Consider the following 54,997-nt stretch of genomic DNA (forward strand, 5'->3'; position numbering starts at 1 on the left):
GTTTTCACACAGCCAGGGTCAGGCTCCCTTGCCGAAGCGGCCCGGGGTGTCTACCTCTCGCGGGTGATTTCGTGAGAGGTTCCCATGTTGGATGCCGCCGTCAAGGCGCTGTCGCAAATGATATCGCCGCCGATGCGTTCGATCCTGTGGCGGTCGATCGGGCTTGCGCTGGTGCTGATCGTCGTGCTGGCGATCGGGTTGCAGCGACTGCTGAGCTGGTTCGCCACCTATGGCGAGGTCTGGCTGGAGGGCCTGCTCGGGCCGAGCTGGCACTCGTCGCTGGAGGTGCTGTCCTGGATCATCTCGATTGCGGCCGGTTTCGGCGTCGTGTTCGGCAGTGTCTTTCTGATGCCGGCGATCACCTCGCTGGTGGCGAGCTTCTTCGTCGACGATGTCGCCGATATCGTCGAACGCGAATATTATCCGGCCGAGCGACCGGGCACGGCGCTGCCGTTCAACCAGGCCATCTTCGAGGGCATCAAGACCGCGCTGCTGACGATCCTGGTCTATCTGATCGCGCTGCCGTTCGTGTTCCTGGCCGGCGCCGGTTTCCTGATCTTCTTCCTCGCCGCCGCATGGCTGTTGGGCCGCGAATATTTCGAGCTCGCCGCGATGCGCTTCCGCTCGCCCGAGGACGCCAAGGCGATGCGGCGCGACAATGCCGCGACCATCTTCACCGCGGGCCTCTTCATCGCGGCCTTCGTCTCGATTCCGATCGTCAACCTGGCGACGCCGATCTTCGGCATGGCCTTCATGGTCCACATGCACAAGCGGCTGTCCGGACCGCGGCCCGAGCTGATCGAGCCGGCGCGGCAGATGCGGTGACCTTCATCAGGTCACCGGCACTCCGCATTTGCGCAAGAGCATCTTGGCGAAGCCGAATGGCGCCGGGGTGAACGGGCCCGGCGGGGCGCGGGTGATCAGCGCGATGAAGCCGAGTGCGACCATCGCCAGCCAGAAGCACAGCCAGAAGCCATCGATATAGGCGAGCACATTGGCCTCGCGCTGGACGAAGCCCGCGAGCGTTCCGACCGCCCGCGCTTGCGCCGAGCCCGTGCCGTGGGCCGCGAAGTGATCTGCAAGCTGCTTGAGCGCGCGCACCACGTTGACGTCGCCGACCTCCAGGTTCTGGCCGAGATAGAAGGAATGGACCTGCTCGCGGACGCGCAGCCACGTCCCCATCAGCGCCACGCCGATCTCGGCGCCGCCGAGCCGCATGATCTGGATATAGGCGGCAAAGGCCGTGGCCCGGCTGGGGTCGGAGTTCGACACCGCCAGGATGATGATCGGCAACAGCGTCGTCGATTGGCCGACCGCTTGCAGCAGCACGATGCCGATAAAATCCTCGCGCGCCCAGTCATGGGTGAGCTGGGTGCCCCAGAGATTGGCGGCGGCAAAGCAGGCAAATCCCAGCACCACCACAAGGCGCGGATCGAAATGCCGGAGCAGCCAGATCGAGATCGGCACCAGCACGAACATCGGCAGCGCGCCATAGGTGAGCAGCAGCAGCCCGCTCTGCTCCGGCCTGAGCAGGATGACATTGCCGAGGAAATTCGGCACCAGCGTCGAGTTGGAGAGCGACGTCAGGGTGTAGAGTAGGATCACGACCAGCGACAGCCCGACATTGCGCGAGAACAGGACGTTCACATGCGCCCAGGGTTGGCGGGCCAGCACCTCGTTGATGACGAAGGCCACGAACAGGACACCACCGCCAACCAGCAGCGCCATCACCGTGCCGGAGCCGAGCCAGTCCAGCCGATTGCCCTGGTCGAGGCCGGCATAGATCATTGAGACTGATGCCCCGAGCAGCAGCATACCGCCCCAATCGGCCTCGCGCAGCAACGCGCGATTGACCGGGTCGTTAGGGGTACCGAGATAGACCATCAGGCCCATCAAGGGCGCTATCACGACGCTCTGCCAGTACACCCACTGCCAGTTGAGATGATCGACATAGAAGCCGACCAGCGAGCTCGATGTATCGAGCGCGAAGCCGACGCGGATCGAATAGAGCGCGATCGCCGGCAGCCACCAGCGGATCGGCAGATTGCGGAACACGATCATCAGGGTCGCCGGCACAAAGGTGCCGAGCAGCAGGCCATGCACGACGCTGAGGATCATCAGCGTCGGATAGTCGCGTACGAAGGGAATGATGAGCGAGACGGCAGCATAGACCAGGCTCGGGATGCCGAGCACACGCCGCAGGCCGAATACGGTCGCAAGCCACGCCACCGCCGGCGCGATGAAGATCTGCGAGCCGATGCCCGCGGTGGAGAGCCAGGCCCCCTCATCGAAGCTGAGCGAGAATGCGCCGCGCAGATCGGGCAGGCCGACGGTGGTCAGGCGGCTGTCGAAATTGGCGAGGAACGAGCCGAGCAGCACCGCCGCCACGGCGAACAGCGGCTGTGGCGCGACGCCGCCGCGCGAGACCGGCCCGCGGCTGGCGTCGTCATTTTCCGCCATTCGCGCCCGCGGTGTTGATGTTGGTGACGACAGACATGCCCGGCACGAGACGGTCTAACAGCGGCTGGTTGTCGTCGAACTGGATGCGCACGGGAATGCGCTGCACGACCTTGGTGAAGTTGCCGGTGGCATTGTCAGGCGGCAGCAGCGCGACCTGCGCACCGGTCGCCGGCGCGATGCGCTCGACCTTGCCGCGGAGCTTCTCGCGCGGAAAACTGTCAACGGTGATCTCGACCGGCTGCCCGGGCACGACGTGCGTGAGCTGGGTCTCCTTGTAGTTCGCGATCACATAGACCTTTGGCAGCGGCACCACGTTGATGAGGTTGGTGCCGATGTTGACGTAATCGCCGGGCTGCACCTGGCGCTCGCCGACCACTCCGTCGAACGGCGCCGTGATTTTGGTGTAGCCGAGCTTGAGCTTGACGCTCGCCAGCGTCGCCTTGGTGGCATCGAGATCGGCGGCGCGCTGCTTCTTGGTGCCTTGCAGCACCTCGAGCTGATGCTGCTGGGCCGCGATCACGGCGCGGCTGGCGCGCACGTCGGCCTGCGCCTTGGCAAGACCCGCGACCGCCTGCTCAAGCCGCTGCCGCGTGCCAGCTTCGGTCTGCGTCAGCGATTGCTGGCGCTCCTGCTCCTGCTTGGCCTCGACCTCAAGAGCTTCCGCCGATAGGCGCGCGGCCTCGGCCTGCGCGATGGTTGCATATTGCAGCTCGATCTGGTTGGCGAGATTGTCGAGCACGGCTTGCGCGGCGGCAACGGCGGCCTCGGACTGCGCGACCTGGGCCTCGTAATCGGCAGGATCGATCTGGATCAGGAGATCGCCGGCCTTGACGCGCTGGAAGTCGGTCACGGCGACGGTCAGCACTTCGCCGGAGACGCGGCTCGCCAGCCGCGTCAGCTCGGCGCGGACATAGGCATCATTGGTGGTCTGGATCACCGCGTTGCCGACCCACTCGTCGAACCGCAGCGTCGCCAGCGCGACGAAGGCGAGCGCGACGATGACGGCAAACAGCGGGATCGCGAGCCGGCTCCAAAGCGAACTCGCCGGCGGCTGCGTCGGCTTGGATTGCATCGCCGGCGCGGCCGGCTGAGGCGACGGAGCTTGTTCCTGCTGACTCACGACATGACCTCAAAACCGACTTGCTTCACATCGTTCCGGAACGACGACGAATACTGCCATCACACCGTCTTCTCCGACCACCGGCAGAGATCATTGATCAGGCAAACCTCGCAGCGCGGCTTGCGCGCGAGGCAAGTATAGCGGCCATGCAGGATCAGCCAATGATGGGCATGCAGCATGAATTCGGCCGGGATCACCTTTTCGAGACCAAGCTCGACCTCGAGCGGCGTCTTGCCGGGCGCAAGCCCGGTGCGGTTGCCGACGCGGAAAACATGCGTGTCGACCGCCATAGTGTGCTCGCCGAAGGCCATGTTGAGCACGACGTTGGCGGTCTTGCGTCCCGCGCCCGGCAGCGACTCGATCTCGGCGCGCGTGCGCGGCACCTCGCCGCCGAAATCGCTGAGCACCTTGGCCGACAGCGCGATCACGTTCTTGGCCTTGGTGCGGTAGAGGCCGATGGTCTTGATGTATTCGCGCAGGCGTTCTTCGCCGAGATCGAGCATCTTCTGCGGCGTGTCGGCGATCTCGAACAATGCGCGTGTCGCCTTGTTGACGCCGGCATCGGTCGCCTGCGCCGACAGCACCACGGCAACCAGCAGCGTGAACGGATTGACGTGCTCGAGCTCGCCTTTCGGCTCGGGATTGGCCGCGCGGAAGCGGCTGAAGACCTCGCGAACCTCCGCCGGCGTCCAGGGTTTTGGCGCTTTAAGCGATTTCTTCGCGGGCGCCGATTTCTTGGCGGAAGGCTTGGGCTTCGCGACGGCCGCCTTTGCCTTTTTCTTCGGCACAGCCGCTTTGGGCGGGGCCGGCTTGCGGGTGATTTTCGCCATGATCAGGATATACTGAGGGACGATGAGCACAGGCAACGAAATTGAGCGCCAAGATCTTGAAGGTCATGCCGAGCAGCAGATCTTCTCCGCGCTGCTGACGCCGCATCGCTCGCTGAACCGCACCGGCTTTCTCGCCGTAATGCTGTTCCTGAGCGTCGTCAGCTTCGTCACCGGCATTGTCTTCCTGATGAAGGGCGCCTGGCCGGTGTTCGGCTTTTTCGGCCTCGACGTCCTGGTGATCTGGTGGGCCTTCAAGGCCAATTTCCGCAGCGCGCGGGCGCGCGAGGAGATCACGGTCACGACGACAGAACTGCGCGTGCGGCGGATCAGCCACCGCGGCCAGGTCGCCGAATGGACCTTCAATCCACTCTGGGTCCGCCTCGACAGGGAAGTCGACGAGGATTTTGGCATCGAGCATCTCTACCTGATCTCGCGGGGCCACCAGATCCAGATCGCCCGCTTTTTGGGGCCGGATGAAAAGGCAAGCTTTTACAAAGGCTTGATTGAGGCACTCAACGCCGCCAAGCGCGGCCCGACCTACAACCCGGTGACCTGACGGGCAGTCGGGAATCGGGTGGTTTCCCACCCGTGCCGCGCCTACATTTCCGGTCATGATGACACTCGCCATACACGACCAGCGCCTGACCAAGCCAGGCCCCCAGAACGCCGCGCTGCGCGATTATGATTCCGTGCGTCGGGCGATCGCGTTCATCTCGGAGAACTGGCGCGCGCAGCCGACCATCGAGGCGATGGCGGATGCGGCCGGCGTCACGCCCGATGAGCTGCACCATCTGTTCCGCCGCTGGGCCTCGATCACGCCGAAGGCCTTTATGCAGGCGCTCACCCTCGACCACGCCAAGGGGTTGCTGCGGGACTCCGCGAGCATCCTCGACGCGGCGCTCGATTCAGGTCTCTCGGGGCCGGGGCGGCTGCACGATCTCTTCGTCACCCATGAAGCGATGTCGCCCGGCGAATGGAAGAACGGCGGCGCGGGCCTGACCTTGCGCTACGGCTTCCACCCCTCGCCATTCGGCACGGCGATCGTGATCGCGACCGATCGCGGTTTGTCGGGACTTGCCTTCGCCGATCCCGGTGAAGAGAAGGCAGCGCTTGCCGACATGACGCGGCGCTGGCGGAACGCAACTTACATCGAGGATCATGACGGCACCGCGCCGCTCGCTCAACGCATCTTCGATACAAAACTGTGGCGGCCGGATCAGCCGCTGCGCGTGGTGATGATCGGCACCGATTTCGAGGTGCGGGTGTGGGAGACGCTGTTGAAGATCCCGATGGGGCGCGCGGTGTCCTATTCCGACATCGCCTGCAACATTGACAACCCGAAGGCCTCGCGCGCCGTGGGCGCGGCGATCGGCAGGAATCCGGTCTCCTTCGTCGTGCCTTGCCACCGCGCGCTCGGCAAGAGCGGCACGCTCACCGGCTATCACTGGGGCATCACCCGCAAGCAGGCGATGCTGGGCTGGGAAGCCGGGCAAGTCGCGCAGTAATCGCCGCGCACGTCGATGCCTCCCGATTGCGGCTTCGACCGCCGGCGGATCACGATCGCTCGGGGATGACCGGCAAGACCACGTGCGACGGGCGATCGCGGTCCAGATAGATGCTGTTGCGAGCCACTCGGCGCGAGAGGCCCTTGCCCTCGGGCGCGCCGGTGTTCGGGTTGACGTCGAAGTGAGGAAAGTTGCTCGACGAGACATCGAGCCGGATGCGGTGCCCGCGCTTGAAGAGATTGGCGGTTGGGAAAGCCTCGACCGTCACTGCAACGGGTTCGCCCGGGTGAAGCAGCTCGGGCTTCTCCCAGGAATTGCGATAGCGCAGCCGCAGGATGCCGTCGGTCAGATTCATGGCGAAGCCCTGCGGATAATCGTCTGACGCCGGATAGACGTCGATCAGCTTGATGGTGATGTCGGTATCGGGCTGGTCGGACGAAACCCAGAGATGAGCCACGATCGACCCGGTGACTTCGATGTCTCGATCGAGCACCGGCGTCTCGAAGACCAGCACGTCGGGGCGTGCGGCAAGCGGAAGATAGGGCTCGTGCGAGCCGAAGAAGCGCGGCCCCTCGGTCTGGTCAAACGCCCCGCCGACCATCACGGGAGCGCCCGAAGTCACCGTGCCACCGATCGTCGGCACCGGATGCGCTGGATCGAAATCGAAGGTCAGCGGCTCGGCCGCGGCCGCAGGCGGCTCCGGCGCCAGCCGGCCGTTCTCATGCAGATGGTAGGGCGTATTGCGCGCGTCCGGGATAGGCCAGTCCTTTTCGGCGCGCCAACGCCCGCCGTGGTCGAGCCGGCCTGCAGCGTTGCGGCGGCCGGAGCCGCCTCCCATCACGAAAATCCGCACCGGCGGCTCTTCGGCCACACCGTTGGGCTCGCCTTTCAGCCAGGCGTCGAACCAGCGCAATCTCAGGCTCAGATAGTCCTGCGCCAGGTTGCGGTCGAGCGTGGCGGCGGGCCCGAAATCGACGTCGCCTGCATAGGTCAGCGAGCGGTCGCCGTGTGTCCAGGGGCCAAGGATCAACCTGACCGGGCCCTTCTTGCGGGCCTTGAGACCCACGTAATTTTCGGTCGCCGTGCGCGGATAGGGATCGTACCAGGCCGACATGTGCACCATCGGCGCGTCGCTGAACTGGTCGTAATAGCCCGCCGCGTGAATGCCGATCTGTTTCCAGTAATCGTCGAAATTGCCGTGTTCCCACTGATCGTAGACGTAGTTTTCGTATTCGGGAGCGGGCGTCAGCGGAGAATGGCCGCGCTTCCAGGGCATGCGCGCGAACCAGCCCTTCAGGTCGATCGCTTTCATTTCGGCGCGCCGGACCGGATTGTTCTGAACCGCTGGGCTGACGATTCCGTTGTTGAAGCCCCAGGTCACCTGCTTCAGCTCGAAGGCTCCGCCCTGGCGAATCCCGCCCTGGTAGGAATTGGAGAAGCCGCCGCAGTCGAGAAACATCGCAGCAATGCCTGGCGGGTTGGTGCAGCCGAGCGCGCCCTGGGTATGAGCCGCGTAGGATAGCCCCATGGTGCCAATCTTGCCGTTGCACCATTGCTGGGCCACGATCCATTTGCAGCAATCGTAGCCGTCGTTTCCATCGCTCAAATATTTGACGAACTCGCCTTCAGAATCATAGCGCCCGCGGCAGTCCTGATAGATCACGACATAGCCGGTCCTCGCAAAGAACGCCGCGACCTCGGCACGCGACTTCGGCTTCGGCTCCGCGACGGATAATTCGGATCGACTGACGATATTGCGGCCGTAGGGGGTCCGCTCGAGAATGACCGGAAACGGGCCCGGCAGCGCCTTCCCGTTCAGCGCGGGGCGGTAGACATCGGTGGCAAGCTTGATGCCGTCGCGCATCGGCACCATGATTTTGGCCTCGAGGATCACCTCGTAGGACTGGGCCGCCTTTCCGGCACCGGCGACCGACATCAAACCAAGGCCGATGCCGAGCTTGGCGGCTTCACGTCGGGAGATTCCGCTCCGTGCCGAACCGTCCATGGAAGCCCGCCCTTTCTGCGCCGCTCCGCACCAGCTCCCGAACGACTACGACGCCAGATCCAGCTTCGACGCCACCGTCGAATCCGCATTGAGGCGGTAGATGATCGGCACGCCGGTGGCGAGCTCGCGCTTCAGGATGCCTTCGGGCGACAGCTTCTCCAGCACCATGATCAGCGCGCGCAGCGAGTTGCCGTGGGCGGCAACAAGCGTGCGCTTGCCGTTGAGCACGCCGGGCAGAATCTCCTGAACGTAATACGGCAGCGCCCGGGCGAGCGTGTCCTTCAGGCTTTCGCCGCCGGGCGGCGGCACGTCATAGGAGCGTCGCCAGATCAGCACCTGGTCCTCGCCCCACTTCTTGCGCGCGTCGTCCTTGTTGAGGCCGGAGAGATCGCCGTAGTCGCGCTCGTTCAGCGCGAGGTCCTTCGAGGTCGGCAGGCCCTTCTGGCCGAGCTCGCCGAGAATGAGATCGAGCGTGTGCTGCGCGCGCGTGAGCACCGAGGTGTAGGCGACGTCGAACACCAGGCCTTGTGCCTTCAGCTTGCGGCCGGCTTCCGAAGCTTCCTTCACGCCGAGCTCGGTGAGGTCAGGATCCTTCCAGCCGGTGAACAGGTTCTTCAGATTCCATTCGCTTTGGCCGTGCCGCACCAGCACGAGAAGACGTTCGCTCATTGACTGTTTTCCGTTGCTTGCTTTGATCAGATGTCTGCGAGGCCGAGCACATCGGCCATCGAATAGTGTCCCGGCTTCTTGCCATGCGCCCACAGCGCCGCCTTCAGCGCGCCGTGCGCGAACAGCATGCGGTCCTCGGCGAGATGCGACAGCGTGAGGCGTTCGAACGGGCCGAGGAAGGTCACGCTATGCTCGCCGGCGACGGTGCCGCCGCGCAAGGAGGCAAAGCCGATCGCGCCCGGCTTGCGCGCACCTGTGATGCCGTCACGGCCGCGCTCCGCATTGTCCTCAAGCGAGATGCCGCGGCCGGCCGCGGCCGCCTGGCCCAGCATCAGCGCAGTGCCGGACGGCGCATCGATCTTCATGCGGTGATGGGCTTCGACGATCTCGATGTCAAAATTCTCGTCGAGCGCCTTGGCGACGCGCTTGACCACTGCGGCAAGCAGATTGACGCCCAGGCTCATATTGCCCGATTGCACGACGATGGCGCGATTGGTGACGCTCTTGATCACGGCGTTGTCGGAGGCCGACAGGCCAGTGGTGCCGACGACGTGCACGATGCCGCGCTCGGCCGCGATCGCGACATTGGCGATGGTCGCGGCCGGCACGGTGAAATCGAGGATGCCGTCGGCCTCTTTCGACATCGCCCAGAGGTCCGCGGACAGCTTGATGCCATTGGCCGGCAGGCCTGCGAGCACGCCGGCATCCTTGCCGAGCAGCTCCGAGCCCGGCGCCTCCAGGGCGCCAGCCAGCACCGCGCCTTTGCTGTCGGCAATCGCCCGCGTCAGGGCGCGGCCCATCCGACCGCCGGCTCCAGCAACAATCAAGCGCATGTCTGACATGGTGTGATCCTCTCAGCGCCGTTGTAGCGGCGGGATGCAGTTCCGGCAACCGAGGGGGATTTAGCCGCATGCACGCTGCCACCCTCCCCTGGAGGGCAGGGGAGGGTAAGAGAGAGATCGCGCCTCAACCGTCCGACGGCTGCGGGCCGTCATAGCCCTCGATGATGATGAGGTCGGCGATCGCGTGCGGCTGGCGCACCTTGATGTTGGCCTGGTATTCCGGCGAATTGTAGCAGGCGATCGCGGTCTCGTAGTCCGGGAATTCGATCACGACGTTGCGGGTGCGGCTGGCGCCTTCGACGGTGGCGAACTTGCCGGCGCGGACGGCGAAGCGGCCGCCCCATTTCTTGAAGATCGGACCGTTGGCGACGGCGTAGGGCTTATAGCCCTCGTCATTGCTCACATCGACGCGTCCGATCCAGTAGCCTTTTGCCATTGTTCTTCTCCCTTGTTTTTGATGGTTAGCCGAGTGCTTGTGCGATCTCGGCGTGGATGGCTTCAGCTGTTGCCCTGGGATCAGCAGCCTCGATCACAGGTCGCGCAACGACGAGGTAGTCGGCACCCGCAGCGATTGCGCGCCCAGGGGTCATGATGCGTTTCTGATCGCCAACGGCCGAGCCGGCTGGCCGGATGCCTGGGGTGACGAGGCTCGTCTGGTGGCCCACGATCTTGCGCAGATTGCCGACCTCCTCTGGCGCGCAGACGATGCCGCCGACGCCGAGCGCCTGCGCCTGCGCCGCGCGCGCTTCGACCAGTTCGGAAACATGGAGCCGATAGCCGGCTGCATGCAGATCGTCGTCGTTGTAGGAGGTCAGCACCGTGACGGCGAGAATTTTCAAGCCGGAGCCTGCGCAACCTTCGACCGCCGCCTTCATGGTCTGCGGATAGGCATGCACGGTCAGAAAGGTAGCGCCGAGCTTGTTGATACTTTGAACACCCTGCATCACGGTGTTGCCGATGTCGTGCAGTTTCAGATCGAGAAAGACTTTCTTGCCCTTGTCTGCGAGCTTGCCGACCAGCGGCAACCCGCCGGCATAGGCAAGCCGGTAGCCGATCTTGTAGAACGTAACGCTGTCGCCAAGCCGATCGACCATCGCTTCCGCTGCGTCCAGATTTGGCAGATCGAGGCCTACGATCAGGCGGTCCTTTGGGGCGATTTCGGCTTGCGTCATGTTACCTCACATCATGCGTTGGGAGATGTCGATCAACTGCCGCACCAGCTCCTTCAGCCCGTCGCTATCGGCCTGGGTCTTGAGCCTGTCCATATCGTCATAGGCCTGGTCGGCAAAGGCGAGCGTGAATTGGCTGGCGATCACATTGGCGTGGCAGGAGGTCAGGATCAGCCGCAACGCCTGCAGCGCGCGAGCGGCGCCGAGCCGGCTCTGCGAAGCGCCGGCAAGCGCGAAGGCGCGGTTGCGGAAGACGTCGCCGCGCGCCTCGTGCGGATCCTGCACGCGGCTGACCCAGTCGATCGCATTCTTCAACAGCGGTGGCACCGAGGCATTGTATTCGGGCGAGACGATCAGCACGCCATGATGCGCGCCGATCATGCGCTTGAGATTGATCGCGTGCTTGGGCACGCCGGACTTAGCCTGGAGATCGCCATCGTAGATCGGCAGCGGAAAATCGGCGAGCGAGATGCGGGTAATGTCGACGCCGGCCTGGGCGAATTCATACGCGGCGACCGCCGCCAGCTTCACGTTGTGCGAGCCGGTGCGCAGCGAGCCGGGAATGACCAGGATTTTCGGGGCTGACATCCAATCCAATACGTTCGGCGAAACGAGCCCGCCGCGCATCAGAGGAAGCCGGCGGGAATTAGTCCCTGCGATACACCCAGACGCGGGCCGGCGGAAGGTTCATCCAGATCCGTTCCGAGGCCTCTGTGGACACGCCGGGCAGCGATTTCGGGATCGGCGGCACCACCGCATAGGTGAATTGGACGAAGGGTGCGCCGGGCGCGAGCGCCGTGAAGGCGTCGCGAATAAGCCGCAGCCGCGTCAGCATCGGTTTTGTGACCAGAGGCAGGCCGGAGACGACGGCGCTAGCCGGCGCGCTCAGCACGTTCCAGAGCGTGTCGCGCAGGCGATACGCATCGCCCTGCACCACCTTGGCCTGCGGATAGCGGTCGCGCAAAAGCGCGCAGAAGCCGGGATTGTATTCGACGAGGACGAGGCGCTTCTGGTCGACGCCGCGCTCGACCAGCGCCGAGGTGATGGCGCCGGTACCGGGTCCGAGCTCGACCACCGGAGCGTCCGAATTGATGTCGACGTAATGAGCCATGGTCCGGGCCAGCAGCTTGCCCGACGGCATCACCGCGCCCATGTGGAGGGGCTTTTCGATCCACGACCTTAGAAAGCGCACCTCGTCATCAAGACGGGGCTTCTTCAACGCACGCGCGGACGACGGCAATGGCATGTCTGGACCGGACGGGACGAGACCGCGTGACCGCGGCTGTCAGAAAATGGTCATAAACAGGTATAGGCCGAAGGCGGTACGGTCAAGACGGCTCAATTCGCCCGATTACCGAAGAAATCCTTGACCTTGGTGAAGAAGCCCTCGGATTCCGGCTGGGTGTTGCCGGAGGAGAGCTTTTCGAACTCGGCCAGCAATTCCTGCTGCTTCTTGGTGAGGTTCTGCGGGGTCTCGACCACGACCTGGACGTACATGTCGCCCATCTGGCGCGAGCGCAGCACCGGCATGCCCTTTGATGCAATGCGGAAACGGCGAGCGGACTGGGTTCCGGCCGGCACTTTCACCTTGGCCTTGTTCTTGTCGATGGTCGGCACCTCGAACTCGCCGCCGAGCGCCGCGGTCACCATCGAGATCGGCACGCGACAATGCAGATCGGCGCCATCGCGCTGGAAGAACTGGTGCTGGGCCAGCGACAGGAAGATGTAGAGATCGCCGGGCGGGCCGCCGCGGACGCCAGCCTCGCCTTCGCCGGCGAGCCTGATCCGGGTGCCATCCTCGACGCCCTGGGGGATGTTGACCGACAGCGAGCGCTCGCGGGTGACGCGGCCCTGGCCCGCGCAGGACGGGCAGGCGTCCTCGATCATCTGGCCGCGGCCCTGGCAGCCGTGGCAGGTGCGCTCGAGGGTGAAGAAGCCCTGCGACTGCCGCACGCGGCCGGCGCCGCCGCAGGTCGAGCAGGTCTTGGGCTTGGTGCCGGCCTTGGCGCCGATGCCCGAGCAGGCCTCGCAGGTCACCGAGACCGGGATCTCGATCTGCGCGGTCTTGCCGCCAAAGGCTTCCTCGAGGGTGATTTCCATGTTGTAGCGCAGATCGGCGCCACGCTCGCGGCCGCCGCGGCCACGCTGTCCGGCCATGCCGAACAGGTCTTCGAATATGTCGGAGAAGGAGGAGGCGAAGCCCGCGCCGAAGCCGGCGCCGCCGCCAGGACCGCCCTGCTCGAAGGCGGCGTGACCGAAGCGGTCATAGGCCGCGCGCTTGTCCTTGTCTTTCAGGACCTCGTAGGCCTCGTTGATTTCCTTGAACTTGATCTCGCTGGTGTCATCCCCCGGATTGCGGTCGGGATGGAACTTCATCGCAAGCTTGCGGAAGGACGATTTCAGGACGGAATCGTCGGCAGAGCGTTCGACTTCGAGGGTTTCGTAGTAGCAGCGCTTGGCGGACGTGGACATGTTCAACTCGGTCTATCCAATCGCGATTCAAGTCGGAGCGAAACAACGTCGCCACGCAACGATATAGGCAGCCTTCCGCCCAGTGGCAGAGGGCTGCATGGCAACGTTGAGCATAGCGGCTGGGAATTGATCGATCGTAACGGGACCGACTTCAAAAGAGTCTTGCTCAAAGGAGTCCTGGCCCGCCGAGCCCGACACGACGGCCTTCCCCTTGAGAGGGGAGGCCAGTGCAGCGTGTGGGGTCCAAGCCGTCCGCATCATACCCTCTCGGGCTTATGCAGACTTCTTGTTGTTCTTGTCGTCGTCGACCTCGGTGAATTCCGCGTCGACGACGTCGTCCTTGGCCGCATCCCTCTTGGCGTCGGCCTCGGCCTGCTGCGTGTACATGGCCTCACCGAGCTTCATCGAAGCCTGGGCCAGCGTGTTGGTCTTGGTCTTGATCGCCTCGGCATCGTCGCCCTTCAGCGCTTCCTTGAGGTCGCTGACGGCATCCTCGATGGCGCGGCGCTCGGTCTCGCCGACCTTCGAACCGTGCTCGGCCAGTGCCTTCTCGGTGGAGTGCACCAGCGCGTCGGCGTGGTTCTTGGCGTCGACCGCCTCGCGGCGCTGCTTGTCGGCCGCGGCATTGGCCTCGGCGTCCTTGACCATCTTGTCGATGTCGGCTTCCGACAGGCCGCCGGAGGCCTGAATGCGGATCTGCTGTTCCTTCGCGGTCGCCTTGTCCTTGGCCGAGACGTTGACGATACCGTTGGCGTCGATGTCGAAGGTCACCTCGATCTGCGGCATGCCGCGCGGAGCCGGCGGAATACCCATCAGGTCGAACTGGCCGAGCATCTTGTTGTCGGCCGCCATTTCACGCTCGCCCTGGAAGACGCGGATGGTGACCGCGTTCTGGTTGTCCTCAGCGGTCGAGAACACCTGGCTCTTCTTGGTCGGGATCGTGGTGTTGCGGTCGATGATGCGGGTGAACACGCCACCCAGCGTCTCGATGCCCAGCGACAGCGGGGTCACGTCGAGCAGCAGCACGTCCTTGACGTCGCCCTGGAGCACGCCGGCCTGGATCGCGGCACCGATCGCCACGACCTCGTCCGGGTTGACGCCCTTGTGCGGCTCCTTGCCGAACAGCTGCTTCACGACTTCCTGGACCTTCGGCATGCGCGACATGCCGCCGACCAGAACGACTTCACCGATCTCACCGGCAGTGAGGCCGGCGTCCTTGATCGCCTTGCGGCAGGGCTCGACGGTCTTCTGGACGAGGTCGTCGACCAGCGCTTCGAACTTGGCGCGGGTGAGCTTCATCGTCAGATGCTTCGGGCCGGTCTGGTCCGCGGTGATGAAGGGCAGGTTGATCTCGGTCTGCGTCGTCGACGACAGCTCGATCTTTGCCTTTTCAGCGGCTTCCTTCAGGCGCTGCAACGCGAGCTTGTCGTTGCGCAGGTTGATGCCCTGCTCCTTCTGGAACTCGTCGGCGAGGTAGCCGACCAGGCGCATGTCAAAGTCTTCGCCGCCGAGGAAGGTGTCGCCGTTGGTCGACTTCACCTCGAACACGCCGTCGCCGATTTCGAGAATGGAAATATCGAACGTGCCGCCGCCGAGATCGTACACGGCGATCGTACCTGTCTTGGTCTTGTCCAGACCATAGGCCAGCGCAGCCGCGGTCGGCTCGTTGATGATGCGCAGCACTTCAAGACCCGCGATCTTGCCGGCGTCCTTGGTGGCCTGGCGCTGGGCGTCGTTGAAGTAGGCGGGAACGGTGATGACCGCCTGGTCGACCTTCTGGCCGAGATGGGCTTCCGCGGTCTCCTTCATCTTCTGCAAGATGAACGCCGAGACCTGCGAGGGCGAGTAGGTCTGGCCGTCGGCCTCGACCCAGGCGTCGCCGTTGGAAGCCTTCACGATCTTGTACGGAACGAGCTTCTTGTCCTTCTCGACCATCGGGTCGTCGTAGCGGCGGCCAATGAGGCGCTTCACTGCGAAGAACGTACGCTCTGGATTGGTCACGGCCTGGCGCTTGGCAGGCTGGCCGACGAGGCGCTCACCGTCGTCCGTCACGGCGACGATCGAAGGCGTCGTGCGCATGCCTTCGGAATTCTCGATAACTTTGGCGTTCTTGCCATCCATTACGGCGACGCACGAATTCGTGGTGCCGAGGTCGATCCCAATGACCTTTCCCATGGTCCTGATATCCTTGTTTTTGCGGCAGGTTGGCTGGGCCCAGAAGGCACCCGAACCGAAACCCCCTAAGATCAAACATTCGCGATATTGCGATGGTTGACGCTCATATAGGAGGGGGGGAGGGGCCCGCAAGGACCGAACGCAAGTTTCGGCCGTGAAAACATTGGGTTTTGGAAGATCATATCCGGGCATCACCGCCCTTGCGGGTGAGGAAATATTAACAGGTTCGGTGATCTGCCAGCCCCCGCCGCGCTGATCAGCCCGGCCCTGTTGCCGGCGGGCCAAACCCGCTAAAAGGCCGACCTGCCGGACAGCCTCGTCATGGGGCTGCTTCGCGCGACAAAGCGGCCCGGTGGCCGACCATCGAACGGCCTCAATGTGAACCAATCAGAGTGCCCATGAAGCTGACCCGCCCCCTCGCCGCGCTCGCCCTCCTCGTTGCCACGGCATTTCCGGCGCTCGCCGCCGACGCCGTCTACCCGCCCGGCTTGCGCCTCGGCATGGTGCCGCTGGTCGGGCTGAGCACGGCAAAAACCTTTCCGGGCTTCGAGAGTGAGGACGGCAGCGTCAAGGTGCTGATCACCGAGCTGCCGCCGGCAGCCTATGGCGAGGTCGTGGGCGCCTTCAACGCCAATCCGGCCGGCACCAACGGCGTCAAGCCGGACAAGATCGAAACACCAGCGGGCCTTGCCTATTTCACCACCGAGAGCGGCAAAGCCGGCACGACCCTGGTGAAGCGCTATTCGATGATCGTGCCGGGCACCGGCTTCTCCGGCTATGTCGCGGTGCAAATCCCCGAGAACGCGTCGAAGATCTATACCGACGAGGCGGTGCGGCAGATGTTTGCGACCGCCACCACCCGCAAGGAGGTGTCGGCCGACGAGCAGCTCGGGCTGATGCCGTTCAAGATCGCCGATCTCGCCGGCTTCAAGGACATCCGTACGCTGGTGCCGGGCTCGAGCCTCATCCTGGCCGACGGCAACGAGAGTTCAGGCTATGAATCGAAGCCGTTCATGATCCTCGGCCTGATCGGCTCGACCCCGCAGCAGGCCGACGACCGCGCCCGCTTCGCCCAGGAAGCCGCGCTCCAGATCCCCGGCGTGCGCGAGTCCCGCGTCACCATGTCCGAGCCGATCCGCATCAACGGCCAGCCTGGCTTTGAGACCCGGATCGACGGCGTCAGCGGCAAGGACAAGACGCCGGTGACGGTGGTCCAGTGGATCCGCTTCGGCGGCGGCACCTCGTTGCGCATCATCGCCAGCGCTCCGCGCGATCAGTGGCCGGATGCCTTCACCCGCTTCCGCGCCGTGCGCGACGGTATCCAGCCGAAGGGCTAGATTTCTGGCGCTAAAATCCTGGGGCTGACAGCCCAGGCGCTCACCAGCGCTGGCTGCATTTTCGGGCTTTTGTTCGTACACGAACGGAATTAGGCTTCCCTCCATTGGATCAACCTTTGAGGGGAGGCGGACGATGCTGGATCGACGACAAATCTTGGCGGCGCTGGGGACCACGGCGCTCGCGAGCCTTGCTCCCACCGCACTTTTCGCAGCAGCCACGATCAAGCCGGATGACACCTCCGCGCTGCTCGTGATCGACGTGCAAAACTGCTTCCTGCCGGGCGGCAGCCTCGCGGTGAAGGAAGGCGAGCAGGTCGTGCCCGTCATCAACAAGATGGCGAAAGCGTTCTCGAACGTGGTGATGACGCAGGACTGGCACACGCCCGGCCACGTCTCGTTCGCGTCAGTGCACTCCGGCAAGAAGCCGTTCGAAACCATCGACCTGCCCTACGGCAAGCAGGTGCTGTGGCCCGACCATTGCGTGCAGGGCACCGACGGCGCCTCGCTGTCGAAGGATCTTTCGATCCCGCAGGCCGAGCTCATCATCCGCAAGGGTTTTCACAAGGACGTCGACAGCTATTCGGCGTTCCTCGAAGCCGACGGCAAGACCTCGACCGGACTTGCCGGCTATCTGAAGGGCCGCAAGATCAAGCGCGTGTTCGTTGCGGGTCTCGCAACCGATTTCTGCGTCGCCTGGACCGCGCTCGATGCGCGCAAGGCGGGCTTTGAGGTCTATGTCGTGGAAGACGCCTGCCGCGGCATCGACAATCAGGGCTCGCTGGCGAAGGCCTGGGCTGACATGGCCAAGGCCGGCGTGAAGCGGATTCAGTCTGCGGATATCGCGGTCAGCGCGTAAGCGCCGCGAAAACTGCGCGCCCCTCATCCTGAGGAGCGCGCTTCTAAGCGCGCGTCTCGAAGGATGAAAGGCCCGGATGCTAGAGCCGGGCCTTCATGGTTCGAGACGGCGCTTCGCGCCTCCTCACCATGAGGGTGAGAGCTTAATTCGCTTCGTTGCTGTTCGCGGCCGGAGCGGGCTTCGCGCCACCCTTGGCGACGCCGACCAGCGCCGGGCGCAACACGCGGTCGCCGATGGTGTAGCCGGCCTGCATGACCTGCACGACGGTGCCTGCGGGCACCGACGCATCCGGAACCTCGTACATCGCCTGCTGGAAGTTCGGATCGAACTTCTGGCCCTGCGGGTCGAACTTCTTCACGCCGTGCTTTTCCAGCGCGTTGAGCAGCGAGCGCTCAGTGAGCTCGACGCCCTCGATCAAAGCGGTCATGCCGGGATCGGCCGCAGCGCGGGTCTCGGCCGGAATGGCATCGAGCGCACGCTGGAGATTGTCGGCGATGTCGAGCACGTCGCGGGCAAAGCCGGTGACGCCGTAGAGCTTGGCGTCGGCGACCTCCTTGGCGGTGCGCTTGCGCAGATTTTCCATCTCGGCCAGCGTCCGCAGCATGCGGTCACGCGCCTCGGCGACTTCCTTCTGCAGCAATTCCACCGAACCCGGCTCGGGATCGTCGGGCATGATGTAGGGTTTCGACACAACGGGCTCGCCGGTCGCAGCGGTCGTGTCTTCGGGTTGCCGGTCTCGATCGGTCATCGGCTCTCTTTTCGAACTGGCCTTACGGGATTTTGCTGGCCCGGATATCGTGCTTCGGGCGCCGAAAATCAAGCGCCCGTGATCGGCTCAAATGCCGGTCAGCCCCCCAAGAGGCGGCTGACGATGCGGGCGGCGTAGTCCACGGTCGGGATCACACGGGCATAATTCAGCCGCGTCGGCCCGATCACGCCCAAAACGCCGACGATATGGCCGGCGGCGTCCCGGTAGGGTGAGATGATGGTGGAGGAGCCGGACAGGGAAAACAGCTTGTTCTCCGAACCGATGAAGATTCTCACACCCTCGGCGGTCTCGGCGCGGCCGAGCAGATCGACCACGCCGCGCTTGGTTTCAAGGTCATCAAACAGCAGCCGGACCCGCTCGAGGTCCTCTAGCGCGTGCAAATCCTCCAGCAGATTGGCGTGGCCTCGGACGATCAGCTGACGATTTTCATTCTCGCCGCCGGACCAACTGGCGATGCCGGCTGCGATTACCTTCTGGGTGAGCTGGTCAAGCTCGGCACGGGCTTCGCCCAGTGCGGTTTCCAGCTCGAGCCGGGCCTCGGCCAGTGTCCGACCGCGAATCCGCGCATTGAGGAAATTGCCGGCCTCCGTCAGCGCCGAGGACGGAACTCCGGGCGGAAGGGTCAACACACGGTTTTCGACCTGACCGTCCTCGCCGACCAGGATCACGAGCGCCTTCTCGGGTTCCAGCCGGACGAATTCGATATGTTTCAGGCGCGAATTGGATTTTGGCGTCAGCACCACCGCGGCGGCGCGAGTGAGGCCGGACAGCCGCGTCAACGCTTCCGACAGCGCCGCCTCGACCGATTGGGCGTGGCCGACCGAAGTCAGCTGGCTTTGGATCGACTGCCGTTCAGCGTCAGTGAGGTCGCCAACCTGCATCAAGGCATCGACAAAGAAGCGCAGGCCGAGTTCCGTCGGCAGCCTTCCGGCGGAGGTGTGCGGAGCATAGATCAGGCCGAGCTGTTCCAGATCGGCCATGACGTTGCGGACCGAGGCCGGCGACAGCGGCATCGCGATCAGACGTGAGATGTTGCGCGAGCCGACCGGCTCGCCGGTCGCGAGATAGCTTTCGACAATTTGACGAAAGATGTCGCGGGAACGCTCGTTGAGCTGGGCGAGGCCTGCGCGCGGCGCGATCAGATGGATCGGATCGTGATGGGCCACAGACGGTCACTCCTCTCGGCTGCACATAACTTGTCCATCCGGACGGCCCATGACAAGCGGGGTTTTGCGGTTCTCTGGGGACTGAAAAGCCTTGCTGCTCACCCTCAGCCCCCCTACAAGCACCGCGAATAGCCCTTACCCTGCGAGTTTTGGAGGATTTCCCATGCGGCCCAGCCGCCGTGCGCCCGACGAATTGCGCCCCGTGACGCTTGAGCGTGGCGTGGTCAAATATGCGGAGGGCTCCTGCCTCGTGAAATTCGGCGACACCCATGTGCTGGTCACCGCCACGCTGGAAGACCGCCTGCCGCCGTGGCTGAAGGGCCAGGGCCGCGGCTGGGTCACCGCCGAATACGGTATGCTGCCGCGCGCGACCTCCGAACGCACCCGCCGCGAAGCTGCCGCCGGCAAGCAGAGCGGCCGCACCGTCGAGATTCAGCGCCTGATCGGGCGTTCGTTGCGCACCATCGTCGATCTCGAAGCGCTCGGTGAGCGCCAGATCACGGTCGATTGCGACGTGCTCCAGGCCGACGGCGGCACCCGCACCGCCTCGATCACCGGTGCCTGGGTCGCGCTCGCCGACTGCATCAACTGGATGAAGACGCGCAACATGATCAAGGCCAACGTGATGCGCGACAACGTCGCCGCGATCTCCTGCGGCATTTATCAGGGCAAGCCGGTGCTGGATCTCGACTATGCCGAGGATTCGGAAGCCGAGACCGACGCCAATTTCGTCATGACCGGCGATGGCCGCATCATTGAGGTGCAGGGCACCGCGGAACGCGAGCCGTTCACGCAGGACGAGTTCCTCGCGCTGATCGCCCTGGCGCAAAAAGGTATCGCGCGTCTGGTGGACTTGCAGAAACTCGCCGTCGCGTAGTCAATAGGCCCATGCACCGCCGAATCACCGGAAAGCTCGTCATCGCGACCCACAATCCCGGCAAGCTTGCCGAGATGAAGGAACTTCTCGCGCCTCACGGCATCGAGGTGGTGTCGGCCGGTGAGCTCAGCCTGCCCGAGCCCGAAGAGACCGGCAACGACTTCCGCAGCAACGCCGCGATCAAGGCGGTCGCGGCGGCGCAGGCGACCAAGCTTCCCGCTTTCGCCGATGATTCCGGCATCGTGGTCGACGCGCTCGACGGCGCGCCCGGTATTTTCTCCGCACGCTGGGCCGGACCGTCAAAAGATTTCGCCGCGGCGATGGCACAGATCGAGCGCCTGTTGCAGGAACGTGGCGCCATCACGCCCGACAAGCGCAAGGCGCACTTCGTCTCGGCGCTCTGCGTCGCCTGGCCTGACGGCCATCTCGAAGAGGTCGAGGCGCGCGTCGACGGCACGCTGGTGTGGCCGCCGCGCGGCACTGCCGGCTTCGGCTACGATCCGATGTTCCTGCCTGATGGCTACGACCGCACCTTCGGCGAGATGACCAGCATCGAGAAGCACGGCCTGCCGCCGCTCGGCCTCGGCCTGTCGCATCGTGCCCGCGCCTTCGTGAAACTGGCGGAGATCTGCCTTGAGCCGCGCTAAGGAAGCCTTTGGCGTCTACGTGCACTGGCCGTTCTGCCTGTCGAAGTGCCCCTATTGCGACTTCAACAGCCATGTCCGCCACGCCGCGATCGACGAGACGCGCTTTGCATCCGCCTTCGCCCGCGAGATCGAAACGACCGCGCAGCGCTCGCCCGGCCGCGAGGTCACCTCGATCTTCCTCGGCGGCGGCACGCCGTCACTGATGCAGCCGGCAACCGTTGGCGCCGTGCTCGACGCCATCGGCAAGCATTGGAAAGTTGTCAACGACGTCGAAGTGACGCTGGAGGCAAATCCCACCAGTGTCGAAGCCACGCGCTTCGCCGGCTATCGCGCAGCCGGCGTCAACCGCGTCTCGCTCGGCGTGCAGGCGCTCGACGACGCCTCGCTGAAGGCGCTGGGCCGCATGCACAGCGCGCGCGAAGCGCTCGATGCCGTTGCGATCGCGCGTCGCTCGTTCGACCGTTACTCGTTCGATCTGATCTACGCCCGCCCAGACCAGACGCCGGCGATGTGGGCCGATGAGCTGCGTCTCGCCATCGATGAAGCCGCCGAGCATCTGTCGCTCTATCAGCTGACGATCGAAGAAGGCACGCCATTCTTCGGCCTGCACCAGGCCGGCAAGCTGAAGACGCCGGACGAAGCGGTCGCGCGCGCGCTTTACGACGTGACGCAGGAAACCTGCGACAAGCTCGGTTTGCCCGCTTACGAGATTTCCAATCACGCGCGGCGCGGTGCCGAGTGCCGGCACAATCTCGTGTACTGGCGCGGCGAGGAATACGCGGGCATCGGTCCCGGCGCGCATGGCCGCCTCGATATCGACGGCATCCGCCATGCCACTGCCACCGAGAAGCGTCCCGAAGCCTGGCTGATGCGCGTCGAAAGCAGCGGCCACGGCGTTGTCACCGACGATCTCCTCAACAGCGAAGAACGCGCCGACGAATTTTTGCTGATGGGATTGCGCCTGGCCGAAGGTATCGACCCCGATCGCTACACCGCGCTCTCCGGCCGCCCGCTCGACCCCAAACGCATCGCGCTCTTGCGTGAGGAAGGCGCGATCACAGTGGATGCAACGGGCCGTTTGCGCGTCACGAGCAGCGGATTCCCGGTGCTGGATGCGGTGGTCGCGGATTTGGCGGCGTAACGAGATCTCGTAGGATGGGCAAAGGCGCACTTGCGCCGTGCCCACGATCTCTCAACAAGATGGCGTGGAATTGGTGGGCACGCTTCGCTTTGCCCACCCTACCGCACCGTCGTTCCGAACTACGCCCCAAAACTCTTCGGCGAGCCCGCCACTGCGACACCGCCGCCCGTCGTCACCTTCATCACCGCGAGCCCACGTTCATTGGTTCCATCAGCGCGGAAGCGGAACAAGCCGTCGATGCCGGCGAAGCCGGAGGGATTGGTGAGCACATCGGACGAGAAGCGCGTGGTGCCCTGCGTGCGCGCGAGCGCTGCCACAAGCGCGACCGCGTCATAGGCGAGCGTTGCGGTGCGGATCGGCTCGGCGCCGTATTTGGTGCGGTAACGGCCGGAGAACGCGCGGAAGCCGGCCGGATCAGGTGCTGCGTAGAGGCCGCCTTGCAGAGCCGGGCTGGCATAGACGCGCGGGCTGTCCCAGAGACCAGTACCGAGCAGCTGGATGTTGCGCAAATTCGCGCCCGCCGCGGTCATCGCATCTGCCACGGCAACGACGGCATCGCCGTCATCGGCAACGAACAGCGCATCCGCGCTGCCAAGCTGCTGCGCCACCGTGCGCGCCGGCGTGGCGCGATCGGCACCGTATTTCTCGAACGCGACGATGCGTCCGCCGCGCCTGGGCACCGCGGCCTTCACCGCGGCTTCGACCACATTGCCGTAGGCATTGTCGGGCACCAGCACGGCGACGGAGCGCTTTCCGATGCTGGCGGAATATTCGATGATGCGATTGACGTCGGACTCCGGCAGGAAGCTCAAGAGATACACGCCGCGGCCGGCGATGCTCGAATCGGTCGAGAACGCCATCACCGAGATGCCGCGCGTGCGCGCGACCTGGGCCACGGCCGGGACCGACTGCGCGAACAGCGGCCCCAGAATGATCTCGGCGCCTTCGTCGACCGCCTGCTGCGCGCCGGCTTGCGCACCCTGCGGGCTGCCATTGTCGTCCTTGATCAGGAGCTGGATGTTCGGGTTCTGGAACTCGGCCAGCGCCATCTCGGCGGCATTGCGCATGGATTGCGCGGCGAGCCCGGCGTTGCCGGCGGCCGAGAGCGGCAGGATCACGGCAACCTTCACGCCGCCGGTGCCGGCAGTCGTCGCCTGCTGCGGTGGACCGGCCGGCTGGGCCGGCGGCGGAGATGAGCTGGAGAACGGATTGGAAAACTGGCTGAGGCTCTGCTGCACGCCGGCGCAGGCCGACAGCAAAGGCGTGCCCAACAGCAGGCCAAGCGCACTCCGCCGGGTCGCGCCCGAGAAACGGGGCCCCTGAACGGGAGACTTCGGATCACGCGGGCCCACCATGGCAGCTTCTCTTCTGACCAGCCGCAGCCGGCCGATCACAGCAAATCTTGCCGCGACAGAAGCCGCGGATTCAGGCATATTGTCGGCAAATAGTTAACCAAAACAAAAGGATAATGGCCGCTTAACGCGGCTGCCCTCGTTTCCTGGCTGGCTGTTCGCCGTCCGTTATCCAGCATCAAGGCGGGGTTTCCGCCGCGAATATGGCGCTGACGCTTCATTCCCTTGGGAATGTGATGCCGGATGCATCACATTCCAGTCCTTCCTCGCCCCTCATCTGGCACGATCTTTTTCGAAGGACCGGTTCCCAGCCCCGGGGATCATGCCTAAGTTCGGTTCATTATGCGCGCAAAGCCGGCCCCGATAAATACGCCTGAAGGCACAGACGCAGCCCCGCGCGGTTTCTCAATCGACGCCCATCGGCTCGCGGCGCCGAAGCCGGCGGCGGGCCTCTATCTGGTCGCCACCCCGATCGGCAATCTCGGCGACATCACCCTGCGCGCGCTGCAGATTCTGGCCGGGGTCGACGTCATCGCCTGCGAGGACACCCGCATCACGCGGCGCCTGACCGAGCGTTACGACATCTCGGCGCAGCTCAAGCAATATCACGAGCACAATGCCGAGGCCGCCCGCCCAAAGATCCTGGAGGCGCTGGCCGCAGGCGGCTCGGTCGCGCTGGTGTCGGATGCCGGCACGCCATTGATCTCCGATCCCGGTTACAAGCTGGTGCGCGAGGTCTGCGCCGCCGGTCATGCGGTTTATGCGCTGCCCGGCCCGTCGTCGGTGCTGGCGGCACTGTCGGTCGCGGCGCTGCCGACCGACCGTTTCTTCTTCGAGGGCTTTCTGCCCGCGAAATCCGCCGCGCGGCGGTCGCGCCTCACTGAACTCGCCCGCATCGACGCGACGCTGGTGATGTTCGAATCCGGCAACCGGGTGCAGGACACACTCGCCGAACTCGCCGAGATCATGGGCACGCGCGAGGCCGCGATCTGCCGTGAGCTGACAAAACTGCACGAGGAGATCTCGCGCGCGAAGCTCGACGAGCTGGCGCGCGAGGCAGACACGCTGGAGACACGCGGCGAATTCGTGCTGGTGATCGCTCCGCCTGCCGCGGATGCCGACGTGCTGACATTGGATGCGCTGGACGATTTGCTGCGCGAGCAGCTCGCCACGCATAGCGTCAAGGACGCCGTCGCGCACGCGGTCGCGCTCTCCGGGCGGCCGCGCCGTGAGGTCTACGCCCGCGCGCTCGAGCTCGCAAAAGATTTGCGGGGCGGCGATGGCGAAGACTAAGGACGCAGCGGAACCGAAAGTGGCCTCGCCCGAGCGCGTCGCCGCGTTCCGCACCGGCATCTCGGCCGAGAGCCGCGCCGCAGCTTTCCTGATGGCGAAGGGTTATCGCATCCTCGCCAAGCGCTACCGCACCCCGCATGGCGAGATCGACCTCGTCGCGCGCCGCCGCAATCTGATCGCCTTCGTCGAGGTCAAGGCGCGTGCCAGCCTCGATGAGGCCGCCTATGCGGTGACGCCGCGCCAGCAGCAGCGCATCATCGACGCCGCGCAGGGCTGGCTTGCCACGCATCCCGAGCATGCGGAATTCGAATTGCGATTCGACGCCATGCTGATTGCGCCGCGCTCGCTTCCGCGCCATGTGTTGGCGGCATTCGACGCCTCGACCTGAAAGGCAGACCATGAAACTGAACGTCGCCGTCCAGATGGACCCCATCGCCCGTATCAACATCAAGGGCGATTCCACCTTTGCGCTGCTTCTGGAGGCGCAGAAGCGCGGCCACGGCCTGTCCTATTACACGCCCGACAAGCTCTCGATGGTCGGCGAGGAGATCGTTGCGCCAGTGCAGCTCCTGACCGTGCGCGACGAGCCCGGCGATCACTTCACCCTCGGCGAGCCCAGGCGCGAGGCGCTCAACGGCTTCGACGTGGTGTTACTGCGCCAGGATCCGCCGTTCGACCTCGCCTACATCACCTCGACACATTTGCTCGAGCGCATTCACTCGAAGACGCTTGTGGTCAATGACCCTGCCTCGGTCCGCAACGCGCCCGAAAAGCTGTTCGTGATGAACTTTCCGCAGCTGATGCCGCCGACCCTGATCTCGCGCGACCTCGACGAGATCAACGCGTTTCGCGACAAGTACGGTGCCGTCGTGATGAAGCCGCTGCACGGCCATGGCGGCGCCGCGGTATTCCGCGTGATGCCGCAGGACATGAATTTCGGCTCGCTGTTCGACATGTTCTCGGTCACCTTCAAGGAAGCCTGGGTGATCCAGCAGTTCATCCCCGAGGTGAAGCTCGGCGACAAGCGCATCATCCTGGTCAATGGCGAGTTCGCAGGCGCGGTGAACCGCGTGCCGGCCGCCGACGACCTCCGCTCCAACATGGTGCGCGGCGGCGCGGCAAAGGAGACCGAGCTGACCCCGCGCGAGCGCGAGATCTGCGCCACCGTCGGCCCGGCGCTGCGCGAGCGCGGCCTGCTGTTCGTCGGCATCGACGTCATCAACGGCAACCTCACCGAGATCAACGTGACCTCGCCCACCGGCATCCGCGCCATCGCGCGGCTCGGCGGCCCGGACGTCGCGGCCAAGATCTGGGACGCGATCGAGCAGAAGCGAGCGAAGTAGGCGGCGGCGCTACGGACATCGATAGCAACACTGCGAGCCCATCACTAACCACCTATTCACCATGACGTCCCCGCGCCTCATGCGAGCGTATGAGCGCGCTTGCGTGAATCTACGGGGCCACCGGCCGAGCGGCTAACGCGGCATTCACCATCTGCCCAAAACCAGCAGCATCACTGACCATCACACTCGGTCTCGCAACACCCCTTATACTTTTACTCCCTACTCATCGATGCAGGGGAACCCGCCACGTGCGGTTCGAGTGCCCCGCGTAAGAGTAGAAGCGTATGAACACCGCACGCATTGTCGTTCTCGTCATCGCACTGGGCGCCGGCGGCGTCGCTGCGTATCTGGCGAGCGGCTACGACAACAAGCCCGCAGCCCCGCTCCCGTTGGCCGAGAAGCTGCCGACGGTCGAGGTGCTCGTTGCCAAATCCGACATTCAACTCGGCCAGGCCGTGAAGGCCGAGGATCTGCAATGGCAGACCTGGCCGCAATCGACTGCAAGCAGCGCCTTCATCCGCCGCGACAGCAGGCCCGACGCGCAGACCCAGATCGCCGGCTCGATCGCACGCGTGCCCTTGATGCAGGGCGAGCCGATCCGCGAGCAGAAGCTGGTGAGGGCCGACGGCTCCGGCTTCATGGCCGCGATCCTGCCGTCCGGCATGCGGGCCGTGTCCACCGAGATTTCCGCCGAGACCGCGGCCGGCGGCTTCATCCTGCCGAACGACCGCGTCGACATCGTCCTGACGCGACGCCTGAAGAATCCCGACGGCCCCAACAATAACGGCTCGACCAGCGGCAATGACCTGATCCTGTCAGAGGTCATCCTGACCAATATCCGCGTGCTCGCCATCGACCAGGCGCCGAAGGAGAAGGAGGGCCAGAACGCCGTGGTCGGCAAGACCGTCACGCTCGAGCTCCGGCCCGACCAGATCACGACGCTCTCGGTCTCGCGCCAGGGCGGCACGCTGACACTCGCACTGCGCAGCATCGCCGATGCCAGCGCCGCCGACGGGCCCGAGGACCAGGCATTCAAGCAGCGCTCGAGCGGCGTGAACGTGATCCGCTACGGCGTGCAGGCGAGACAACTGACGTCACAGAAGTGATGGGGACATGATGAACTACGGGGACAATCGGATGGGCCTGCGCATTCGGGGGAAGCGCGCTGGCTCGTTCTGGGCGGGGGCAATGCTGATACTGGGGCTGCTCGCAGCCCCCGATCTCGTCCGTGCTGCGGATGCGCCGGTCGGAGACCAGGCGCCGATGCAGGCGCCGGATCTCGGCGTGTCGCCGGTTGCGACCATCGCGTCCGCGCGGACGCGTTCACTGTCGCTCGGCATCGGCAAGTCGGTCGTCATCGACCTGCCGCGCGAGGTCAAGGACGTGCTGGTGGCCGATCCCAAGATCGCCAATGCAGTGATCCGCTCGGCGCAGCGCGCCTATATCATCGGCGGTCAGGTCGGCCAGACCAACGTGGTGTTCTTCTCCGCCGACGGCCAGCAGGTTGCTTCCTACGACATCGCGGTCAAGCGCGACCTCAACGGCATGCGCACGGCGCTGCGCACATCGCTGCCGGGCGTGCAGATCGAGGGCGTCGGCGACAGCGTGATGCTGACCGGCTCGGTGTCGAGCCCGGTCGAGGCCCAGCAGGCCGGCGACGTCGCCGCCAAGCTCGTCGGCGGCGCCGAGAAGGTCGTCAACAACATCGTCGTGCGCGGCCGCGACCAGGTGATGCTGAAGGTCGTCGTCGGCGAAGTCCGCCGCGACATCGTCAAGCAATTGGGCGTCGATCTCAGCGCCAGCCTGAATGCCGGCACCGCGGTGGTGAATTTCAACAATTCCAACCCGTTCTCGGCCAGCGGCGGACCGCTGGTCAGCGGTAACGGGCTCGGCGTTGCCGGCCTCGCCAAAGGCGTCGCTACGGTCAGCGCCACGATGCGCGCGATGGAGAGCGCCGGCGTCATGCGCACCCTGGCCGAGCCGAGCCTGACGGCGATCTCGGGTGAATCCGCGACTTTCATTGCAGGAGGCGAATTCCCGATCCCCGCAGGCTATTCCTGCGATCCGACCACGCATGTCTGTACCACCCAGATCTCCTACAAGAAGTTCGGCATATCCCTGAACTTCACGCCGGTCGTGCTCAGCGAGGGCCGGATCAGCCTGCGCGTGATGACCGAGGTCTCCGAGCTGTCGAACCAGAACGCCATCACGGTGTCGCAGGCGCTGTCCTCGAGCTCGACCAACTCGATCACCATCCCCTCGGTCCAGACCCGTCGCGCCGAGACGACGCTGGAAATTCCCTCGGGCGGCTCAATGGCGATGGCCGGCCTGATCCAGCAGCAGACCAAGCAGGCCGTCAACGGCCTGCCCGGCGTCGACCAGGTGCCGATCCTCGGCGCGCTGTTCCGCAGCCAGGACTTCGTCAACAACGAGACCGAGCTCATGGTGATCGTGACTCCCTATGTGGTGCGCGCGGTCGCCCAGAAGGAATTGTCGCGGCCCGATGACGGCTTCGCGCCGTCCTCCGATGCGCAGTCGGCGCTGCTCGGCCGCATGAACCGCCTCTACGGCATCGCGCGCCGCGTCGATCCGAACGACGGCAATCGCGGTGATTTCGGCTTCATCATCGACTGACACCAACGGTTTGGGGACCGGGGCAAGAGACTTGGGACAAGACTTGGGGCAAGAGGGGATGAAGCGATGACGAAGACAAATGATCGACGTCGCAATTTGCGCATCGCGCTCGCGCTGACGGGGCTCTCCGTCATGCTGGGAGCCTGCAACACCACGGGCGAGGTCGTCACCACCCAGACGGTGCCGACCGACTACCGCATGCGTCACCCGATCGCGGTGCAGGAAGGCAAGCGCTCGATCGTGATCTTCGTCGGCAAGGCGCGCGGCGGCCTTTCGGCCGCGCAGCACGCCGACGTGATGGGCATCGCCCAGGACTGGGTGCGCGAAGGCACCGGCTCCGTCACCGTCGACGTACCCATCGACACCACGAATTCGCGCGCGGCGGCTGCGACCTATCACGAGATCCGCGCCGTGCTCGGCAGCGGCGGCGTGCCGTCGCGCGCCATCGTCCAGCATCCCTATCGGCCCGAAGATCCCGGACTGCTGCCGACCATCCGGCTGAGCTACTCCAAGATCGCGGCGGTCGCCGGCCCCTGCGGGCTGTGGCCCGAAGACATGGGACCCTCGATCCTCGATCCCGGCTACAACGAGAACCGGCCCTACTTCAATCTCGGCTGCGCCACGCAGCGCAATCTTGCCGCGATGATCGACAATCCCGCGGACCTCGAGCAACCGCGCGCGGAGACGCCGGCCTATACTGCACGGCGCGACATCGCCTTCGACCGCTACCGCAAGGGCACTTCAACCGCGACCGGTTATCCCGAGGCTGACAAGGCCAAACTGAGCGATACAGGCAAATGACGGACTTCCACGACGACGAGGCGGACGATCCGCAGCACCCCGAGGAACACATTGCACCGGTTCCCCGGATCTCGGTGCAGGCGTTTTGCGAGACCGAGCAGACGCTCGCCGCGATAACCGCGGCCGGCCAGGACCGCCGTCTCGCCAAGGCGCATCTGACCGCCAAGAGCGGCGGCCTTGCCGCGGCGATCGAAGTCTATGACACGATGCCGACGCCGAATGTCATCGTGATCGAATCCGACGGCACGCGCGACATCCTCGAGGGCCTCGACGACCTCGCCGGCGTCTGCGACCCTGGCACCCGCGTGGTCGTGATCGGCAATCCCAACGACACCGCGCCCTATCGCGAGCTGGTGCGTCGCGGCGTCAACGACTACGTGGTCGGGCCGGTCGAAACCCTCGACGTCGTGCGCTCGATCTGCAGCCTGTTCTCGGCCTCGGAAGCCATCATCACCGGCCGCGTCATCGCGGTGGTCGGTGCCAAGGGTGGCGTCGGCGCCTCCACCGTCGCGCACAACGTCGCCTGGACCATCGCGCGCGACCTCGCGCTCGACTCCGTCGTGATCGATCTCGACCTCGCCTTCGGCACCGCCGGCCTCGACTACAACCAGGATCCGGCGCAGGGCATCGCCAACGCGGTGCTGTCGCAGGACCGGCCGGACACCGCGCTGATGGAGCGCCTGCTTTCCAAATGCACCGAGCGGCTCAGTCTGCTCGCTGCACCGGCCACCCTTGATCGCGTCTATGATTTCGGCGCCGAAGCGTTCGATGCGATCTTCGACACGCTGCGCATGACCACGCCCTGCATCGTGCTCGACGTGCCGCATCAATGGTCGGCCTGGACCAAGCGCGCGCTGGTCAACGCCGACGACATCGTCATCGTGGCCGAGCCGGATCTCGCCAACCTGCGCAACACCAAGAACATGCTGACCGTGCTCAAGGCGGCGCGGCCGAACGACCGACCGCCGCTCTACTGCATCAACCAGGTCGGCATGCACAAGCGCGCCGAGATCGACGTCAAATCGTTCGCCAAGACGATGGAGAGCCTGCCGCTGGCGGTGATCCCGTTCGATTCGAAGCTGTTCTCGACCGCCGCCAATAACGGCCAGATGATCGCGGAGGTCTCCAAGAGCCACCGCACCACCGAGCTGTTCCAGCACATGGCCAACCGCCTGGCCGGACGTGGCGAGGTGAAGAAGCCGAAGCGTTCGCTGCTCGGGCCGCTCTTGAAGAAGCTGAAGGGCAAGACCGGACGCGCATCCGCTCCGCATCGCAAGGCGTCGTAAACGCTATAGCGTTTTCGAGCGAGCAGGACTCCCAGCGGCGGCGGACTACTTCTCCGCCCGCTGCTGCTGCTTCTTCGACAGCAACTCGCGCAGCGCCGTGACCTTTGCCGCCGCCTGATCCGGGGGCAGATCGGCCTTCACGATGGTCTCGGCCTCGGCCTGCTTGCCTTCCAGTCCCAGCACCAGCGCGAGATTGGCCCGCACGCGGGAATTGGCGGGGTTACGCTGATAGGCGCGGCGCATGGTGTCCTCGGCCCGCGGCAGATTGTTCTGGAGCATGTAGGACAGGCCGAGATTGGACAAAACCTGCGGCTCGTCCGGCACGATCTTCAGCGCCGACGCATAATATTGCTGCGCTTCCTCGTTGCGGCCGAGCTGATCGAGCGCGGCACCCTGCGCCGACAGGATGCGCCAGTCCGGATCCTCGGGCGTATGCGCACGGCCGAGCACGTCAAAAGCCTGCTGGAAATTGCCATTGTCGGCGAGCGCACGGCCATAGCCGGCGAGCAGCGCCTTGTTGCTGGGATGGGCGAGCACGGCCTGCTCCATCACCGCGACCGCCTGGGCGCGCTGGCCGGTCTCGCGCAGCGCCATGCCGTAGTCGAGCGCGATGGCGGGATCGCTGGGCTTGGCGCGATAGCGCTCGCGCAAGCCGTCCATGTCGGGCTTGGCGTCTGCGGTCGCGGCAGGCTCCGACTTGCCACCGACGCCGAGCGCGCCGGTCACATCCTCCAGGCTCGTGGTCTGGCAGCCACCGAGGGCGAGCACCAGAAGCGCGGGAAGCAGGAATCTCGCCGGGGGAGAGGCAAGGGACGAACGCTTGGACATACTCTGATCACCGCCGGCGGACTGATCAGAGATGCTTTGCCGATTAACGCTAAATTCCCGTTAAGGAAACGCGTCGATCAGGACTTATCGTTTGAGCATGATCTTTCCGGAAAACCGCTACACACTTTGCGCTAACGCGGCCCTTCGGGTCCGGATCATGCTCTAGTCGGTGAATTCCGCACCGAATTCGCAGCCGATGCGCCAGCGCAGGCGGCATTGGCGGGAATAATCGGGCGCGAAGATGATGGTGAATTGCGGCGGCACTTCCAGGAATTCCGCCACGACCTTCACGCCACCGTCCGAGATATCCGTGATCGTGCAGTCCCGCGGCAGCGAGCCCGCGCCGAAATGAATCTTGGCGAGCCGCGTGCACACCCGACGTTCGCTTCTGCGGCGATTTGCAAGCATTTGAATTGTTCACCCGTTAGACCACGGCCCATCCCGCAGCCTTAGGAGTAGCGGACATTCGTTGGAATGTGCTGAGCGTAGCCGGTCGCATTCGAGGCGTAGTCGAAGCTTAGTGTCTTCGTCCCGTTTACCGGTTGTTAGGTTTCGCGGCGCCCTCACTTTCGTTCCCGTATTGTTCTTGTCAGATCGATCCCGCCCTGCTACCCTCGATTGTGCGAGGGAAGCAGCATGGTTCAGCGGGTTTCGACAGTCGCCTTTGAGGGGATCGAGGCCCGCGCGGTCGACGTGCAGGTGCAGGTCGCGCCGGGCCTGCCGGCCTTCGCCATCGTCGGCCTTCCCGACAAGGCGGTGTCGGAGGCGCGCGAGCGGGTCCGCTCGGCGCTGATCGCCTCGGGACTGGCGCTGCCGGCGCGGCGGATCATCGTCAATCTCGCACCGGCCGACCTGCCCAAGGAAGGCAGCCATTACGACCTGCCGATCGCGCTCGGGCTGATGGCGGCGATCGGCGCGATCCCGCCGGATGCGCTGACCGGCTTTACCGTGCTCGGCGAGCTCGGCCTCGACGGCTCGATTGCGCCGGTGGCCGGCGTTCTGCCCGCCGCGATCGGCGCCAATGTGCGCGAGGAAGGCCTGATCTGTCCGGCGGCCTGCGGCTCGGAAGCGGCGTGGGCGAGCCCGGATATCCAGATCGTCGCCGCGCATTCGCTGATTCAGATCGCCAACCATTTCAAGGGCACACAGGTGCTGTCGCGGCCCGTGCCGAAGGTGCACGAGGCAGCCACCTCGCCGCTCGACCTGCGCGACATCAAGGGCCAGGAGAGCGCCAAGCGCGCGCTGGAGATCGCAGCCGCGGGTGGGCATCACCTCCTGATGATCGGCGCACCCGGCACCGGCAAATCGATGCTGGCGGCGCGCCTGCCCTCGATCCTGCCGCCGCTGTCGCCGAGCGAATTGCTCGAGGTCTCGATGATCGCCTCCGTCGCCGGCGAGATCGAGGGTGGCGCGCTGACATCGCAGCGGCCGTTCCGCTCACCACATCATTCCGCCAGCATGGCCGCACTCACCGGCGGCGGCGCGCGCGCAAAGCCCGGCGAGATCTCGCTGGCGCATCAGGGCGTGCTGTTCCTCGACGAGCTGCCCGAGTTCGATCCGCGCGTGCTGGATTCGCTGCGCCAGCCGCTGGAGAACGGCGAGGTCTCGGTCTCCCGCGCCAACCACCGCGTGACTTACCCCGCGCGCTTCATGCTGATCGCAGCGATGAATCCCTGCCGCTGCGGCAATGCGTTCGAGCCCGGCTATGCCTGCAAGCGCGGACGCATCGATCGCTGCACCGGCGATTACCAGGCGCGCATCTCCGGACCGCTGATGGACCGCATTGATCTGCGCATCGAAGTGCTGGCCGTCACCGCAGCCGATCTGATCCTGCCGCCGCCGGCCGAAGGCTCAGCCGAAGTCGCTGCACGCGTCGCCGCAGCACGCGACATCCAGCTCGCGCGCTATGCGGATGCCGGCCTGCCGCGGATCCGCACCAATGCCGAGGCGCCGGCCTCGGTTCTGGAAGACATCGCCAAGCCCGACGCGCAGGGGCAAAAGCTGCTGCGCGAGGCCGCCGAAACCATGCGGCTGTCGGCGCGCGGCTATCACCGCGTGCTGCGGGTGGCGCGCACGCTCGCCGACCTCGACCGCACTGAGAAGATCGGCCGGCTGCATCTCGCCGAGGCGCTGTCCTACCGCGCACTCGCAGAGGATGTGCGCCAGATGGCCTGATCATCCAGCGCATCAACCCGGCGGTAACGAGTTTCCTTTACGCTCTGCAAACCATAGGCCCACAAGTTCCAGTCCGGGCCTGGCGAGTAGAGTGTCATGTTGCGTTTCAAGATCCTGGCCTCGGTGGTTCCCCTGTTGGCGGCTGCGGTGTTCGCCCGCAATGAGATCGGGTCGGTCTCGCAGCCCTGCATCGCCCTCGGCGAGACCTCGGTCGAGCTCACGTCCCTGTTCTGGACGGCCGGCGTGCATGTCGCCTTCACCGAAGATCCGGAGCGGGCCACGGTGCGGGTTCAAATCACCGACGATGCCGACGCTGCCGACTTCGCGGTCGTCGACGATGGTGCAAGCGACGAGCCGGGCGCCTGCCAGGGCAATCCGTCGACCCGCCTCATTACGATTGCCTCGCAGCCCGTCGACGGCGGTCCGGTAATCTATCTCTCCACCGAAGGCCCGGCTGATTACCGCATCTATGTCCGCTCGAAGACGTTCTCGCAGAAGGAAGCGGCTGCCCTGATCGTCGGCGCCCGCGGTGGCCATCCGCTTCCCCTCCAGGCCGCCTCGCTCTGAAGCGCGATCGCGCTTCAGGTTGTTGTTTGAGCATGATCTTTCCGGAAAACCGCTACACATTTTTCCGGATCATGCTCTGAGACGTTAACACCTCGTCAACCCTGTTTGGAGGCCGTCCCAAAGCCTCAAGCTGTTCGCAAGGTCGGCGAGACATCGTCGCAAATGGCGGTGGCAGGATTCGGTCAAGGGTCGGTGGCAATGGGTCGGACGTTCCGGATCAAGGTGCGCATGCGCCGCTTCAGGCGGCAGCACCCCCGAATTGCCTTCGCGATCCGCTCTTTCATGATCTTCTCGGCGACGTTCGGCGGCGCCTATGGCTTCGTCACCGGTAGCCGGGCGCCAAATTCCGGTTACGATCCCAACACCTTTGCGATCGGCGCGAGCTTCCTGTTTGCGCTGGCCTGCCTTGGCCTGGCGACGCTCAGCATGCGGCTGCGTTTCGTCAACAAGCGGATGAGGAAGCTCGCCGCCCACAACGAGGCGCTGATCGATCGCAATTGGGAGCTGAAGGAAGCCGAAGAGCGCGCCCGCAGCCTGTTCGAATCGCAGGGCGATCTCATCGTGTTGCGCGACCATCAGGGCCGCATCACCTTTGCCAACGACGCCTATTGCGCGCTGGCCGCGCAGGCGCGCAGCGCACTGGTCGGCACGCGCTTTGATTTCGATGTGCTGGAGCAGGGCGATAGCGCGCGAGAGAGCAACGGCACCCGCATCCACGACCAGAAGATCGCAACACCTGTCGGCGCGCGCTGGATCGCCTGGCGCGAGGGTTTTGTAAGACACGATGCCGGCCAGCCCGCTGAACTACAAAGCGTCGGACGCGACGTCACCGACCGCACCGAGACCGAACGCGCGCTCTCGGATGCCCGCGACCAGGCCGACGCGGCCAACCGCGCCAAATCGCGCTTCCTCGCGATGGCCTCGCACGAGATTCGTAATCCCCTCAACGGCATCATCGGCATGGGCGGCCTCTTGCTCGACACCACGCTGACGCCGGAGCAGACGACCTACGCAAGAGCGGTGAAAACCTCCGGCGAGGCGCTGATGGCGCTGATCGAGGAGCTGCTCGATTATTCCAAGATCGAAGCCGGCAAGCTCGATCTCGACCAGCGTCCCTTTGCGCTCTCGACCTTGATCGAGGAGGTCACCGAGCTGCTGGCACCGCGCGCGCAGGCGAAAAACCTCGAGATTGCGGCTTACGTGGACGAGCGCCTTCCGCTCGAAGTCGTTGGCGATGCCGCACGGCTGCGCCAGGTGCTGCTCAACCTCGCCGGCAACGCCATCAAATTCACCGCAAGCGGCGGCGTGGCGCTGATCGTCGAACCCGGGATCTGGCCGAACGAAATCAGTTTTCTGGTCCGCGATACCGGCATTGGCATCGCGCCGGACGCGCAGCAGCGCATCTTCCGCGAGTTCGAGCAGGCCGACGACCGCGTCGCCCGCACCTATGGCGGCACCGGGCTTGGCCTCGCCATCAGCGAGCGCATCGTCAAGCGCATGGGCGGCCGCATCACCCTGGAGAGCGCGCCCGGCAACGGCTCGACCTTCGAGGTCGCGATCCCGCTCGCGCCCTCGCAAGGCGACGCCGGACATACCGCATTTCCAAGTCCGGATCTCGCCGGCAAGTCGATCCTGCTGGTGGCCGATGGCATCGAAGCGTCGCTGATCGCGCGGCGGCTGGAACGCTGGGGTGCCCAGACCTGCCTGATCGCAGACGCGGCCGTTGCCGAAGCGCTGCTGCCGGAGCGCTCGTGGCATGCGGTGCTGATCGACCGCGCACACGGTCTGTTGGTCACCGACCGCATGGGCGAGGCCGCCCGCGCTCACGCAACGCAACGGCTCGTGCTGCTGACGCCGAGCTCACGTCATGACAAGCTTTCGCCGGCCTTCACCGGGTTCCTAGTGAAGCCGTTGCGCGCAGCCTCACTCGCCGCGCGCCTCTCGCTGGCGCCGGAAGTCGCCTCGCCCGATCTCGCGCCGGAGCCCGTCGAGCCCGCCGCGATCGGAACGCCCGCGAAAGGTCTTTCGATCCTCGTCGCCGAGGACAACGAGATCAACGCGCTCCTGATGCGGTCGCTGCTCACAAAACTCGGTCATCGCGTCGTCATCGCGGTCCATGGCGAGGCCGCACTGGAGTCCTGGCTTGCGGCGAGCTCTGCCGGCACGCCCTATGATCTCGTTTTGATGGACATCCAGATGCCGCAGCTCGACGGCATCGAAGCAACAAAACGCATCCGCGCGCATGAGGCCGCCACCGGTCGCCACCACACGCCGATCCTCGCGCTGACCGCGAACACGCTGGTGGAAGATCGCTACGCCTGCTTCGAGGCGGGCATGAACGGGTTTTTGATCAAGCCGCTCGATCGCGAAAAACTGGACGAGGCCCTGGCCGGGCTGGCCGCGGCGCGGCAGCTGGTGGTGTAGCAGCAAGCGACGCCGCCGTAGGGTGGGCAAAGCGTAGCGTGCCCACCAATTACATTCGAGGATGCCGATGGATGGTGGGCACGGCGCGCGAAGAGCGCGCCTTTGCCCACCCTACGAGACCGCGGACTACAGCCGCCTGAGCGCCACGCTCTCCACCACGTGATCCGCGCCCTTCTTCAGGATCAGCGTCGCACGCGGGCGGGTCGGCAAAATATTGTCCTCGAGATTGGCGAGGTTGGTGCGCTCCCAGATCGCAGTGGCGGTGGCGGTGGCCTCCTCGTCGGACAACAGCGCATAGCGGTTGAAATAGGACTTTGGATTGGTGAACGCGGTGTCGCGCAGCGCCAGGAAGCGCTTGATGTACCAGCGTCGCAGCGCCGCTTCGTCGGCGTCGATATAGACCGAGAAGTCGAAGAAGTCGGAGACCACGGGCACCGCCTTGCCGTCGCGCGGCAGCTTGCCGGTCTGCAGCACGTTGACGCCCTCGACGATCAGGATATCGGGCTGGTCGATCTCGGCCCACTGGTGCGGTACGATGTCGTAGGTCAGATGCGAATAGACCGGCGCACGCACGTTGCGGCGTCCGGACTTGATGTCGGACAGGAAACTCAGGAGCAGCGGCAGGTCGTAGCTCTCGGGAAAGCCCTTCTTCTGCATGATGCCCTGCCGGTCGAGCACGGCGTTGGGATAGAGAAAGCCGTCCGTGGTGATCAGCTCGACCTTCGGACGCGGCGACCAGCGCGCCAGCAGCGCCTGGAGTACGCGCGCCGTGGTGGACTTTCCGACCGCGACGGAGCCTGCGACGCCGATGATGTAGGGCATCTTGCGGTCGCGGATGTTGAGGAACTGGCGCTCCGCATAATACAGGCGCTGCATCGCATCGACATAGATCGAGAGCAGGCGTGACAGCGGAAGATAGATGTCCTCGACCTCCTGCAAGTCCAACCGATCGTGCAGCGAGCGCAGCCGGTCGAACTCACCCGGCTCGAGCGTCATCGGCGTATCGTCACGCAAATGCGCCCATTCCTGGCGCGTATAAATGCGGTACGGATTATACTGCTGCTCGGGTGCGCGGATATCCATGACGCCGCCTTCTCCGTTGCGACCTACTTACTTACGCGAAGCCTTCTCTTCCAACCCTGACGTCGATGTCCGCTTGTCCAGCGCGGCTTCGACTTCTTCCAGCTTTACGCCGCGCACCTTGAGCAGCACAAGGAAGTGATAGAGCAGGTCAGCGCCCTCGGCGATCAGATGCGCGCGATCGTTTTCGACTGCTGCGATTACGGTTTCGACTGCCTCCTCACCGAACTTCTTGGCGCAATGTTCAGCGCCCTTGTCCAGGAGCTTGCGGGTATAGGAGGCCTCACCACCGGACGCCGCGCGGGCGTCGATGGTTGCGGCCAGATCGTGGATCGTGAAACGCGACATCGGAATTACTCAGAAACGCACCCGGCCAGAGGCCAATCCCCGCCGGCGTGTGTAGCATTTTTATGAACGGAAGTCGTCAGGCATCCATGCGCATGGGCAACCCGCGCCGGGCCATGTGCTCCTTGGCTTCACGGATGGTGAATTCCCCGAAGTGGAAGATCGAGGCGGCCAGCACGGCGGTAGCATGCCCGTCGCGAATGCCATCGACGAGGTGGTCGAGATTGCCGACACCGCCCGAGGCGATCACGGGAACGGGAACGCTGTCGGCGATCGCCCGGGTCAGCGGGATGTCAAAGCCCTGCCTGGTACCGTCGCGATCCATCGAGGTGAGCAAAATTTCACCAGCCCCGAGCGAGACCACTTCCTGGGCATATTCGATCGCGTCGATGCCGGTCGAGTTGCGGCCGCCATGGGTAAATATCTCCCAGCGCTCGCCGCCGCCGGCGCGCTTGACCCGCTTGGCATCGATCGCGACCACGACGCACTGCCCGCCGAACTTTTCGGCGGCTTCCTTGACGAACTCGCGCCGCGACACCGCGGCGCTGTTGATCGAGACCTTGTCGGCGCCGGCGCGCAGCAGCGTCTTGATGTCGTTGACCTCACGGACACCGCCGCCGACGGTGACCGGCATGAAGCAGGCCTCCGCCGTGCGCCGGACCACGTCCAGCATGATGCCGCGGTTCTCATGGGTCGCGGTGATGTCGAGGAATGTGAGCTCGTCGGCACCGGCGGCGTCATAGGCGATCGCGGCTTCGACGGGGTCGCCGGCATCGCGCAGATCGACGAAGTTGACGCCCTTGACGACGCGGCCGTCCTTGACGTCGAGGCAGGGGATCACGCGCACCTTGAACATGTGTCAGCTCCTGGGCGGCGCGTTGCGGATCAAGGTGAGGGCGGCCGCGGGATCGAGCCGGCCGTCATAGAGCGCGCGGCCGGCGATCGCGCCGGCGAGCTTCTTCGCCCGCGGCGTCAGCATCGCCTTGACGTCCTCGATCGAGGCAAGACCGCCGGAAGCAATCACGGGGATCGAGATGGCGTCTGCAAGTGCAATGGTCGCATCGAGGTTGAGGCCCTTCAGCAGGCCGTCGCGCGCGATGTCGGTGAAGATGATGGCGGCGACGCCGGCATCCTCGAAACGCTGCGCGATCTCCAGCACGGTCACCTGCGAGGTCTCGGCCCAGCCTTCGACCGCGACCTTGCCGTCTCGAGCGTCGAGCCCGACAGCGACGCGGCCGGGGAATTTTTTCGCGGCCGCCTTCACCAATTCAGGATCGCGCACCGCGGCCGTGCCGATGATGACGCGACTGATACCCTTGCCGAGCCACGCCTCGACAGTCGCGAGATCGCGAATACCGCCACCGAGCTGCACCGGGATCTTGATGGTCTTCAGCATCCCTTCGACCGCCTGCGCATTCACCGGCTTGCCGGCGAACGCACCGTCGAGATCGACGACGTGGAGATACTCAAAGCCCTGCGTGACAAAGCTCTCGGCCTGCGCGGCAGGATCGAGATTGAACACGGTCGCGCGCGCCATGTCGCCTTGCTCGAGGCGCACGCACTGGCCGTTCTTGAGGTCGATGGCAGGAAAGAGAATCACGGTTTCCATCGCAAAAAGTTCGAGATCAAGGCGAGGCCAAAGCGCTGGCTCTTCTCGGGGTGAAATTGCGTGCCGATGACGGTGTCCTTGGCGACGATCGCGGTGACCGGCCCGCCGTAGTCGGCGCGCGCGAGCACGTCCGCCTCATTGGCAGCGTTGAGGTGATAAGAGTGCACGAAATAGGCGTGCTGGCCCTTGGGGCCGAGTGGCAGCCTCTCCAGCACCGGATGCTCCCGCAACACGTCGAGCGTGTTCCAACCCATGTGCGGGATCTTCAGGCTCTCGTCGCGCGGCGTGATCTTCTCGACGTCGCCGCCGATCCAGTTCAGGCCTTGCGTGATGACGTGCTCCTTGCCACGGGTGGCGAACAGCTGCATGCCGACGCAGATGCCCAACATCGGCCGCGCCTTCACGCGAACGGCTTCGTTGACCGCCTCGACCATGCCGTTGACGGCGTCCAGGCCGCGCCGGCAATCGGCAAAGGCGCCGACGCCCGGCAGCACCAGACGGTCGGCGCCATAGGCCTGGTCCGGATCGCTGGTGACGAAGACCTTCTGCGGATTCTCCATGCTGCGCGCGGCGCGCTCAAAGGCCTTGGCGGCGGAATGCAGATTCCCGGAACCGTAATCGATGATGGCAACGCTCATCTTGACCCTCCCGGTTCTGGAAACAAACCAATGATGCCGCCGGCCGGAATCGGCGGCGGGTTGGAAAATTGCTGACCCGGCAAATTGCGGGTCGGCGGCGGGCCGCCGCGATCGACAGCCCATTGATCGTTGACGATGCCGCGCTGTGTCTTGCTCCAGCGCTCGAAGAAGCGGTGCTCGGCGGTGTCCTCGTCGTCGCCCACGACGACGTCAAGCTGCCGCCACTTGCCGCGCGACAAGGTCCAGCGGCGCAGGCTCGAGGCCTCAAAACCCATCAGCAGCGCGACGATGGTGTTGGCGAAGAAGATCGAGCTGCGGCCGACGCCGAGGCTGTGCAGCCCGGCATCGAACGCGGCGAGAAAGACGATCCAGCCGATCAGGGCGAGCCAAAGCCTGTTCCAGAGCAGCCAGAACGGGCCCAACACCATCGCCCAGAAATGGAAGCCGTCGCGCACGAACACGAATCTGTCGGTGGCGCGCAGATCGGCCCCGCCTGGGGTGGGAGCATGAACTGTGTAGACAGGCATTTTCGATGCCCCGTTCTCGAGAATTCAATGATGCCGCCGGCAGCGCTTGGCCACCGAGACGGAGATGTCAGCCGCCAAGCGAGCCTTTGGTGGACGGGATTTCACCCGCCGTCTTGGGATCGATCGCAACCGCGGTGCGCAGCGCCCGCGCCAGGCCCTTGAAGCAGGACTCGGCGATATGGTGGCTGTTATCGCCATATAGGGTCTCGACGTGGAGAGTCACGCCGGCGTTGATGGCGAAGGCCTGGAACCACTCGCGCACCAGGTCGGTGTCGAACTCACCGATCTTGTCGCGAGGGAAGTCGGCCTTGAACACCAGGAACGGGCGGCCCGAGATGTCGATGACCACGCGTGACAGCGTCTCGTCCATGGGCATGTGCACGCCGGCATAGCGGGTGATGCCCGCCATGGTGCCGAGCGCCTGCCTGACCGCCTGGCCAAGCGCGATGCCGGTGTCTTCGGTGGTATGGTGATGATCAATGTGCAGGTCGCCAACCGCCTTGACCGTGAGGTCGATACGGGAATGGCGGGCGAGGAGATCGAGCATATGGTCGAAAAAGCCGATGCCGGTCGCGATATCAGCCACGCCGGTGCCATCGAGGTTCACGGTGACCTCGATGTCGGTTTCCTTGGTCTTGCGCTTGATCGTCGCGGTGCGCATTGAAAGCTGGTTTCCATCCTGGCTTGAGGGCCGAAAACGCCAGTCTATTAACAGCCAAATGACGCCTTCGCTACCGCGGGAACGGCTGGCCGGGCTCTACTTCTGCCTATGGTGAGCGAATTTGAGGCCGGAACGGCCCGTTGGGCGCCGGTTGTCCCTTTGCCCCTGACCGCCTAAATCAGCCCGGACAACGAGGGTCATTATGCAGGATTCCCAGAACAGCTCGCCGGTCTGGCACGGCACCACGATTTTGACGGTCCGCAAGGGCGGCAAGGTGGTGGTCGGCGGCGACGGCCAGGTCTCGATCGGCCAGACCGTGATCAAGTCCAATGCCAAAAAGGTCCGGAAACTCGGCAAGGGCGACGTCATCGGCGGCTTTGCCGGCGCCACGGCCGATGCTTTCACCCTGTTCGAGCGGCTGGAGAGCAAGCTCGAGCAATATCCGGGGCAATTGACCCGGGCCGCGGTGGAGCTCGCCAAGGACTGGCGCACCGACCGTTATTTGCGGCGGCTGGAGGCCATGATGATCGTGGCCGACAAGGACGTCTCCCTGGTGCTGACCGGGACCGGCGACGTGCTCGAGCCCGAGGCCGGCGTGATGGCGATCGGCTCCGGCGGCAATTATGCGCTGGCCGCGGCCCGCGCCCTGATCGACACCGACAAGGACGCCGAGACCATTGTCCGCCGCTCGCTCGATATCGCCGCCGACATCTGCGTCTACACCAACCGCAACGTCACCATCGAAGCGCTGACGGCCGGCTGAGCGGATGGGATTGGCCCGCAGCGACAGCCCGACCCAACCCGCGTTTCCGCCGCTCGCCTGGGTCGGCATCGCGCTCTTGCTGCTGGCGCTGCAGGCCTCGATCCTGTTTGCAATGGGGCGGGTGCCGATCTGCACCTGCGGCTACGTCAAGCTGTGGCATGGCGTGGTGAACAGCTCGGAGAATTCCCAGCACATCGCCGACTGGTACAGTTTTTCCCACGTCCTGCACGGCTTCCTGTTCTACGGACTGACGTGGCTGCTGTTCTCGCGACGTCTGACCTGGCCGGCGCGGTTGATCATCGCGATGCTGATCGAGGGCGCCTGGGAGATCGTCGAGAACTCGCCGTTCATCATCGAGCGCTACCGCGCCGGCACGATCTCGCTGGATTATTTTGGCGACAGCATCGTCAACTCGGTCTCTGACACGCTGTTCATGATGCTCGGGTTCCTCACCGCCCGCGTGCTTCCGATCCCGGTAACAGTCGTGCTCGGGCTCGCCTTCGAGATCATGCTGGCGCTGCACATTCGCGACAATCTGACGCTCAACGTCTTGATGCTCATCCATCCGATCGAGGCCGTGAAGCAATGGCAATCCGGTCCGCCGATCATTTGACGGTCAAAAAAGCGGCTTGTCCCCGCCGGCTTCTAATCCTAGCTAAGGTCCCATGACAGACTTCTCTCCCCGCGAAATCGTTTCCGAACTCGACCGTTTCATCGTCGGCCAGGCCGATGCCAAGCGCGCCGTCTCGATCGCGCTGCGCAACCGCTGGCGCCGGCAGCAGCTCGAAGGCTCGCTGCGCGAAGAGGTTCTGCCGAAGAATATTCTGATGATCGGCCCAACCGGCGTCGGCAAAACGGAAATCGCGCGGCGATTGGCAAAACTCGCGAATGCGCCGTTCCTGAAGGTCGAGGCGACAAAATTCACCGAGGTCGGCTATGTCGGCCGCGACGTCGAGCAGATCGTGCGCGATCTCGTCGAGGTCGCGATTTCCCAGGTGCGCGAGCGTAAGCGCAAGGACGTGCAGGCGCGCGCCCAGCTCGCCGCCGAAGAGCGTGTACTTGACGCCCTGGTCGGCGCCAATTCCAGCGCTGCAACCCGCGAATCCTTCCGCAAGAAGCTGCGCGCGGGCGAGCTCAACGACAAGGAAATCGAGATCGAGACGCAGTCCTCCGGCAGCGGCATGCCGATGTTCGAGATCCCCGGCATGCCGGGCGCGCAGATGGGCGCGATCTCGATCGGCGACATCTTTGGCAAGATGGGCGGCCGCAGCAAGACGCGGCGGCTGACGGTCGAGAACTCGCACGAGATCCTCGTCAACGAGGAATCCGACAAGCTGCTGGACACCGACCAACTGACGCTGGAGGCGATCAGCGCGGTCGAGAACAACGGCATCGTGTTCCTGGACGAGATCGACAAGATCTGCGCCCGCGACGGCCGCGTCGGCGGCGATGTCTCGCGCGAGGGCGTGCAGCGCGACCTGCTGCCGCTGATCGAGGGCACCACCGTCTCGACCAAGCACGGCGCGGTCAAGACCGACCACATCCTGTTCATTGCCTCCGGCGCCTTCCACGTCGCAAAGCCGTCCGACCTGCTGCCGGAATTGCAGGGCCGCCTGCCGATCCGCGTCGAATTGCAGGCCCTGACCCGCGACGACATGCGTCGCATCCTCACCGAGCCCGAGGCCTCGCTGATCAAGCAATATATTGCCTTGATGCAGACCGAGGGCGTCACGCTCGACATCACCGACGACGCCATCGATGCGCTGGCTGACGTCGCGGTCGCTGTCAATTCCACCGTCGAGAACATCGGCGCGCGCAGGCTCCAGACCGTGATGGAGCGGGTGCTGGACGACATCTCCTTCACCGCCCCCGACCGCAACGGCGAGACCGTCCGGGTCGATGCCGATTTCGTGCAGAAGCACGTCGGCGACCTCGCCAAGAATGCGGATCTGAGCCGGTTTATTTTGTGATTTCGCGCGGTCGCGCTATTGATGCCGCGTGACCGCACGCATCCTGCAAAACCCCTGGCGCCTTCTGCTCGCGATCAACGCCGCGGTCATCGTCGGCGTGTTCGTCCACAAGATCCAGCTGCCGCCTTACGTCCCCTACGTCCATCTCCTCGTCGACTATCATTTCGGCTTCATCAAGCGCGCGCTGATCGGGGCGATCGTCGCGCTGTTCACGGCCAAGGTGCCGGTCTGGCTGGTGTTCGCGCTCGGCGGCGCGACATGGCTGGTGACATCAGCCCTGTATGCAAAACTGTTTCAGAAGACGTTCGGCTTCACCGCGAAGACGCTGCCGCTGTTCGTCTTCATCGCGGGATCGCCGTTCTTCCTGAAGAATTTCATGCACACGCTCGGCCATTTCGACATCTATGGCTGTGCGCTGGCGATCATCCTGCTGCTGATGCCGGCGGGCTCATTGCTGTTCGTGGCGACGGCGGCGCTGTTCTCCATCATTCTCGTCCTGATCCACCACATTCACCTGCTGATGTATGTGCCGACGATCATCACCATCGTCGTGACCAGGCACTATCTCGCTTACGGCGTCACCCGAGCTAACGTTGCGTTCGGCATTGTCGCCCTCGCCGCCGTCTCCGTGCTGTTCTTCGCAGCCCAATTCCTCGGGACGATGCCGATTCCGGAAGCGGATTTCGTCGCGTATCTGAAGACCCGGATGGTCGATCCCTCGCGCACCGATCTCCTGCAATTCAGCTACATATGGTACCAGCCGCTCGCGAAGGAGATTTCCGACACCTGGGGCCGCCTGCCGCACAACAGTCTCGGCATTCCCGTGTTCGCGCTGCTGATCTGGCTGCACAGCCCGCTGTGGCGCTATTTTATGAACCTGATCGGCAGCCTCGCCAACGAGGCGCACCGTCGCCTCGTGATCGCGGCGCTGATCGGCGTCAGCCTCGCCTATCTCGTGATGTTTGCGATGGTGTTCGACTATTCGCGCTGGATCTCGAACTGGGCGGTCTGCATGTTCCTGATCCTGCATGCGGTGAAGATGCTGCCGGGCGACAAGGAGCCAGCGCTGATTCCGGAAGAGGATCGGAAGACCAACATCTTCGGCCTGATCATCACGCTGATCCCGCGCGTCGGGATCGTACGTCCGTTTTAGGAGGTGCGCTCCCTCTCCCGCTTGCGGGGGAGGGCTGGGGGTGGGGGTGTCTCCGCGGAGGGACTCCCCAAGAGGATAGAGCCCTCACCCGCCGCGCTCTTCGAGCGCGTCGACCTCTCCCGCAAGCGGGAGAGGTGTAGAGCCGCTAAAACTTGGCCCGCCTGATCCGGACATAAAGCGCGCCCTCACCGCCGTGCCCGATACCCGCCTCCTCAAACCCGACGACGAAGCCGCGAAACTCCGGCAGGCTCAGCCATTCCGGCACCTGCCGACGCAGCACGCCGCTTTCCCCGCCGGTCCTTCCCTTGCCGGTGATGACCAGCACGAAGGTCAGGCCATCATGATGGGCGCGGTGCAGGAAACCGGTCAGCGCGCGGTGCGCGCGCATCTGGGTCATGCCGTGCAGATCAAGCCGCGCCTCGATCTCGCTGCGGCCACGCGAGAGTTTTGTGCGCTCGCGCTTGCCGAGCGGGGCGAGCGGCGGCATCGCCGGCTTGGACGGACGCGGGGCCGGCGCTTGCGTCAATGGCCGCGGCGGCAGCGCGGGCTTGGCGACAACCGCTGCGGTCGAGGGCTCGGCGCGCGGGGCGGCGTGCACCTTCGTCGCGCGATGCTTTCGCAGCGGCTTGACCTGCTTTGCGACGAGCTCCCACAGCTCGCGGTCTTCCTCGCTGAGCACACGGCGGCGCGGCGAGGGACGCGAAGGATCCAGCACGGGCGGACGGGACGATCGCTTCATTGCTGGTGGGGACGACTCTTGGGGTGCCGGCGCGGTTCGCTGACAGGCTCTATCACGGGACGCGGCGCCGGCAACGGGATCGGGTTGGCGATGGCAACGGTTTCGCCCTTGCTTGGCGTGACAGCCGCGGCCGGCTTTGCAGAATCCTTGGCAGGCTCAGTCTGCGGAAACAGCCTTGCGATCTTCTCGGACGGCCGCGGATCCGGCACCGGCAGCCGCGCCGCGCGCACACCGGGATCGAGGCTCTTCGGCACCAGCATCACGAAATGCATGGGGTGACGCAGCCGGCCCGAGACGCGGCCGGCGTCAGCGCCCGCGCCAAAATAGAGATCGGCGCGGGCGGGGCCGATAATGGCCGAGCCGGTGTCCTGCGCGATCATCAGGCGATGGAACGGGGTCTTGGCGCGGTCGGACTCGATCGGCAGCTCGCCTTCGATGAAGAACGGCGTGCCGTAGACATGGAGCGATTTGTCGACCGCGATCGAACGGCCGGCGGTCAACGGGATGCCCTGGGCACCGACCGCCTCGTCCTTGTCGGACAGATTGACCTCGCGGAAGAAGATGTAGGAGCGGTTCTGGCGCCGCAGCTCCTTGGCGCCGTCGGGGTTCTGCGCCATCCACTCCCTGATCTTCTGCATCGACATCTCTTCCTTCGGAATGATGCCACGCTCGATCAGGATGCGCCCGACGGCGGTGTAGGGATAACCGTTATAGGAATCGTAATTGAGCCGGAGGGTGCCGCCGTCGTCGAACTTGATCCGCGCCGAGCCCTGGATCTGGGCGAACAGCAAATCGGTCGGGTCCTTCAGCCAGGCGATCTCCAGCCCGCGGCCGGCGATCTTGCCGTCCTCGATCTCGCCGCGGTCGTAATAGGGCACCAGCTTGCGGCGGCCGATCTTGCGGTAGACCGATCCCTTGTTGGGCAGGCTGACGGAGGCCTGATTGTAGCCGCGCACGAACAGGTTGGAGGGCCGGCGATAGACCGGGACGTTGTAGACATCGGTCTGCGTGTGTGAACCGTCCAGCACCGGTTCGTAATAGCCGGTGACGAAACCGTCGGGCTCGCCGAGGCGCGAGATGCGCAGCGGCGCAAAATTATCCTCGAAGAAAGTCTTTGCCTGGGCGTCGTCGGCGAGGTCGAGCGATTTGGCGGCCCGGCAGGGTTCGCTCAACGAGCCGCCCAGCGCTTTCTGCTCAGAAGCGCCGGTCTGCGCGTTGATCGAACGGCAGCTGGCGCGAAAGGTCTTGTAGGCCGCGAGATGATCGTCGTCGCTCCACCCCTTCACGTCGGCCCAGGCCAGCGGCAAATATTGTGCGCCGGGAATCTCGAACGGGAGAGGGAGCTGCGGGTAGGGCAAGGCGCGCGGCGGGATCGCGGCGACTTCGGGAAGGTGATGGTAATGGCTGCGGTAGTGGCGCCGCGCAGCCTCGGCACCAAGCGAAAACGAAGCCAGCACGACGATACCTGCGCAAAGCGCCGTCGCGCTGTTCTTCAGGAAACTCTTAATTCGCGCTTCCGGTGCCAACCAGCTTCCAGTTCGGATCGCGAGAGGTGATGTCGCGGGCGAAAGTCCAGATGTCGGTGATGTCGGCGACCGTATCGGCCCTGCCGTCGACGATGCTGCCGGCCTTGTCACGGGTGGCCGAGATCATCTGAGAGACGAAGCGGATGGTCAGCTGTGCCGTGCGGTCGCGCAGCTCGGCGCCCACCAGCTCGGCCTTGTCGATCGAGACGAAACGCGTCTCGGTCTTCTGCTCGTTCTTCTCGCGATCCTTGATCGCGGCGTCGAAGCTTTCATAGACCTCGGACGACAGCAGGTCGCGCAGCGCGCGGCGATCGCCATTGGCGAAGGCCAGCACGATCATCTCATAGGCGCCGCGGGCGCCCGAGATGAAGTGGCGCGGGTCGAAGGTGGAATCCTTGTCGACGATGGCATCGAGGCCCTGGGCGAGCGGAGTGCCCGGCTCGGTCAGGCCCTTCCAGCGATCGGAGGGCGGGGTCGGCTCGGCCGTCGGCGCCAGCGGCGCCTGGTCGATCACCTTGCCCGGCATAGTCACGACGTTCTTGTCCGGGGCACCACCCAGCGCGTTGCGAGCCGTGCGGTCGAACGGCGGCCGCTCGTTGCCGGTCCGCTGCCCCAGCACGCTGCGCAGCCGCAGGAAAATAAAGACCGCCAGCGCCAGGAAAATGATGGTGTAGATGTCCACGTGGTATTCGCTTTCTGGTCTTCTCGAGAAGGGGCCGTCGCCGGGGAAAATCGATCCGGCCAGTAGACCGTTCCATACGGGAACGGCAAGTCTACATCACCATTTTGGGTCCGCGCGTCACGTCCGCCGGATGTAGGCACGAAATTTGGCCCGGCCAATGGCGCCTTTTGGCACAGCGCACAGTGTAGCGCGTTTTATGCTTAAGGGGAAACCCGATCCTGCCCGGAAATCGCGCATCTTCAAGCGTTTAACGTGCGATTTCGGGTTAGGGGCGGGTCAAACGTCACAGTTGTGGGCGCGGCCCGGATCGACCCTCCGGAGCCGTTCATCCTTGTGGAATGAGGCAGCCCTATGTTAGCCAACCGCCGCGAAATTCAGCCCAATCGGGTAAGGAGACACTCTGATGACCAACGGTAACGGCACCCCTCCCGAGGCGGCCCAGGCTCCCCAGCTCAACGTGCTGGCGCAATATACGAAGGACCTCTCGTTCGAAAATCCGAACGCACCGACCTCGCTCCAGCCACAGAGCCAGGCGCCCCAGATCAACATCCAGATCAATGTCAGCGCCAACAATCTCAGCGATACCGAGTTCGAAGTGACCCTCTCGGTCGAGGGCAAGGCTGAGAACGCGGGCAAGGTGATGTTCTCGTTCGAGCTCGCCTATGCCGGCGTGTTCCGCATCGCCAACGTGCCGAAGGAGAACCTGCACCCGCTGGTCATGATCGAGTGCCCGCGCCTGCTGTTCCCGTTCGCCCGCGAGATCATCGCGACCGCCGTGCGCGACGGCGGGTTCCCGCCCCTGATGCTGGACCCGGTCGATTTCGTCGGTCTCTATCGCCAGAACATGGAGCGGCAAATGGCCGCGCAGCCGACGAGCGGCCAAGCCTAACTAACGGGCCTAACCGGCAGGAGGCACGGCTGGAGCGGGCAAAAACTCGTTCCAGATCGCCTTGTCGCCGAGCGTTGCGATGAAAGCCCGATGGGCTTCGCGCTCGGCGTCCGACACCCGCGGCGCGAGCGGCACAGACCGTTGCCGCCGCGGCGCATCGCCGGCGGCATTGACGCGAATGTCCTGGGCGTCCGACGCCAGCAGCAGCTGCGACTGCCGCGCTCCGACCAGATCGACATAGACTTCTGCGAGCAGTTCGGAATCGAGCAGCGCGCCGTGCTTGGTACGGTGTGAATTGTCGATCGAATAGCGCGAGCAGAGATCGTCGAGCCGGTTCGACACACCGGGATGCTTGCGCCGTGCCAGGAGCAGCGTATCGACCAGCCGCTCGCGCGGGATCGCGGGACGCTTGATCCGATCGAGCTCGGCATTGATAAAGCTGATGTCGAACGAGGCGTTGTGGATCACCAGCGGCGCATCGCCGATGAATTCCAGAAACGCGTCGACGACCTCGGGGAACAGCGGCTTGGTCGACAGAAACTCAGCCGACAGCCCGTGCACCGCAAAGGCTTCCGCCGGCATGTCCCTCTCGGGATTGATATAGACGTGATACGTCTGTCCCGTCGGCATGCGGTTGAAGATCTCGACGCAGCCGATTTCGACCAGGCGATCGCCGCGGAGCGGATCGAGGCCGGTGGTTTCGGTATCGAGAACGATTTCACGCATGATTTTGAGGTGCCGTGCAAGTAGCCGTGGAAGTCGGCGAATCAGGCTCGCCGCTGCGGCATCTTAACGACCTCGGCCAGGATGTGCGTGATTTGCGCGCGCACCGGCTCAAGTCCGTGTGAGGTATCCACGACGAAATCGGCCCGCTTGCGCTTTTCGGCATCAGGCGTCTGCTTGGCGATGATGGCGTCGAGTTTTGCTTCGTCCATGGTTCCCCGCGCGAGCACACGTTCGCGCTGAACTTCCAGCGAGGTCGAGACCACGACCACGGCGTCGACCCGCTTCTCGCCGCCGGTCTCGAACAGCAGGGGAATGTCCAGGACCACGACCGGTGCCTTGACGGCTTCGGCATCGGCAAAGAATTTTTGCCGGGACGCGCCGAGCATGGGGTGAACGATCTGCTCGAGCTGCTTGATCGCGGCGGGATCGTGCACGACGCGCGCCGACAACTTGGGCCGGTCGACCTTGCCGTTCGTGGTGGTGCCGGGGAAGGCGGCTTCGATCGCGGGCGCGGCTTCACCTTCATAGAGCTGATGGACGGCCGCATCGGCGTCGTAGACGGGCACACCGGCCTCCGCGAATAATTTGGCGGTGGTGGATTTGCCCATTCCGATCGAGCCGGTCAGTCCAAGAATCCGCATCAGCGCCCTATTATTTACACCGCAATTAGCTGCTCGTTCCGCAGGAACGCGAGCAGCGGCAGCAGCGGCAGGCCGAGAATGGTGAAATGGTCGCCCTCGATGCGCTCGAACAGATGGATGCCGAGGCCTTCGAGCTGATAGGCGCCGACGCTGGTGGTGACGGCATTGCCGGCGGCATCGAGATAGGCTGAAAGTTCGGCCTCGGACATCTGCCGCATCGTCATGCGGGCGACCGACACATCCTCGAAGACAATCTTGCCGTCATGCGCCACGGCGACGGCCGAATTCAGCTCATGGCTATGGCCGGCGAGATCGCGCAACTGTGCCAGCGCCTGTGTACGGCCGGCGGGCTTGTTGAAGAGACGATCGCCGAGCGCAAGCGTCTGGTCAGCGCCGATCACATGGCTTCCGGGACGATGGACCGAAACCGCCTTCGCCTTCTCGCGCGCCAGCAGCAGGCCGATCTCGCGCGGGTTTGAAAGTTCGGACGCGGCCTGAATGCCGCGCTCGTCGATGTCAGCGGTGACTGCTTCGAATTCGAGCCCGGCATTCGCCAACAGCATTTTGCGTGCGCTGCTCTGCGACGCGAGGATCAGAGGAGAGGTGCCGCGCCAAAAAACCATTTTCGAAAACTATTCCCAAGACTATTCAGAGGGCCGGTTGCGCTGGCGATCGCTGTAGAGCTTCATGATGGCGGCCGCGGTTTCCTCGATCGAGCGCCGCGTGACGTCCAGCAGCGGCCAGTCGTGCTTGGCGCTCAGCTTGCGCGCAAACGCAACCTCCTCGGTGACCGACTGCCTGTCGATATAGGTTTCGTTGCCGGATTCGGCGCCCATCGAGAGCAGGCGATTCTGACGGATCTGGATCAGGCGTTCCGGTGTCGCGTGCAGGCTCACCACCAGCGGCCGGGTCAGCGTCTCCAGTTGCGCCGGCACGGGAATGCCCGGCACCAGCGGCACGTTGGCAGTGCGGATGCCGCGATTGGCGAGATAGATCGACGTCGGCGTCTTCGAGGTGCGGGATACGCCGACTAGGACGACGTCGGCGTCCTCGAGCCCGTCGACGTGCTGGCCATCATCGTGAATCATCGTGTAGTTCAGCGCGTCGATGCGCTTGAAATATTCGGCGTTGAGCACGTGCTGCGCGCCGACACGACCCGTCGTCGCAGCTCCGAGATAGGCTTCGAACATCTGCATGACCGGGCCGATGATCGAGAGGCTCGGAACGTTGATGTTTTTGCATTTGTCCTCGAGCCGCGAGACCAGATCCTTCTCCAGCAGCGTGAACAGCACGATGCCCGGCGCTTCCTCGATCTCGTCGAGCACGCGATCGAGCTGCTTCTGGCTCCGCACCAGCGGATAGACATGCTCGACCGGCGTGACGTTCGCGTACTGCGCGGCGACGGCGCGCGCGACCGTAATCAGGGTCTCACCGGTGGAGTCGGAGACGAGGTGCAGATGGAAATAATTGTTCGAGGTCGGCACAAAAACTCTTTGTATGAGGACGGTGTGGTTTGTGGATTTCTGTGGACCTTAACCCCTCGGAAAGGGTTGCGCGACACCAGGGGCGGGACAAGTGCCAATTTTCTTCACACCACTGCCCCTCGGAACAACTCTGGAAGCCTTCCGAGAGGGAAACGGGATTGCGCGGACAAGTCTCTTGATAGACTGCGGATCAATACCTGCAAGCCTTTGAGTGCAGGCGACTTATCCGGTCAGGCCGGAACCGCGTTCGACATGTTGATGGATGTGAACAAGCGCGCGCCAAGTGGCGGACGGTATTGTGTGAGTCTAATCCACTGTCACTTAGACTCAGACTCTAAGAATCTAAGATTCTTTATTGGAGAAGGGCGCTCCAGACGGATATGTGTGTGAAGGTGAGACCTTAACGAGTTCTTACTATCCCCAGACCGCCGGAAGGCTGGGCGCAAAGGGGCGGACGCCGGACATGTCTGAAGACGTCTACCTCTGGATCAAGGCGCTGCACGTGATCGCGGTCATCTCTTGGATGGCCGGAATGCTCTATCTGCCGCGGCTGTTCGTCTATCACTGCGAAGCCGAGATCGGCTCGAAGCAGTCCGAAACCTTCAAGGTCATGGAACGCCGCCTGCTCAGGGCGATCATCAACCCCGCCATGATCGTCACCTGGCTTGCCGGGCTGTATCTCGCCTGGGCTGGCCATTGGTTCACCTTCGGCTGGCTGCACGTAAAACTGGCACTGGTGCTGGCACTGTCCGGGGTCCACGGCTTTTTTTCGCGCTGGGTCAAGGACTTCGCTGCCGACAGCCGCCCGCGGAGCCAGAAATTCTATCGGATTATCAACGAGGTGCCGACCGTGCTGATGATCATCATCGTCGTCATGGTGATCGTGAAGCCGTTCTAGGCAAAATCGTGAACGATCGCTCAGCGCTTCGGCTTGCGGAGTTGGAAGCGATTTTCTATATTAGCGATATCCCACCCAACGCAGGCGGATGTGGTTGTGTCTGAGCTTTTCAGAGGCCGGACACCGCATCAGGTTTGAAGCCCCCACCGGCGCTCTCCTTGCCAGACCTGCGGACCTTACCTTCTCGCGTCCGCATTTCAGAGCCTCCTCGCACCCCTCCCCAGGTTACCCCACAGGACCACCCCAATGCGGGAAATTAAACTCCAGGACCTCAAGTCGAAGACGCCGGCCGAGCTCGTCTCGTTCGCGGAAGAGAACGGGGTCGAGAATGCCAGCACCATGCGCAAGCAGGAGCTGCTGTTCGCCATCCTCAAGCAACTTGCGCTGGCCGAAACCGACATCGTCGGCGAGGGCGTCGTCGAGGTGCTCTCCGACGGTTTCGGCTTCCTCCGCTCGCCCGATGCGAATTATCTGCCGGGCCCGGACGACATCTACGTTTCGCCCTCGCAGATCCGCCGTTTCGGCCTGCGCACCGGCGACACCATCGAAGGCCACATTCGCAGCCCGAAAGAGGGCGAGCGCTATTTTGCGCTGCTGAAGGTCAACACGCTCAATTTCGAGGACCCGGAAAAGGCCAAGCACAAGGTCAATTTCGACAACCTCACGCCGCTGTTTCCAAATCAGCGTTTCCGCATGGAAATCGACGATCCGACGCGGAAAGACCTGTCTGCAAGGGTGATCGACATCGTTGCGCCGATCGGCAAGGGCCAGCGCGCGCTGATCGTCGCGCCGCCGCGCACGGGTAAAACCGTGTTGATGCAGAACATCGCGCACTCGATCACGCACAATCATCCCGAATGCTATCTGATCGTTCTTCTGATCGACGAACGTCCGGAAGAAGTCACGGACATGCAGCGATCGGTGAAGGGCGAGGTCGTGTCGTCGACCTTCGACGAGCCGGCCGTGCGTCACGTCCAGGTCGCCGAGATGGTCATCGAGAAGGCCAAGCGTCTCGTCGAGCATGGCCGCGACGTCGTGATCCTGCTCGATTCGATCACGCGTCTGGGCCGCGCCTACAACACCGTGGTGCCGTCATCCGGCAAGGTGCTGACCGGCGGTGTCGACGCCAACGCGCTGCAGCGCCCGAAGCGCTTCTTCGGTGCCGCCCGCAACATCGAGGAGGGCGGCTCGCTGACCATCATTGCGACTGCGCTGGTCGATACCGGCAGCCGCATGGACGAAGTCATTTTCGAAGAGTTCAAGGGCACCGGTAACTCGGAGCTGATCCTCGACCGGAAGGTCTCGGACAAGCGCACCTTCCCGGCCATCGACATCTCGCGCTCCGGCACCCGCAAGGAGGAGCTCATCACCGACAATCAGGTGCTGAAGAAGATGTACGTGCTCCGCCGCATCCTGAACCCGATGGGCACCATGGACGCGATCGACTTCCTGCTCGACAAGCTGCGCTCGACCAAGAGCAATTCGGAGTTCTTCGACTCCATGAACACCTGAGTGCATTGCAGCAAAAGATAAGAGGGCGCCTTCGGGCGCCCTTTTTGTTTGTGCGGCTTTACTGCGGCGAACTGCAGCATGATGGGCTTCGGAGCACGACGCACGTTCTTCCGGAAGATGTTGATATATCTATATTATACTTGACTATTGTTCATGGGATAGGGTCCGAGCGGTGGGATTTCGCAGCAAATGCGGCGTTGTATGCTGCATTGCAATATAGATATTGCTGCGGGCTGGAGCGCAGCAAAAAGAGGTCGTAGCCGGCCAGAACAGGCTGTTTGCCTTTTCCCCGCCAGCCAGACAAATAGGCCATGCACCCGCGAGACCAAACCATCTTTGCGCTATCGTCCGGCCGTCCGCCGAGCGCGATCGCCATGGTACGTGTCTCGGGTCCGCGAGCCGGCCTGGTGC

At 64.4% G+C, this 54,997-nt stretch carries 58 protein-coding genes (1 of these 58 cut by a window edge); 26 read left to right on the forward strand and 32 right to left on the reverse strand.

Annotation, left to right across the window (positions count from 1 at the left end; all coding sequences use genetic code 11):
• Window positions 1-84 precede the first annotated feature (84 nt).
• The gene (locus tag FXB40_RS36965) at window positions 85-825 is read left to right on the forward strand and encodes a sulfate transporter family protein (protein WP_148777213.1); all 741 of its coding nucleotides are present in this window, start codon (window positions 85-87) and stop codon (window positions 823-825) included.
• A gap of 6 nt (window positions 826-831) precedes the next feature.
• Here the strand turns inward: FXB40_RS36965 and FXB40_RS36970 are convergent, their stop codons facing one another.
• The 3 genes from FXB40_RS36970 to nth are packed head-to-tail and all read right to left on the reverse strand — an operon-like array spanning window position 832 to window position 4,410.
• The gene (locus tag FXB40_RS36970) at window positions 832-2,460 is read right to left on the reverse strand and encodes an MFS transporter (protein ID WP_148777214.1); all 1,629 of its coding nucleotides are present in this window, start codon (window positions 2,458-2,460) and stop codon (window positions 832-834) included.
• The gene (locus FXB40_RS36975) at window positions 2,447-3,580 is read right to left on the reverse strand and encodes an HlyD family secretion protein (RefSeq protein ID WP_148777215.1); all 1,134 of its coding nucleotides are present in this window, start codon (window positions 3,578-3,580) and stop codon (window positions 2,447-2,449) included. The genes FXB40_RS36970 and FXB40_RS36975 overlap by 14 nt, the downstream gene beginning before the upstream one ends.
• Before the next feature lie 59 nt (window positions 3,581-3,639).
• On the reverse strand, window positions 3,640-4,410 hold the full coding sequence (gene nth, locus FXB40_RS36980; protein WP_187437408.1) for an endonuclease III: 771 nt from the start codon (window positions 4,408-4,410) through the stop codon (window positions 3,640-3,642).
• A 22-nt stretch (window positions 4,411-4,432) separates the two neighbouring features.
• Between nth and FXB40_RS36985 the strand changes: the two genes are divergently transcribed.
• A complete protein-coding gene (locus FXB40_RS36985) occupies window positions 4,433-4,966 on the forward strand; it encodes a DUF2244 domain-containing protein (RefSeq protein WP_148777216.1) in 534 nt (177 codons plus the stop codon).
• 55 nt (window positions 4,967-5,021) lie between these two features.
• Window positions 5,022-5,915, forward strand: a complete 894-nt coding sequence (locus FXB40_RS36990) for a methylated-DNA--[protein]-cysteine S-methyltransferase (protein WP_148777217.1) — start codon at window positions 5,022-5,024, stop codon at window positions 5,913-5,915.
• A 49-nt stretch (window positions 5,916-5,964) separates the two neighbouring features.
• Here the strand turns inward: FXB40_RS36990 and FXB40_RS36995 are convergent, their stop codons facing one another.
• From FXB40_RS36995 to dnaK, 9 genes are all read right to left on the reverse strand, one after another.
• Complete coding sequence (locus FXB40_RS36995) at window positions 5,965-7,920, reverse strand: CocE/NonD family hydrolase (protein WP_246208221.1); 1,956 nt, start codon at window positions 7,918-7,920, stop codon at window positions 5,965-5,967.
• A gap of 45 nt (window positions 7,921-7,965) precedes the next feature.
• Window positions 7,966-8,589: a 2,3-bisphosphoglycerate-dependent phosphoglycerate mutase gene (locus FXB40_RS37000; protein ID WP_148777218.1), complete on the reverse strand. Its 624-nt coding sequence runs from the start codon at window positions 8,587-8,589 to the stop codon at window positions 7,966-7,968.
• A 26-nt stretch (window positions 8,590-8,615) separates the two neighbouring features.
• Window positions 8,616-9,431, reverse strand: a complete 816-nt coding sequence (dapB, locus tag FXB40_RS37005; RefSeq protein WP_148777219.1) for a 4-hydroxy-tetrahydrodipicolinate reductase — start codon at window positions 9,429-9,431, stop codon at window positions 8,616-8,618.
• 124 nt (window positions 9,432-9,555) lie between these two features.
• Window positions 9,556-9,867: a DUF1330 domain-containing protein gene (locus FXB40_RS37010; RefSeq protein WP_148777220.1), complete on the reverse strand. Its 312-nt coding sequence runs from the start codon at window positions 9,865-9,867 to the stop codon at window positions 9,556-9,558.
• 25 nt (window positions 9,868-9,892) lie between these two features.
• Window positions 9,893-10,603, reverse strand: coding sequence for an orotidine-5'-phosphate decarboxylase (pyrF, locus tag FXB40_RS37015; RefSeq protein ID WP_148777221.1), 711 nt, complete (start codon window positions 10,601-10,603; stop codon window positions 9,893-9,895).
• A gap of 6 nt (window positions 10,604-10,609) precedes the next feature.
• Window positions 10,610-11,188, reverse strand: coding sequence for an NADPH-dependent FMN reductase (locus tag FXB40_RS37020; RefSeq protein ID WP_148777222.1), 579 nt, complete (start codon window positions 11,186-11,188; stop codon window positions 10,610-10,612).
• Window positions 11,189-11,246: 58 nt separating this feature from the next.
• A complete protein-coding gene (locus tag FXB40_RS37025) occupies window positions 11,247-11,846 on the reverse strand; it encodes a class I SAM-dependent methyltransferase (protein WP_148777223.1) in 600 nt (199 codons plus the stop codon).
• Window positions 11,847-11,938: 92 nt separating this feature from the next.
• Entirely contained in the window at window positions 11,939-13,072 is a 1,134-nt protein-coding gene (gene dnaJ, locus FXB40_RS37030) for a molecular chaperone DnaJ (RefSeq protein ID WP_148777224.1), read from the reverse strand.
• A gap of 273 nt (window positions 13,073-13,345) precedes the next feature.
• The gene (gene dnaK / locus FXB40_RS37040) at window positions 13,346-15,247 is read right to left on the reverse strand and encodes a molecular chaperone DnaK (RefSeq protein ID WP_148777226.1); all 1,902 of its coding nucleotides are present in this window, start codon (window positions 15,245-15,247) and stop codon (window positions 13,346-13,348) included.
• Window positions 15,248-15,645: 398 nt separating this feature from the next.
• Here dnaK and FXB40_RS37045 point away from each other — a divergent pair, with 398 nt between their 5' ends.
• On the forward strand, window positions 15,646-16,584 hold the full coding sequence (locus FXB40_RS37045; protein ID WP_187437409.1) for a hypothetical protein: 939 nt from the start codon (window positions 15,646-15,648) through the stop codon (window positions 16,582-16,584).
• Between the two features lie 133 nt (window positions 16,585-16,717).
• Window positions 16,718-17,440, forward strand: a complete 723-nt coding sequence (gene pncA / locus FXB40_RS37050) for a bifunctional nicotinamidase/pyrazinamidase (RefSeq protein ID WP_148777228.1) — start codon at window positions 16,718-16,720, stop codon at window positions 17,438-17,440.
• A gap of 142 nt (window positions 17,441-17,582) precedes the next feature.
• Here pncA and grpE read toward each other — a convergent pair whose 3' ends face one another.
• Together grpE and hrcA are read right to left on the reverse strand one after the other, a co-directional pair.
• Window positions 17,583-18,188 (reverse strand): nucleotide exchange factor GrpE, encoded by a 606-nt coding sequence (gene grpE / locus FXB40_RS37055; protein WP_148777229.1) that lies wholly within the window; start codon window positions 18,186-18,188, stop codon window positions 17,583-17,585.
• 98 nt (window positions 18,189-18,286) lie between these two features.
• Entirely contained in the window at window positions 18,287-19,375 is a 1,089-nt protein-coding gene (hrcA, locus tag FXB40_RS37060) for a heat-inducible transcriptional repressor HrcA (protein ID WP_148777230.1), read from the reverse strand.
• Between the two features lie 163 nt (window positions 19,376-19,538).
• On the opposite strand from hrcA, the gene rph reads away from it, so the two are divergent.
• From rph to hemW, 3 genes are read left to right on the forward strand one after another with little or no spacing between them, the layout of a single operon-like run.
• The gene (gene rph, locus FXB40_RS37065) at window positions 19,539-20,252 is read left to right on the forward strand and encodes a ribonuclease PH (RefSeq protein WP_148777231.1); all 714 of its coding nucleotides are present in this window, start codon (window positions 19,539-19,541) and stop codon (window positions 20,250-20,252) included.
• A gap of 11 nt (window positions 20,253-20,263) precedes the next feature.
• A complete protein-coding gene (gene rdgB / locus FXB40_RS37070) occupies window positions 20,264-20,899 on the forward strand; it encodes an RdgB/HAM1 family non-canonical purine NTP pyrophosphatase (protein ID WP_148777232.1) in 636 nt (211 codons plus the stop codon).
• Entirely contained in the window at window positions 20,886-22,040 is a 1,155-nt protein-coding gene (hemW, locus tag FXB40_RS37075) for a radical SAM family heme chaperone HemW (RefSeq protein WP_148777233.1), read from the forward strand. The genes rdgB and hemW overlap by 14 nt, the downstream gene beginning before the upstream one ends.
• A gap of 119 nt (window positions 22,041-22,159) precedes the next feature.
• Here hemW and FXB40_RS37080 read toward each other — a convergent pair whose 3' ends face one another.
• Window positions 22,160-23,395, reverse strand: a complete 1,236-nt coding sequence (locus tag FXB40_RS37080; RefSeq protein WP_148777234.1) for a penicillin-binding protein activator — start codon at window positions 23,393-23,395, stop codon at window positions 22,160-22,162.
• A gap of 339 nt (window positions 23,396-23,734) precedes the next feature.
• Between FXB40_RS37080 and rsmI the strand changes: the two genes are divergently transcribed.
• The 7 genes from rsmI to FXB40_RS37115 all read left to right on the forward strand — a co-directional run bounded on the left by rsmI (window position 23,735) and on the right by FXB40_RS37115 (window position 30,749).
• Entirely contained in the window at window positions 23,735-24,685 is a 951-nt protein-coding gene (rsmI, locus tag FXB40_RS37085) for a 16S rRNA (cytidine(1402)-2'-O)-methyltransferase (protein ID WP_148777235.1), read from the forward strand.
• Window positions 24,672-25,073 carry a YraN family protein gene (locus FXB40_RS37090; RefSeq protein ID WP_148777236.1) on the forward strand — a complete coding sequence of 134 codons (402 nt, stop codon included), beginning with the start codon at window positions 24,672-24,674 and terminating at the stop codon, window positions 25,071-25,073. Before rsmI ends, FXB40_RS37090 begins: the two co-directional genes overlap by 14 nt.
• Window positions 25,074-25,083: 10 nt before the next feature.
• Window positions 25,084-26,028, forward strand: a complete 945-nt coding sequence (gene gshB / locus FXB40_RS37095) for a glutathione synthase (RefSeq protein ID WP_148777237.1) — start codon at window positions 25,084-25,086, stop codon at window positions 26,026-26,028.
• A gap of 284 nt (window positions 26,029-26,312) precedes the next feature.
• Complete coding sequence (gene cpaB, locus FXB40_RS37100) at window positions 26,313-27,134, forward strand: Flp pilus assembly protein CpaB (RefSeq protein ID WP_148777238.1); 822 nt, start codon at window positions 26,313-26,315, stop codon at window positions 27,132-27,134.
• A gap of 10 nt (window positions 27,135-27,144) precedes the next feature.
• Window positions 27,145-28,662, forward strand: coding sequence for a type II and III secretion system protein family protein (locus FXB40_RS37105; protein WP_148777306.1), 1,518 nt, complete (start codon window positions 27,145-27,147; stop codon window positions 28,660-28,662).
• Window positions 28,663-28,728: 66 nt separating this feature from the next.
• A complete protein-coding gene (locus FXB40_RS37110; protein WP_148777239.1) occupies window positions 28,729-29,463 on the forward strand; it encodes a CpaD family pilus assembly protein in 735 nt (244 codons plus the stop codon).
• Window positions 29,460-30,749: a CpaE/TadZ family protein gene (locus tag FXB40_RS37115; RefSeq protein WP_148777240.1), complete on the forward strand. Its 1,290-nt coding sequence runs from the start codon at window positions 29,460-29,462 to the stop codon at window positions 30,747-30,749. Before FXB40_RS37110 ends, FXB40_RS37115 begins: the two co-directional genes overlap by 4 nt.
• A 45-nt stretch (window positions 30,750-30,794) precedes the next feature.
• Here the strand turns inward: FXB40_RS37115 and FXB40_RS37120 are convergent, their stop codons facing one another.
• Window positions 30,795-31,577, reverse strand: a complete 783-nt coding sequence (locus FXB40_RS37120; protein WP_148777241.1) for a tetratricopeptide repeat protein — start codon at window positions 31,575-31,577, stop codon at window positions 30,795-30,797.
• Window positions 31,578-31,739: 162 nt separating this feature from the next.
• Entirely contained in the window at window positions 31,740-31,985 is a 246-nt protein-coding gene (locus FXB40_RS37125) for a PilZ domain-containing protein (protein WP_027534981.1), read from the reverse strand.
• Between the two features lie 228 nt (window positions 31,986-32,213).
• On the opposite strand from FXB40_RS37125, the gene FXB40_RS37130 reads away from it, so the two are divergent.
• The 3 genes from FXB40_RS37130 to FXB40_RS37140 all read left to right on the forward strand — a co-directional run bounded on the left by FXB40_RS37130 (window position 32,214) and on the right by FXB40_RS37140 (window position 36,743).
• Window positions 32,214-33,752 (forward strand): YifB family Mg chelatase-like AAA ATPase, encoded by a 1,539-nt coding sequence (locus tag FXB40_RS37130; RefSeq protein ID WP_148777242.1) that lies wholly within the window; start codon window positions 32,214-32,216, stop codon window positions 33,750-33,752.
• A 96-nt stretch (window positions 33,753-33,848) separates the two neighbouring features.
• Window positions 33,849-34,319 carry a hypothetical protein gene (locus FXB40_RS37135; RefSeq protein ID WP_148777243.1) on the forward strand — a complete coding sequence of 157 codons (471 nt, stop codon included), beginning with the start codon at window positions 33,849-33,851 and terminating at the stop codon, window positions 34,317-34,319.
• A gap of 198 nt (window positions 34,320-34,517) precedes the next feature.
• Window positions 34,518-36,743, forward strand: a complete 2,226-nt coding sequence (locus FXB40_RS37140; RefSeq protein ID WP_187437410.1) for an ATP-binding protein — start codon at window positions 34,518-34,520, stop codon at window positions 36,741-36,743.
• Window positions 36,744-36,869: 126 nt separating this feature from the next.
• Here FXB40_RS37140 and coaA read toward each other — a convergent pair whose 3' ends face one another.
• The 7 genes from coaA to hisB all read right to left on the reverse strand — a co-directional run bounded on the left by coaA (window position 36,870) and on the right by hisB (window position 41,603).
• On the reverse strand, window positions 36,870-37,826 hold the full coding sequence (gene coaA / locus FXB40_RS37145; RefSeq protein ID WP_148777245.1) for a type I pantothenate kinase: 957 nt from the start codon (window positions 37,824-37,826) through the stop codon (window positions 36,870-36,872).
• Window positions 37,827-37,853: 27 nt separating this feature from the next.
• The gene (locus FXB40_RS37150; RefSeq protein ID WP_148777246.1) at window positions 37,854-38,171 is read right to left on the reverse strand and encodes a phosphoribosyl-ATP diphosphatase; all 318 of its coding nucleotides are present in this window, start codon (window positions 38,169-38,171) and stop codon (window positions 37,854-37,856) included.
• 76 nt (window positions 38,172-38,247) lie between these two features.
• A complete protein-coding gene (gene hisF, locus FXB40_RS37155) occupies window positions 38,248-39,024 on the reverse strand; it encodes an imidazole glycerol phosphate synthase subunit HisF (protein WP_148777247.1) in 777 nt (258 codons plus the stop codon).
• Window positions 39,025-39,027: 3 nt separating this feature from the next.
• Window positions 39,028-39,777, reverse strand: coding sequence for a 1-(5-phosphoribosyl)-5-[(5-phosphoribosylamino)methylideneamino]imidazole-4-carboxamide isomerase (gene hisA / locus FXB40_RS37160; protein WP_187437411.1), 750 nt, complete (start codon window positions 39,775-39,777; stop codon window positions 39,028-39,030).
• The gene (gene hisH / locus FXB40_RS37165) at window positions 39,765-40,415 is read right to left on the reverse strand and encodes an imidazole glycerol phosphate synthase subunit HisH (protein WP_148777249.1); all 651 of its coding nucleotides are present in this window, start codon (window positions 40,413-40,415) and stop codon (window positions 39,765-39,767) included. Before hisH ends, hisA begins: the two co-directional genes overlap by 13 nt.
• Complete coding sequence (locus tag FXB40_RS37170; RefSeq protein ID WP_148777250.1) at window positions 40,412-40,942, reverse strand: DUF2628 domain-containing protein; 531 nt, start codon at window positions 40,940-40,942, stop codon at window positions 40,412-40,414. Before FXB40_RS37170 ends, hisH begins: the two co-directional genes overlap by 4 nt.
• 67 nt (window positions 40,943-41,009) lie before the next feature.
• Window positions 41,010-41,603, reverse strand: coding sequence for an imidazoleglycerol-phosphate dehydratase HisB (gene hisB, locus FXB40_RS37175; RefSeq protein WP_148777251.1), 594 nt, complete (start codon window positions 41,601-41,603; stop codon window positions 41,010-41,012).
• Window positions 41,604-41,805: 202 nt separating this feature from the next.
• Here hisB and hslV point away from each other — a divergent pair, with 202 nt between their 5' ends.
• From hslV to FXB40_RS37195, 4 genes are read left to right on the forward strand one after another with little or no spacing between them, the layout of a single operon-like run.
• Window positions 41,806-42,366 carry an ATP-dependent protease subunit HslV gene (hslV, locus tag FXB40_RS37180; RefSeq protein ID WP_027534993.1) on the forward strand — a complete coding sequence of 187 codons (561 nt, stop codon included), beginning with the start codon at window positions 41,806-41,808 and terminating at the stop codon, window positions 42,364-42,366.
• Between the two features lie 4 nt (window positions 42,367-42,370).
• The gene (locus tag FXB40_RS37185; RefSeq protein WP_148777252.1) at window positions 42,371-42,979 is read left to right on the forward strand and encodes a DUF2585 domain-containing protein; all 609 of its coding nucleotides are present in this window, start codon (window positions 42,371-42,373) and stop codon (window positions 42,977-42,979) included.
• Between the two features lie 52 nt (window positions 42,980-43,031).
• Window positions 43,032-44,336 (forward strand): ATP-dependent protease ATPase subunit HslU, encoded by a 1,305-nt coding sequence (gene hslU / locus FXB40_RS37190; RefSeq protein ID WP_148777253.1) that lies wholly within the window; start codon window positions 43,032-43,034, stop codon window positions 44,334-44,336.
• A 28-nt stretch (window positions 44,337-44,364) separates the two neighbouring features.
• Window positions 44,365-45,489 carry a hypothetical protein gene (locus FXB40_RS37195; RefSeq protein WP_148777254.1) on the forward strand — a complete coding sequence of 375 codons (1,125 nt, stop codon included), beginning with the start codon at window positions 44,365-44,367 and terminating at the stop codon, window positions 45,487-45,489.
• A gap of 145 nt (window positions 45,490-45,634) precedes the next feature.
• Here the strand turns inward: FXB40_RS37195 and FXB40_RS37200 are convergent, their stop codons facing one another.
• Genes FXB40_RS37200 through FXB40_RS37210 form a run of 3 tightly spaced genes read right to left on the reverse strand, consistent with a single transcriptional unit; the run spans window position 45,635 to window position 48,436 of the window.
• Complete coding sequence (locus FXB40_RS37200; RefSeq protein WP_148777255.1) at window positions 45,635-46,228, reverse strand: Smr/MutS family protein; 594 nt, start codon at window positions 46,226-46,228, stop codon at window positions 45,635-45,637.
• Complete coding sequence (gene mltA, locus FXB40_RS37205; RefSeq protein WP_187437412.1) at window positions 46,225-47,754, reverse strand: murein transglycosylase A; 1,530 nt, start codon at window positions 47,752-47,754, stop codon at window positions 46,225-46,227. Before mltA ends, FXB40_RS37200 begins: the two co-directional genes overlap by 4 nt.
• Window positions 47,732-48,436, reverse strand: coding sequence for a Tim44/TimA family putative adaptor protein (locus FXB40_RS37210; RefSeq protein ID WP_148777256.1), 705 nt, complete (start codon window positions 48,434-48,436; stop codon window positions 47,732-47,734). The genes mltA and FXB40_RS37210 overlap by 23 nt, the downstream gene beginning before the upstream one ends.
• Window positions 48,437-48,839: 403 nt before the next feature.
• On the opposite strand from FXB40_RS37210, the gene secB reads away from it, so the two are divergent.
• Entirely contained in the window at window positions 48,840-49,325 is a 486-nt protein-coding gene (gene secB / locus FXB40_RS37215) for a protein-export chaperone SecB (RefSeq protein ID WP_148777257.1), read from the forward strand.
• 9 nt (window positions 49,326-49,334) lie between these two features.
• Here secB and dnaQ read toward each other — a convergent pair whose 3' ends face one another.
• From dnaQ to FXB40_RS37235, 4 genes are read right to left on the reverse strand one after another with little or no spacing between them, the layout of a single operon-like run.
• Entirely contained in the window at window positions 49,335-50,051 is a 717-nt protein-coding gene (gene dnaQ, locus FXB40_RS37220) for a DNA polymerase III subunit epsilon (RefSeq protein WP_148777258.1), read from the reverse strand.
• Window positions 50,052-50,092: 41 nt separating this feature from the next.
• Window positions 50,093-50,692 carry a dephospho-CoA kinase gene (coaE, locus tag FXB40_RS37225; protein WP_148777259.1) on the reverse strand — a complete coding sequence of 200 codons (600 nt, stop codon included), beginning with the start codon at window positions 50,690-50,692 and terminating at the stop codon, window positions 50,093-50,095.
• 14 nt (window positions 50,693-50,706) lie between these two features.
• A complete protein-coding gene (locus FXB40_RS37230; protein WP_148777260.1) occupies window positions 50,707-51,315 on the reverse strand; it encodes a Maf family nucleotide pyrophosphatase in 609 nt (202 codons plus the stop codon).
• A gap of 21 nt (window positions 51,316-51,336) precedes the next feature.
• A complete protein-coding gene (locus tag FXB40_RS37235; protein ID WP_148777261.1) occupies window positions 51,337-52,176 on the reverse strand; it encodes a pyruvate, water dikinase regulatory protein in 840 nt (279 codons plus the stop codon).
• Window positions 52,177-52,639: 463 nt separating this feature from the next.
• Here FXB40_RS37235 and hemJ point away from each other — a divergent pair, with 463 nt between their 5' ends.
• Together hemJ and rho are read left to right on the forward strand one after the other, a co-directional pair.
• A complete protein-coding gene (gene hemJ / locus FXB40_RS37245) occupies window positions 52,640-53,074 on the forward strand; it encodes a protoporphyrinogen oxidase HemJ (RefSeq protein WP_148777262.1) in 435 nt (144 codons plus the stop codon).
• Window positions 53,075-53,320: 246 nt separating this feature from the next.
• Window positions 53,321-54,586, forward strand: coding sequence for a transcription termination factor Rho (gene rho / locus FXB40_RS37250; protein WP_027535007.1), 1,266 nt, complete (start codon window positions 53,321-53,323; stop codon window positions 54,584-54,586).
• A gap of 151 nt (window positions 54,587-54,737) precedes the next feature.
• Here the strand turns inward: rho and FXB40_RS48360 are convergent, their stop codons facing one another.
• A complete protein-coding gene (locus FXB40_RS48360; RefSeq protein WP_187437420.1) occupies window positions 54,738-54,962 on the reverse strand; it encodes a hypothetical protein in 225 nt (74 codons plus the stop codon).
• Between FXB40_RS48360 and mnmE the strand changes: the two genes are divergently transcribed.
• Window positions 54,898-54,997 carry the 5' portion of a tRNA uridine-5-carboxymethylaminomethyl(34) synthesis GTPase MnmE gene (gene mnmE / locus FXB40_RS37255; RefSeq protein WP_148777263.1) on the forward strand. Its footprint extends 1,205 nt past the window's final position, so the window shows 100 of its 1,305 coding nt (coding positions 1-100); it begins with the start codon at window positions 54,898-54,900; its stop codon lies off the right edge, out of view. The two genes, FXB40_RS48360 and mnmE, sit on opposite strands and share 65 nt — an antisense overlap.

It is taken from the genome of Bradyrhizobium rifense (assembly GCF_008123425.1).
Taxonomy (GTDB): Bacteria; Pseudomonadota; Alphaproteobacteria; order Rhizobiales; family Xanthobacteraceae; genus Bradyrhizobium; species Bradyrhizobium rifense.

Bases quoted from the DNA above. Each gene is read 5' to 3' on its own strand.
- FXB40_RS37140 (WP_187437410.1), top strand. From the start codon at position 34,518: ATGGGTCGGACGTTCCGGATCAAGGTGCGCATGCGCCGCTTCAGGCGG.
- FXB40_RS37110 (WP_148777239.1), top strand. From the start codon at position 28,729: ATGACGAAGACAAATGATCGACGTCGCAATTTGCGCATCGCGCTCGCG.
- FXB40_RS37105 (WP_148777306.1), top strand. From the start codon at position 27,145: ATGAACTACGGGGACAATCGGATGGGCCTGCGCATTCGGGGGAAGCGC.
- hemJ (WP_148777262.1), top strand. From the start codon at position 52,640: ATGTCTGAAGACGTCTACCTCTGGATCAAGGCGCTGCACGTGATCGCG.
- hisA (WP_187437411.1), bottom strand. From the start codon at position 39,777: ATGGAAACCGTGATTCTCTTTCCTGCCATCGACCTCAAGAACGGCCAG.
- FXB40_RS37120 (WP_148777241.1), bottom strand. From the start codon at position 31,577: ATGTCCAAGCGTTCGTCCCTTGCCTCTCCCCCGGCGAGATTCCTGCTT.
- hisH (WP_148777249.1), bottom strand. From the start codon at position 40,415: ATGAGCGTTGCCATCATCGATTACGGTTCCGGGAATCTGCATTCCGCC.
- FXB40_RS37150 (WP_148777246.1), bottom strand. From the start codon at position 38,171: ATGTCGCGTTTCACGATCCACGATCTGGCCGCAACCATCGACGCCCGC.
- FXB40_RS36990 (WP_148777217.1), top strand. From the start codon at position 5,022: ATGATGACACTCGCCATACACGACCAGCGCCTGACCAAGCCAGGCCCC.
- dnaQ (WP_148777258.1), bottom strand. From the start codon at position 50,051: ATGCGTGAAATCGTTCTCGATACCGAAACCACCGGCCTCGATCCGCTC.
- FXB40_RS37045 (WP_187437409.1), top strand. From the start codon at position 15,646: ATGAAGCTGACCCGCCCCCTCGCCGCGCTCGCCCTCCTCGTTGCCACG.
- FXB40_RS37185 (WP_148777252.1), top strand. From the start codon at position 42,371: ATGGGATTGGCCCGCAGCGACAGCCCGACCCAACCCGCGTTTCCGCCG.
- FXB40_RS37080 (WP_148777234.1), bottom strand. From the start codon at position 23,395: ATGGTGGGCCCGCGTGATCCGAAGTCTCCCGTTCAGGGGCCCCGTTTC.
- FXB40_RS37125 (WP_027534981.1), bottom strand. From the start codon at position 31,985: ATGCTTGCAAATCGCCGCAGAAGCGAACGTCGGGTGTGCACGCGGCTC.
- FXB40_RS37135 (WP_148777243.1), top strand. From the start codon at position 33,849: ATGTTGCGTTTCAAGATCCTGGCCTCGGTGGTTCCCCTGTTGGCGGCT.
- rsmI (WP_148777235.1), top strand. From the start codon at position 23,735: ATGCGCGCAAAGCCGGCCCCGATAAATACGCCTGAAGGCACAGACGCA.
- coaE (WP_148777259.1), bottom strand. From the start codon at position 50,692: ATGCGGATTCTTGGACTGACCGGCTCGATCGGAATGGGCAAATCCACC.
- FXB40_RS37200 (WP_148777255.1), bottom strand. From the start codon at position 46,228: ATGAAGCGATCGTCCCGTCCGCCCGTGCTGGATCCTTCGCGTCCCTCG.
- FXB40_RS37090 (WP_148777236.1), top strand. From the start codon at position 24,672: ATGGCGAAGACTAAGGACGCAGCGGAACCGAAAGTGGCCTCGCCCGAG.
- FXB40_RS37115 (WP_148777240.1), top strand. From the start codon at position 29,460: ATGACGGACTTCCACGACGACGAGGCGGACGATCCGCAGCACCCCGAG.
- pyrF (WP_148777221.1), bottom strand. From the start codon at position 10,603: ATGACGCAAGCCGAAATCGCCCCAAAGGACCGCCTGATCGTAGGCCTC.
- grpE (WP_148777229.1), bottom strand. From the start codon at position 18,188: ATGACCGATCGAGACCGGCAACCCGAAGACACGACCGCTGCGACCGGC.
- rdgB (WP_148777232.1), top strand. From the start codon at position 20,264: ATGCACCGCCGAATCACCGGAAAGCTCGTCATCGCGACCCACAATCCC.
- hisF (WP_148777247.1), bottom strand. From the start codon at position 39,024: ATGTTCAAGGTGCGCGTGATCCCCTGCCTCGACGTCAAGGACGGCCGC.
- dapB (WP_148777219.1), bottom strand. From the start codon at position 9,431: ATGTCAGACATGCGCTTGATTGTTGCTGGAGCCGGCGGTCGGATGGGC.
- cpaB (WP_148777238.1), top strand. From the start codon at position 26,313: ATGAACACCGCACGCATTGTCGTTCTCGTCATCGCACTGGGCGCCGGC.
- dnaK (WP_148777226.1), bottom strand. From the start codon at position 15,247: ATGGGAAAGGTCATTGGGATCGACCTCGGCACCACGAATTCGTGCGTC.
- FXB40_RS36965 (WP_148777213.1), top strand. From the start codon at position 85: ATGTTGGATGCCGCCGTCAAGGCGCTGTCGCAAATGATATCGCCGCCG.
- FXB40_RS48360 (WP_187437420.1), bottom strand. From the start codon at position 54,962: ATGGCGATCGCGCTCGGCGGACGGCCGGACGATAGCGCAAAGATGGTT.
- FXB40_RS37025 (WP_148777223.1), bottom strand. From the start codon at position 11,846: ATGCCATTGCCGTCGTCCGCGCGTGCGTTGAAGAAGCCCCGTCTTGAT.
- pncA (WP_148777228.1), top strand. From the start codon at position 16,718: ATGCTGGATCGACGACAAATCTTGGCGGCGCTGGGGACCACGGCGCTC.
- FXB40_RS37020 (WP_148777222.1), bottom strand. From the start codon at position 11,188: ATGTCAGCCCCGAAAATCCTGGTCATTCCCGGCTCGCTGCGCACCGGC.
- coaA (WP_148777245.1), bottom strand. From the start codon at position 37,826: ATGGATATCCGCGCACCCGAGCAGCAGTATAATCCGTACCGCATTTAT.
- FXB40_RS36970 (WP_148777214.1), bottom strand. From the start codon at position 2,460: ATGGCGGAAAATGACGACGCCAGCCGCGGGCCGGTCTCGCGCGGCGGC.
- gshB (WP_148777237.1), top strand. From the start codon at position 25,084: ATGAAACTGAACGTCGCCGTCCAGATGGACCCCATCGCCCGTATCAAC.
- dnaJ (WP_148777224.1), bottom strand. From the start codon at position 13,072: ATGTCCACGTCCGCCAAGCGCTGCTACTACGAAACCCTCGAAGTCGAA.
- FXB40_RS37010 (WP_148777220.1), bottom strand. From the start codon at position 9,867: ATGGCAAAAGGCTACTGGATCGGACGCGTCGATGTGAGCAATGACGAG.
- FXB40_RS37170 (WP_148777250.1), bottom strand. From the start codon at position 40,942: ATGCCTGTCTACACAGTTCATGCTCCCACCCCAGGCGGGGCCGATCTG.
- FXB40_RS37130 (WP_148777242.1), top strand. From the start codon at position 32,214: ATGGTTCAGCGGGTTTCGACAGTCGCCTTTGAGGGGATCGAGGCCCGC.
- hslU (WP_148777253.1), top strand. From the start codon at position 43,032: ATGACAGACTTCTCTCCCCGCGAAATCGTTTCCGAACTCGACCGTTTC.
- hslV (WP_027534993.1), top strand. From the start codon at position 41,806: ATGCAGGATTCCCAGAACAGCTCGCCGGTCTGGCACGGCACCACGATT.
- nth (WP_187437408.1), bottom strand. From the start codon at position 4,410: ATGGCGAAAATCACCCGCAAGCCGGCCCCGCCCAAAGCGGCTGTGCCG.
- hisB (WP_148777251.1), bottom strand. From the start codon at position 41,603: ATGCGCACCGCGACGATCAAGCGCAAGACCAAGGAAACCGACATCGAG.
- secB (WP_148777257.1), top strand. From the start codon at position 48,840: ATGACCAACGGTAACGGCACCCCTCCCGAGGCGGCCCAGGCTCCCCAG.
- FXB40_RS36995 (WP_246208221.1), bottom strand. From the start codon at position 7,920: ATGGACGGTTCGGCACGGAGCGGAATCTCCCGACGTGAAGCCGCCAAG.
- FXB40_RS36985 (WP_148777216.1), top strand. From the start codon at position 4,433: ATGAGCACAGGCAACGAAATTGAGCGCCAAGATCTTGAAGGTCATGCC.
- rho (WP_027535007.1), top strand. From the start codon at position 53,321: ATGCGGGAAATTAAACTCCAGGACCTCAAGTCGAAGACGCCGGCCGAG.
- FXB40_RS37000 (WP_148777218.1), bottom strand. From the start codon at position 8,589: ATGAGCGAACGTCTTCTCGTGCTGGTGCGGCACGGCCAAAGCGAATGG.
- FXB40_RS37230 (WP_148777260.1), bottom strand. From the start codon at position 51,315: ATGGTTTTTTGGCGCGGCACCTCTCCTCTGATCCTCGCGTCGCAGAGC.
- rph (WP_148777231.1), top strand. From the start codon at position 19,539: ATGCGGCCCAGCCGCCGTGCGCCCGACGAATTGCGCCCCGTGACGCTT.